General features: G+C 72.9%; 49 protein-coding genes (1 of these 49 running past the window's edge). 16 read left to right on the top strand and 33 right to left on the bottom strand.

Features of this window, described 5'->3' with window-relative positions; genetic code table 11:
- The 5 genes from kdpA to crcB (MRBLMG1_RS33800) all read right to left on the bottom strand — a co-directional run.
- Positions 1–899, bottom strand: partial view of a potassium-transporting ATPase subunit KdpA gene (gene kdpA, locus MRBLMG1_RS33820; RefSeq protein ID WP_367827966.1) — the 5' portion only. The gene continues 766 nt to the left of window position 1, outside the view; 899 of the gene's 1,665 nt are visible here — the first part of the coding sequence; its start codon is at positions 897–899; the stop codon falls past the left edge of the window.
- Positions 900–906: 7 nt separating this feature from the next.
- On the bottom strand, positions 907–996 hold the full coding sequence (gene kdpF, locus MRBLMG1_RS33815; RefSeq protein ID WP_033204243.1) for a K(+)-transporting ATPase subunit F: 90 nt from the start codon (positions 994–996) through the stop codon (positions 907–909).
- 266 nt (positions 997–1,262) lie between these two features.
- Complete coding sequence (crcB, locus tag MRBLMG1_RS33810) at positions 1,263–1,616, bottom strand: fluoride efflux transporter CrcB (protein ID WP_367827965.1); 354 nt, start codon at positions 1,614–1,616, stop codon at positions 1,263–1,265.
- The gene (locus MRBLMG1_RS33805; RefSeq protein WP_367827964.1) at positions 1,613–1,960 is read right to left on the bottom strand and encodes a DUF190 domain-containing protein; all 348 of its coding nucleotides are present in this window, start codon (positions 1,958–1,960) and stop codon (positions 1,613–1,615) included. Before MRBLMG1_RS33805 ends, crcB (MRBLMG1_RS33810) begins: the two co-directional genes overlap by 4 nt.
- Before the next feature lie 5 nt (positions 1,961–1,965).
- Complete coding sequence (gene crcB / locus MRBLMG1_RS33800; RefSeq protein ID WP_367827963.1) at positions 1,966–2,388, bottom strand: fluoride efflux transporter CrcB; 423 nt, start codon at positions 2,386–2,388, stop codon at positions 1,966–1,968.
- A 387-nt stretch (positions 2,389–2,775) separates the two neighbouring features.
- Between crcB (MRBLMG1_RS33800) and MRBLMG1_RS33795 the strand changes: the two genes are divergently transcribed.
- Positions 2,776–4,035 (top strand): IS701 family transposase, encoded by a 1,260-nt coding sequence (locus MRBLMG1_RS33795; RefSeq protein WP_367827962.1) that lies wholly within the window; start codon positions 2,776–2,778, stop codon positions 4,033–4,035.
- An 81-nt stretch (positions 4,036–4,116) separates the two neighbouring features.
- Here MRBLMG1_RS33795 and MRBLMG1_RS33790 read toward each other — a convergent pair whose 3' ends face one another.
- From MRBLMG1_RS33790 to MRBLMG1_RS33775, 4 genes are all read right to left on the bottom strand, one after another.
- Positions 4,117–6,150 (bottom strand): helix-turn-helix domain-containing protein, encoded by a 2,034-nt coding sequence (locus MRBLMG1_RS33790; protein WP_367827961.1) that lies wholly within the window; start codon positions 6,148–6,150, stop codon positions 4,117–4,119.
- A 182-nt stretch (positions 6,151–6,332) separates the two neighbouring features.
- Positions 6,333–7,214, bottom strand: a complete 882-nt coding sequence (locus MRBLMG1_RS33785) for an AfsR/SARP family transcriptional regulator (protein WP_367827960.1) — start codon at positions 7,212–7,214, stop codon at positions 6,333–6,335.
- 330 nt (positions 7,215–7,544) lie between these two features.
- Positions 7,545–8,015 carry a DUF1772 domain-containing protein gene (locus tag MRBLMG1_RS33780; RefSeq protein ID WP_367827959.1) on the bottom strand — a complete coding sequence of 157 codons (471 nt, stop codon included), beginning with the start codon at positions 8,013–8,015 and terminating at the stop codon, positions 7,545–7,547.
- A gap of 76 nt (positions 8,016–8,091) precedes the next feature.
- Positions 8,092–9,699 carry a vWA domain-containing protein gene (locus tag MRBLMG1_RS33775; protein ID WP_367827958.1) on the bottom strand — a complete coding sequence of 536 codons (1,608 nt, stop codon included), beginning with the start codon at positions 9,697–9,699 and terminating at the stop codon, positions 8,092–8,094.
- Positions 9,700–9,915: 216 nt separating this feature from the next.
- Here MRBLMG1_RS33775 and MRBLMG1_RS33770 point away from each other — a divergent pair, with 216 nt between their 5' ends.
- Positions 9,916–10,635, top strand: coding sequence for a DNA-binding response regulator (locus MRBLMG1_RS33770; RefSeq protein ID WP_367827957.1), 720 nt, complete (start codon positions 9,916–9,918; stop codon positions 10,633–10,635).
- A gap of 66 nt (positions 10,636–10,701) precedes the next feature.
- On the opposite strand, the gene MRBLMG1_RS33765 is transcribed toward MRBLMG1_RS33770, so the two are convergent.
- Together MRBLMG1_RS33765 and MRBLMG1_RS33760 are read right to left on the bottom strand one after the other, a co-directional pair.
- Positions 10,702–11,577: an ABC transporter permease gene (locus MRBLMG1_RS33765; RefSeq protein WP_367827956.1), complete on the bottom strand. Its 876-nt coding sequence runs from the start codon at positions 11,575–11,577 to the stop codon at positions 10,702–10,704.
- Positions 11,574–14,213, bottom strand: coding sequence for an alpha/beta fold hydrolase (locus MRBLMG1_RS33760; RefSeq protein WP_367827955.1), 2,640 nt, complete (start codon positions 14,211–14,213; stop codon positions 11,574–11,576). Before MRBLMG1_RS33760 ends, MRBLMG1_RS33765 begins: the two co-directional genes overlap by 4 nt.
- Positions 14,214–14,352: 139 nt before the next feature.
- On the opposite strand from MRBLMG1_RS33760, the gene MRBLMG1_RS33755 reads away from it, so the two are divergent.
- Positions 14,353–14,772: a GNAT family N-acetyltransferase gene (locus tag MRBLMG1_RS33755; RefSeq protein ID WP_367827954.1), complete on the top strand. Its 420-nt coding sequence runs from the start codon at positions 14,353–14,355 to the stop codon at positions 14,770–14,772.
- A gap of 79 nt (positions 14,773–14,851) precedes the next feature.
- Here the strand turns inward: MRBLMG1_RS33755 and mmsA are convergent, their stop codons facing one another.
- Genes mmsA through iolC form a run of 4 tightly spaced genes read right to left on the bottom strand, consistent with a single transcriptional unit; the run spans position 14,852 to position 20,022 of the window.
- Positions 14,852–16,354, bottom strand: a complete 1,503-nt coding sequence (mmsA, locus tag MRBLMG1_RS33750) for a CoA-acylating methylmalonate-semialdehyde dehydrogenase (RefSeq protein ID WP_367827953.1) — start codon at positions 16,352–16,354, stop codon at positions 14,852–14,854.
- Positions 16,355–16,368: 14 nt separating this feature from the next.
- Positions 16,369–18,240 carry a 3D-(3,5/4)-trihydroxycyclohexane-1,2-dione acylhydrolase (decyclizing) gene (gene iolD / locus MRBLMG1_RS33745; protein ID WP_367827952.1) on the bottom strand — a complete coding sequence of 624 codons (1,872 nt, stop codon included), beginning with the start codon at positions 18,238–18,240 and terminating at the stop codon, positions 16,369–16,371.
- Positions 18,237–19,061 carry a 5-deoxy-glucuronate isomerase gene (gene iolB, locus MRBLMG1_RS33740; protein WP_367827951.1) on the bottom strand — a complete coding sequence of 275 codons (825 nt, stop codon included), beginning with the start codon at positions 19,059–19,061 and terminating at the stop codon, positions 18,237–18,239. Before iolB ends, iolD begins: the two co-directional genes overlap by 4 nt.
- 10 nt (positions 19,062–19,071) lie before the next feature.
- Positions 19,072–20,022, bottom strand: a complete 951-nt coding sequence (iolC, locus tag MRBLMG1_RS33735; protein WP_367828125.1) for a 5-dehydro-2-deoxygluconokinase — start codon at positions 20,020–20,022, stop codon at positions 19,072–19,074.
- A 156-nt stretch (positions 20,023–20,178) separates the two neighbouring features.
- Here iolC and MRBLMG1_RS33730 point away from each other — a divergent pair, with 156 nt between their 5' ends.
- Together MRBLMG1_RS33730 and MRBLMG1_RS33725 are read left to right on the top strand one after the other, a co-directional pair.
- Positions 20,179–21,087, top strand: a complete 909-nt coding sequence (locus MRBLMG1_RS33730; RefSeq protein ID WP_367827950.1) for a sugar phosphate isomerase/epimerase family protein — start codon at positions 20,179–20,181, stop codon at positions 21,085–21,087.
- Positions 21,088–21,315: 228 nt separating this feature from the next.
- Complete coding sequence (locus MRBLMG1_RS33725; protein ID WP_367827949.1) at positions 21,316–21,513, top strand: helix-turn-helix transcriptional regulator; 198 nt, start codon at positions 21,316–21,318, stop codon at positions 21,511–21,513.
- A gap of 62 nt (positions 21,514–21,575) precedes the next feature.
- Here MRBLMG1_RS33725 and MRBLMG1_RS33720 read toward each other — a convergent pair whose 3' ends face one another.
- Entirely contained in the window at positions 21,576–23,879 is a 2,304-nt protein-coding gene (locus tag MRBLMG1_RS33720) for an MMPL family transporter (RefSeq protein ID WP_367827948.1), read from the bottom strand.
- A 163-nt stretch (positions 23,880–24,042) separates the two neighbouring features.
- Here MRBLMG1_RS33720 and MRBLMG1_RS33715 point away from each other — a divergent pair, with 163 nt between their 5' ends.
- Complete coding sequence (locus MRBLMG1_RS33715; RefSeq protein WP_367827947.1) at positions 24,043–24,708, top strand: TetR/AcrR family transcriptional regulator; 666 nt, start codon at positions 24,043–24,045, stop codon at positions 24,706–24,708.
- Here MRBLMG1_RS33715 and MRBLMG1_RS33710 read toward each other — a convergent pair.
- Complete coding sequence (locus MRBLMG1_RS33710; protein WP_367827946.1) at positions 24,686–25,900, bottom strand: cation:proton antiporter; 1,215 nt, start codon at positions 25,898–25,900, stop codon at positions 24,686–24,688. The two genes, MRBLMG1_RS33715 and MRBLMG1_RS33710, sit on opposite strands and share 23 nt — an antisense overlap.
- Before the next feature lie 273 nt (positions 25,901–26,173).
- Here MRBLMG1_RS33710 and MRBLMG1_RS33705 point away from each other — a divergent pair, with 273 nt between their 5' ends.
- Positions 26,174–26,395 carry a heavy-metal-associated domain-containing protein gene (locus MRBLMG1_RS33705; RefSeq protein ID WP_367827945.1) on the top strand — a complete coding sequence of 74 codons (222 nt, stop codon included), beginning with the start codon at positions 26,174–26,176 and terminating at the stop codon, positions 26,393–26,395.
- Between the two features lie 70 nt (positions 26,396–26,465).
- Positions 26,466–28,670, top strand: a complete 2,205-nt coding sequence (locus tag MRBLMG1_RS33700) for a heavy metal translocating P-type ATPase (RefSeq protein WP_367827944.1) — start codon at positions 26,466–26,468, stop codon at positions 28,668–28,670.
- A 406-nt stretch (positions 28,671–29,076) separates the two neighbouring features.
- On the opposite strand, the gene MRBLMG1_RS33695 is transcribed toward MRBLMG1_RS33700, so the two are convergent.
- The 3 genes from MRBLMG1_RS33695 to MRBLMG1_RS33685 form a co-directional block, all read right to left on the bottom strand.
- Positions 29,077–30,366: a citrate synthase gene (locus MRBLMG1_RS33695; protein WP_367827943.1), complete on the bottom strand. Its 1,290-nt coding sequence runs from the start codon at positions 30,364–30,366 to the stop codon at positions 29,077–29,079.
- 178 nt (positions 30,367–30,544) lie between these two features.
- Entirely contained in the window at positions 30,545–32,770 is a 2,226-nt protein-coding gene (locus tag MRBLMG1_RS33690; RefSeq protein ID WP_367827942.1) for an ATP-dependent RecD-like DNA helicase, read from the bottom strand.
- Positions 32,771–32,824: 54 nt separating this feature from the next.
- Entirely contained in the window at positions 32,825–33,028 is a 204-nt protein-coding gene (locus tag MRBLMG1_RS33685) for a hypothetical protein (RefSeq protein WP_414721700.1), read from the bottom strand.
- A gap of 497 nt (positions 33,029–33,525) precedes the next feature.
- Between MRBLMG1_RS33685 and MRBLMG1_RS33680 the strand changes: the two genes are divergently transcribed.
- Together MRBLMG1_RS33680 and MRBLMG1_RS33675 are read left to right on the top strand one after the other, a co-directional pair.
- Positions 33,526–34,350 (top strand): helix-turn-helix domain-containing protein, encoded by an 825-nt coding sequence (locus tag MRBLMG1_RS33680; protein ID WP_367827940.1) that lies wholly within the window; start codon positions 33,526–33,528, stop codon positions 34,348–34,350.
- Positions 34,337–34,561 carry a DUF397 domain-containing protein gene (locus tag MRBLMG1_RS33675; protein WP_367827938.1) on the top strand — a complete coding sequence of 75 codons (225 nt, stop codon included), beginning with the start codon at positions 34,337–34,339 and terminating at the stop codon, positions 34,559–34,561. Before MRBLMG1_RS33680 ends, MRBLMG1_RS33675 begins: the two co-directional genes overlap by 14 nt.
- A gap of 40 nt (positions 34,562–34,601) precedes the next feature.
- On the opposite strand, the gene MRBLMG1_RS33670 is transcribed toward MRBLMG1_RS33675, so the two are convergent.
- Positions 34,602–34,727, bottom strand: coding sequence for a hypothetical protein (locus MRBLMG1_RS33670; RefSeq protein WP_367827937.1), 126 nt, complete (start codon positions 34,725–34,727; stop codon positions 34,602–34,604).
- A gap of 279 nt (positions 34,728–35,006) precedes the next feature.
- Between MRBLMG1_RS33670 and MRBLMG1_RS33665 the strand changes: the two genes are divergently transcribed.
- Positions 35,007–35,264, top strand: coding sequence for a type II toxin-antitoxin system VapB family antitoxin (locus tag MRBLMG1_RS33665; protein ID WP_414721699.1), 258 nt, complete (start codon positions 35,007–35,009; stop codon positions 35,262–35,264).
- The gene (locus MRBLMG1_RS33660; RefSeq protein WP_367827936.1) at positions 35,261–35,677 is read left to right on the top strand and encodes a PIN domain nuclease; all 417 of its coding nucleotides are present in this window, start codon (positions 35,261–35,263) and stop codon (positions 35,675–35,677) included. The genes MRBLMG1_RS33665 and MRBLMG1_RS33660 overlap by 4 nt, the downstream gene beginning before the upstream one ends.
- An 83-nt stretch (positions 35,678–35,760) precedes the next feature.
- Here the strand turns inward: MRBLMG1_RS33660 and MRBLMG1_RS33655 are convergent, their stop codons facing one another.
- The 3 genes from MRBLMG1_RS33655 to MRBLMG1_RS33645 are packed head-to-tail and all read right to left on the bottom strand — an operon-like array spanning position 35,761 to position 38,863.
- Positions 35,761–36,534, bottom strand: coding sequence for a sugar phosphate isomerase/epimerase family protein (locus MRBLMG1_RS33655; RefSeq protein WP_414721705.1), 774 nt, complete (start codon positions 36,532–36,534; stop codon positions 35,761–35,763).
- 26 nt (positions 36,535–36,560) lie between these two features.
- Positions 36,561–37,715, bottom strand: coding sequence for a dihydrodipicolinate synthase family protein (locus MRBLMG1_RS33650; protein WP_367827934.1), 1,155 nt, complete (start codon positions 37,713–37,715; stop codon positions 36,561–36,563).
- Positions 37,712–38,863, bottom strand: a complete 1,152-nt coding sequence (locus tag MRBLMG1_RS33645) for a Gfo/Idh/MocA family protein (RefSeq protein WP_367827933.1) — start codon at positions 38,861–38,863, stop codon at positions 37,712–37,714. Before MRBLMG1_RS33645 ends, MRBLMG1_RS33650 begins: the two co-directional genes overlap by 4 nt.
- A gap of 111 nt (positions 38,864–38,974) precedes the next feature.
- On the opposite strand from MRBLMG1_RS33645, the gene MRBLMG1_RS33640 reads away from it, so the two are divergent.
- Positions 38,975–40,024 (top strand): LacI family DNA-binding transcriptional regulator, encoded by a 1,050-nt coding sequence (locus MRBLMG1_RS33640; RefSeq protein WP_367827932.1) that lies wholly within the window; start codon positions 38,975–38,977, stop codon positions 40,022–40,024.
- A 278-nt stretch (positions 40,025–40,302) separates the two neighbouring features.
- Here the strand turns inward: MRBLMG1_RS33640 and MRBLMG1_RS33635 are convergent, their stop codons facing one another.
- From MRBLMG1_RS33635 to MRBLMG1_RS33625, 3 genes are read right to left on the bottom strand one after another with little or no spacing between them, the layout of a single operon-like run.
- Entirely contained in the window at positions 40,303–40,878 is a 576-nt protein-coding gene (locus MRBLMG1_RS33635; protein ID WP_367827931.1) for an AAA family ATPase, read from the bottom strand.
- Positions 40,879–40,907: 29 nt separating this feature from the next.
- A complete protein-coding gene (locus tag MRBLMG1_RS33630) occupies positions 40,908–41,732 on the bottom strand; it encodes an LppU/SCO3897 family protein (protein WP_367827930.1) in 825 nt (274 codons plus the stop codon).
- Entirely contained in the window at positions 41,729–42,658 is a 930-nt protein-coding gene (locus tag MRBLMG1_RS33625) for an EamA family transporter (protein ID WP_367827929.1), read from the bottom strand. Before MRBLMG1_RS33625 ends, MRBLMG1_RS33630 begins: the two co-directional genes overlap by 4 nt.
- 101 nt (positions 42,659–42,759) lie before the next feature.
- Here MRBLMG1_RS33625 and MRBLMG1_RS33620 point away from each other — a divergent pair, with 101 nt between their 5' ends.
- Both MRBLMG1_RS33620 and MRBLMG1_RS33615 read left to right on the top strand, forming a co-directional pair.
- Positions 42,760–43,671 carry a LysR family transcriptional regulator gene (locus MRBLMG1_RS33620; protein ID WP_367827928.1) on the top strand — a complete coding sequence of 304 codons (912 nt, stop codon included), beginning with the start codon at positions 42,760–42,762 and terminating at the stop codon, positions 43,669–43,671.
- A 109-nt stretch (positions 43,672–43,780) separates the two neighbouring features.
- Complete coding sequence (locus tag MRBLMG1_RS33615; RefSeq protein WP_367827927.1) at positions 43,781–45,604, top strand: glycoside hydrolase family 3 protein; 1,824 nt, start codon at positions 43,781–43,783, stop codon at positions 45,602–45,604.
- Positions 45,605–45,660: 56 nt separating this feature from the next.
- Here the strand turns inward: MRBLMG1_RS33615 and MRBLMG1_RS33610 are convergent, their stop codons facing one another.
- From MRBLMG1_RS33610 to speB, 6 genes are all read right to left on the bottom strand, one after another.
- The gene (locus tag MRBLMG1_RS33610) at positions 45,661–47,112 is read right to left on the bottom strand and encodes an aminopeptidase (protein WP_367827926.1); all 1,452 of its coding nucleotides are present in this window, start codon (positions 47,110–47,112) and stop codon (positions 45,661–45,663) included.
- Between the two features lie 99 nt (positions 47,113–47,211).
- Complete coding sequence (locus MRBLMG1_RS33605) at positions 47,212–47,670, bottom strand: hypothetical protein (protein WP_367827925.1); 459 nt, start codon at positions 47,668–47,670, stop codon at positions 47,212–47,214.
- Positions 47,671–47,903: 233 nt separating this feature from the next.
- Positions 47,904–51,629, bottom strand: coding sequence for an ABC transporter ATP-binding protein (locus tag MRBLMG1_RS33600; protein WP_367827924.1), 3,726 nt, complete (start codon positions 51,627–51,629; stop codon positions 47,904–47,906).
- Between the two features lie 146 nt (positions 51,630–51,775).
- Complete coding sequence (locus MRBLMG1_RS33595; RefSeq protein ID WP_367827922.1) at positions 51,776–52,201, bottom strand: hypothetical protein; 426 nt, start codon at positions 52,199–52,201, stop codon at positions 51,776–51,778.
- A gap of 100 nt (positions 52,202–52,301) precedes the next feature.
- Positions 52,302–53,984 carry a thiamine pyrophosphate-binding protein gene (locus MRBLMG1_RS33590; protein ID WP_367827921.1) on the bottom strand — a complete coding sequence of 561 codons (1,683 nt, stop codon included), beginning with the start codon at positions 53,982–53,984 and terminating at the stop codon, positions 52,302–52,304.
- A 103-nt stretch (positions 53,985–54,087) separates the two neighbouring features.
- The gene (gene speB, locus MRBLMG1_RS33585) at positions 54,088–55,065 is read right to left on the bottom strand and encodes an agmatinase (RefSeq protein WP_367827920.1); all 978 of its coding nucleotides are present in this window, start codon (positions 55,063–55,065) and stop codon (positions 54,088–54,090) included.
- 118 nt (positions 55,066–55,183) lie between these two features.
- Here speB and MRBLMG1_RS33580 point away from each other — a divergent pair.
- Positions 55,184–55,748: PucR family transcriptional regulator ligand-binding domain-containing protein (locus MRBLMG1_RS33580; protein WP_367827919.1), on the top strand; the 565-nt coding region annotated here is incomplete at its 3' end.

Genomic DNA, 55,748 nt, shown 5'->3' with positions numbered 1-55,748 from the left:
GTCCACATCATCAGCGCGGTGAAACCGAGCCAGATCACGGCCATCGTGCCGAGGATCGCGTACCCCTGCCTGAGGGATCCGACCATCCGGCCGAAGGTCCGCGTCAGCGCGAACGGGATGACGAGGATCAGGTAGATCTCGAAGAGGTTGGAGAGCCCGTCGGGGTTCTCGAAGGGGTGGGCCGCGTTGGCGTTGAAGTAGCCGCCGCCGTTCGTACCCAGCTCCTTGATGACCTCCTGCGAGGCCACCGCGCCGCCGTTCCACTGCTGCGGGCCGCCGGTCAACTGCCCGACCTCGTGGATGCCGGAGAAGTTCTGGATCGCGCCGCACGCCACCAGGACGAGCGCGCCGATCACCGAGATCGGCAGCAGGATCCGCACGACGCCCCGGACGAGGTCGGCCCAGAAGTTGCCCAGCTCCCCCGTGCGCGACCGGGCGAAGCCGCGGACCAGCGCGACCGCGACGGCCATGCCCACGGCCGCCGACACGAAGTTCTGCACCGCGAGGCCGCCGGTCTGCACGACGTGGCCCATGGCCTGCTCGCCGTAGTACGACTGCCAGTTGGTGTTGGCGACGAAGGACGCGGCGGTGTTGAACGCCTGGTCCGGGTCGATCGACACGAAGCCCAGGGAACCGGGCAGCGACCCCTGGACCCGCTGGAGCAGGTAGAGGAAGAGGACGCTCACGGCGGAGAAGGCGAGGACGCCGCGCAGGTAGGCGGGCCAGCGCATCTCCACCGACGGGTGCGCGCCGATCGCCTTGTAGAGCCATCGCTCGACCCTCAGGTGGCGGTCGGAGGAGTAGACGCGCGCCATGTGGTCGCCCAGCGGCCGGTAGGAGAGGCCGAGGGCGACGATCAGCGCCAGGAGCTGGAGCACTCCGGCGAGGACAGGACTCATCTCGGGCTCAGAACCTCTCGGGCTTGACGAGGGCGAGGACGAGATAGCCGAGGAGGGCGGCCGCGACCAGCAGGCCGACGATGTTCTCGGCGCTCACAGCTTGGCCACCCCCTTGGCGATGAAGGCCACCAGCGCGAAGACCGCGATCGTGGTGACGACGAAGGCCACGTCGGCCATCGTGAGCTCCCGGGTGCAGGAAGAAGGAAGAACGGATTCTCGGACAAGATGAGGAAACCTCTCCCCGAGCCGTTCGCCGCCGCCGTTGACGTGCCCCTAACGCCGCGAATGCCCGTCTTGACGCTTCTCGTACGAGCGGTCGACGCTTCCCGTGCGAGAACCGGACCGGCGCTCGTCAGGCCCGGCTCAGAGCAGCCCGGCCGTCCGGACTCCCAGCCAGACGGCTCCGAGTCCGGCGGCCAGGCTGCCGGCCGCGTTCAGGAGCGCGTACCCCTTCGCCCCGTCCTCGTGCAGCTTCAGCGTCTCGTACGAGAAGGTCGAGTACGTGGTCAGCGCCCCGCAGAACCCCGTGCCGAGCAGCAGGGACACGTGGGCCGACGAGACGCCGGTGAGCAGCCCGAGGACGAACGAGCCGACGACGTTCACGACGAAGGTGCCCCAGGGGAACACCGGGTCGTGCCGGGCCCTGAGGGCCCGGTCCGTCAGATACCGCAGGGGCGCGCCGACGGCGGCGCCGACCACGACGAGCAGCCAGTTCACCCCCGCGGCTCCCGGCCCTCGTACCGGACGACCTCGCAGTCGTCGAGGAGCACCAGACCCTCCGTCACCAGCTCGTCGAGCTGCGGCAGGAAGTCCCGGATCCGCTGCTCCGTGTCCACGATCAGGATCGCGACCGGCAGGTCCTCGCCGAGCGACAGGAGGCGGGTCGTGTGGATGCGGGACGAGGCGCCGAACCCCTCGACGCCCCGGAAGACGGAGGCGCCGGCGAGGCCGGCGACGTGCGCCCGGTGCACGATCTCGGTGAAGAGCGGCCGGTGGTGCCAGGTGTCGTTCTCGCCGACGAGGATCGTCAGCCGCAGGGCCCGGCCGGTGAGTCGTGTCATCGTGGTCATCCCCTCGCCCTCGCCCGGGCCCTCGCCTGCGCGGTCCGGGTCGCGGTGACTCCGGCCCAGACGGCGGCGAGCGCGGTGACCGCGGTCCCGCCCAGGTAGAGCAGTCCGCGGCCCGGGTCGCCGGCGGCGAGCAGCCGCTCGGTGTCGAGGGTGTACGTCGAGAAGGTGGTGAACCCGCCGCAGAAGCCGGTGCCGAGGAGCGGGCGCAGCAGGGGGTGCGGGGCGGTGGTGGCCTCGGTGGCGAGGACCATGAGGACGCCGAGCGCGGCGCAGCCCGCCATGTTGACGGTGAACGTGGTCCAGGGGAAGGCGTGGGCCGGGGTGGGCCAGAGCAGAGCCGCTCCGTAGCGGGCGGAGGCGCCGAGCGCACCGCCGACGGCGACCGCTCCGACGACGGGCAGCTGACCGCGCGGTTCCATACCCACAGGTTACGGGGGCGCCGAGGCGAGGCGCACAGGCGGATCCCGGCCTGGGGCATTAACCGGGGTACGCCCGTGCGGCCTCGCTCTGCGATGGTCCGGCCACTCCCTGCTACGGGTCAAAGCGGGGCCGGTGAGTCTGTCAGATCCCCCGAGGGGTGCCCGCGCCACACCCGAGGGGCCCAGGGAATCCCTGAGGAGCACCGTGTCGGGCCCTCCGGAGGGCTCACGGGGACGGCTTCGACCTGCGGAAACGCCGGGGTAGGTGGTCCGGCCACCATCCGGCGGCCGATTCGGGTGCCGGGTACACCTCGTGCCCGGGGTGCGTGACGGGCGACGGTGGTGGGGCAGCGGGAGGGAGCTGCGCAACCTTCGGGCAGGAGTGTCGTGAGTACATCCGTCGCAATCAAGCGCAGGGCCACCACCGGGGCCGCTCTTCCGGCAGCGTCCCTCGGCGTCGTCCGGTCCACAGCGGCCGCCGGCGCGAACGGGGACGTCCACGCCGAGCTGTGCAGCGCGCTCTTCGCCGGCTTCCCGCGCCGCGACCAGCGCCTGAAGGCCGAGCAGTACCTGCACGGCCTGCTCACCGCGCAGGGCCGCAAGTCGATCCGCAACATCGCGGCCCAGATAGGCGGGCCCGCGGCCGAGCAGAGCCTGCACCACTTCGTCTCCAGCTCCACCTGGGACTGGCAGCCCATGCGGGCCGCGCTCGCCCGGTACCTGGAGCGGAACGGCTGCCCGCAGGCGTGGGTGGTGCGGCCGATGCCGATCCCGAAGGCCGGGGAGCACTCGGTGGGCGTGGACCGGCGCTTCGACCCGGAGCGCGGGCAGGTCTTCCACGGCCAGCAGGCGTTCGGGGTGTGGTTCGCCAGCGACGAGCTGAGCGTCCCGGTCAACTGGCGGCTGTTCCTGCCGGACCCCTGGGTGAACGACCGCACGCGGCGCGACCGCGCGGAGGTCCCCCAGGAGGCCGGCGAGGAGACGCTGGAGGAGTGCGCGGTCGCCGTGGCCCTCGACACGGCCCGCTGGGCCGACGTCACCCGCAAGCCGGTGCTCCTCGACATCCGCGGCGGCGCCGGGCGGGCGGCCCTCACCCGGCTCGCGGCGGCCGGGGTGCCGGTCGTCGCCCGCATCGGCCCGGGGGCGAGGCTCGCCATCGCCGACCGGTCGCTGCCGGGCTTCGGGGCGGGTCCGCTCTCCGCCCATCAGATCCTGGAGTCCCTCAAGGGCCTGCGCAGGCCGGTGAGCTGGGTCGACACCGTGGCCGGCGCGCGGACCTCGCGCACCTCGCTCGCCACGGCGGTGCGGGTGGCGCTGCCCTCGCCGGGCGGCGAGCGGATGCGTCCGCTGGTGCTGCTCGGCGAGTGGGACGACCCGCGGCGGCCGGTGAGCCGGGTGTGGATCAGCGATCTGACCAACTCGCCGGTGGGCTCGCTGCTGCGGCTGACGAAACTGGAGCGCCGGGTCGAGCGGGACTTCGCGGAGGTCGGCGAAGGGGCGGGGCTGCGGGACTTCGTGGGCCGTTCGTTCCGCGGCTGGCACCGGCACATCACGCTGGCCTCGGCGGCCCACGCGGCGACGGTCCTGTCCACCGGCTGGGAGGCGGCCTACGACGCCGGCTACGCGTCGGGGCGCACGGCCAGCTGACGACCCGCGCCCGGCGCCCTCCCCGGCCGCGCGCCCGCCGGCACCGACCGCCCCGGCCCGCCCCAACGGGCCGGGCGGCGGTCAGGTCGCGCGGTCCTGCGGGGCCGGCGGGCGGGTCGGGTCGGCGGCGGCTCGGCCCTGGGCGAGGACCTCGCGGGTGCGCTGGAGGCGCAGCGCCAGCTGGACTTCGAGGACCTGGCCGGGCTTCTGCCACTCGGGGCCGAGGAGTTCGCCGATCCGCTCCAGGCGGCGCGAGACCGTGTTCGGGTGGACGTGGAGCGCCTCGGCCGCGTTCGTGGGGCTGCCGCCCGAAGCGAAGTACGCCTCCAGGGTGCGGGTGAGGTCGGTGAACCGCTCGGCGTCGTAGTCGAGCACGGGGCCGATCGCCGACTCGACGAACCCCTCGACGTCGTGGTCGTCGGAGAGCAGCAGCCCCAGGAAGCCCAGGTCCTGCACGGAGGCCGCCGAGCCGGTGCCGCCGAGGGCGCTCATGGCGTCGAGGCAGCGTCCGGCCTCCTGGTGCATGCGCCCCACGCCGTCCGGGCTCCAGCCGGGTCCTGCGGCGGCCACCGAGACGGGGTGGCCGAGCAGCGGGGACAGTTCGGCGGCGACGGCCTTGGCCGCGGCGGAGGCGTCGATGCCGGGGAGGAGCAGCACGATGCAGCCGCCCTGCACGGTCTTCAGGCCGGAGAGGCGGTACGCGTACGAGGACGCCCACACCACCGCGCGGCCCTGCTCGCCGCCCTCCGGCCTGGCCACCACGAGGACGTGCGGTTTGCGCAGGTCGACGCCGAGGCGGCGGGCCCGCTGGGCGATCTGCTGCGGCGCGTGCGGCGGGTCGGCGATGAGGTCGTCGAGGAGTTCGTCGCGGACCGGGCCTTCGGCGACGGCCGTGGAGCGGCGCATGAGGAGGAGGAAGGCGACGGCCTGGGCGGCGAGTTCGAGGAGCCGCTCGTCCTCGCCGGTGAGTCCGCTGGCGGCGCGGACGACGAGGCCGCCGAGGTCCTCGGAGCCGGCGATGACGGGGGCGACCCAGGTGTCGTCGGCGGCGAGGACGGGGCGGCGGCGGGCGTGCGCGTCGAGGGACGCCTTGGCGACGGCCTCCTCGTCGAGGGCGGGGACGTCGCCGGCGGTGGCGAGGCAGCGGCCGCCCTGGTCGCGGATCGTCACGGTCGCGTCGAGCGCGTCGGCGGCCGCCTTGGCCACGTTGCACAGGTCGCCGCCGGACAGGACGAGGTTCATGATGCGGCCGTGGGTCTCGCTGACGTGCCGCATGCGGGTCAGGCTGGTGCGCACCCGGGAGCTGTCGCGTTCGAGTTCGGAGACCTCGGCCCGGGTCCGGTCGAGGAGTCCGGCCTTGTCGACGGCGAGGGCGGCGAGGTCGGCGAGCGCGGCGAGCAGTCCGACCTCCTCCGGGGTGTGGTCGCGGACCCGCCGGTCCGCGCCGTGCAGGGCGCCGATCACGGTGTCGCCGCTGCGCAGCGGCGCGGCCATCATCGCGTGCACGCCCTCGGCCCGCAGGGCCGCTTCGGCGGCCTCGTCGAAGGCGGGGGCGTGGACGCCGGCGTCGAGGGAGCCGGAGGGTGCGAAGCGTTCGTCGGCGAGGTAGTCGGCGGTCCAGACGGGCTCGCCGTGGAGCTGGACGGCGCCGCCGAGCCCGTACCCCTCGACGATCTTGAGTCCGGGGGCGAGGCGCGGTCCGCCGGTGCGGTCGGCGCCGGCGCGGGAGCCCTCGGTGGTGTGGACGTAGCAGGCGCCGTGCGGGGCGCGCAGGGTCACGTACACGAGGTCGAGGCCGAGGAGCCGCCGGGCGCGGCGGGTGATGACGCGCAGCAGGCTGTCGAGGTCGTACGAGAAGGTCAGGTCGCGGGTGGTGTCGGTGAGGATGGCGAGGGCGGACTCGCGGCGGGCGTCCTGCTCGCGTCCGGCGTGGATGCGGTCGGCGAGCTCGACGGCCCGCTCCAGGCGGACCAGTCCTTCGCCGTCGAGACCGGCCAGGCGGGCGTCGTCGAGGAGGGCTTCGACCTGGGCGGGCGGCGCCTGTCGGGCGACCAGTTCGAGGACCGTGAGCAGCGCGTCGGCACCACCGGCTCCGTCCGCGCCGTGCAAGGTCATGGCCCCTACCCCCGTAGTCGAGCGAAATCGGGCACCTCGGAGGAAACCCGTACTGCTCGCCGAAAACTAATTCCGCTTCGGGAGTCGGTCAACGGTGACCTGCCGCACTTCATTCCCCGGTGCGTCTCCCGGCGCCCGATCGGCCGGGACGCGCCCGGCCGGCCGGCGGTTCCGGCGGGCCGTCAGCCGACGGATCCGGCCGGGACGAGCCGGGCGCGCACCGGGGTGTACTGGGCGGGGACGCGGGGCCCGAAGGCGGGGCGGCCGGTGGTGTGCCGGACGGCGAGGGCCGAGCGGTGGAGGCGGCGCAGCCGCGCCGAGGGTTCCATGCCGCTCTCGCCCTTGAGGGCCCCCCGCAGCCGTTCGTAGGTGGCGAGGGCCTCGTCGTGGTGGCCGCAGCGCAGCAGGGCGACCATGAGGTGGGCGTGCAGCGGTTCGTTGGTGCGGTAGCGGGCGACGAGTCCGGAGAGCTCGGAGAGGAGTTCGGCGTGCCGGCCGAGGCCGAGCTGGGCTTCGATCCACTGGTCGAGGACGCTCAGCCGGGAGGTTTCGAGGCGCTCGATCTCCCGGCGGATGCGGGGTCCCGCGGCCACGCCCGCGTAGGGGTCGCCGCGCCAGAGGGCGAGTGCCTCGCCGAGGCGGAGCGCGGCGCGCGGGAGGTCGCCGGCCTCCATGGCGCGGTAGCCGGCGCCCGCGGCCCGCTCGAACTGCCAGACGTCGTGGGCGCCGCCGCCGGTGTCGAGGCGGTAGCCGCCGGGCTGGGCGACGAGGACGGCGTCGGCGGTGCGCCGCTCCGACCAGCCGGGGCGCGGCTCGGCCGGTTCGGCGCCGCGCAGGGCGCTCGCTATGAGTCCGCGCAACTCCGCTATGTGTCCTTGGAGTTCGGCGCGGGCCGCGCGCGGCGCGCCGGACGGCCACAGCTCCTCGGTGAGGACCGTGACGGGTACGACCTGGTCGGCGCTGGCCGTGAGCAGGGCGAGCAGCTGCCGGGGTGCGGCCGCCGTCGGGGTGATCGACACCCCGTTCTCGCGTACCGACAGTCCCCCCAGAATCCGGACGTCCACCTTGCCCCCTCAGTGCCTGTGCGGTGTCTGCGCGCGGGATGACCTCTCGATGATTAGAAAAGACCCCCGTAGGCATGTCAATAAGAAACCGGGTGGTACGGAATACCGAACTCGGATATCGGGGTGATTCACACCTTTTGCACGGTTTTTGAAGGGTCAAGTTTTCGTCATTGGCGCAGACCTGTACCCGCTGGACGACTGTTTCCGGACTCAGGGGTACGCTTTCCAGGGGTCACCGCAGGGGGCGGGGACCCCTCGATGCGCGAGTTCCGGCCAGAAACCGACACGGGGGTTCGGTTTCTGGGCGGACTCGCGCGCCGAAGGCCCGTCCTAGAGCACGGCGGCGGCGGTGAGCAGGCCGAACGACACGGCGATCAGCGCCGTGCGGACGCGGTGGAACCCGTTCCACCGCTTCTCGAAGGCGGCCCGCACCCGCGCCGGGTCGTCGTCCGCGGTCCCCTCCGACGCGGCCAGCGCCACGTTGAGCGGGACGTTGCCGGCGACGGTGACCAGGTGGTTGAGGACCGCGCACACCAGCCCCGCGAGGACCAGCCACTTCTGGGTGTCGGTGCGCCCTTCGACGGGCACGAGGAACGCGGCGAGCGGGAAGGCGACCACGCCGAGGAAGACCGCGAGGAACACGGGCTTCGGCACCCACTCGTTGATCCGGCGCATGGCCGGGACGAACTCGGCGTCCGCCAGGCGGGCGAGCGCGGGCATGATCCCGGTCAGGAAGATCAGCAGGAAACCCGCGTAGAGTCCGGTGCATCCGACGGCGAGAGCGAGCAGCAGGGTGGCCATGCGGCCATTCTGACCCGCCGCCCGCCCTCCGCGCCGGTGGTACGGGGCAGTTGCTCGGACGTGCGTACGAACCGAGTCAGCTGTACGGGTCCCCCGACCTCAACTCACCCTCCTTCGACGGCCCTTCCCGCGGGCCCTCGTCCGGTCCGCGCAGACCGTGGGCCTGCCGGACCGCGTCGGCCAGCTCCCGGACCACCGCCGAACCCGACCGGTCGGCGATCGCCCCGGCCCGGTCCGCGAGCGCCGCGAGCCCCGGGTCGCCCGGCAGGTCGCCGCCGCGCAGGGCGTCCGCGAAGTAGGCGGTGATCGCGGTCAGTTGCAGGCTGTCGTGACCCGCCCCCCAGACGTCGCCGGTCAGCGCGCCCGTGGCGACCGCGCCGGACCGCTCGTGCGGCGCCCGGGTCGCCGGGTCGAGCCAGCGGACGGTGGCCGTGGCCACCGGGCCCGTCGCCCCGGGGCGGGTCTTGACCGCATACAGGGCGGTGACGGTGTGCCCGGCCCCGACCTCGCCGCCGTCCACCCGGTCGTCGCGGAAGTCCTCGTCGGCGACCTCGCGGTTCTCGTACCCGACGAGCCGGAACTTCTCGACCGTCCTGCGGTCGAAGGCCACCTGCGCCTTGGCGTCCCGGGCCCGCAGCTCGACGTGGGCGGGCAGCTGGTCCATGAAGACCTTGCGGGCCTGCGCCGAGTTGCCGACGTATGTCGTCTGGCCGTCGCCCTTGTCGGCGAGCTGCTCCATGAACGCGTCGCCGTACTCGCTGCCGACCCCCACGCCGAAGAGGGTGATCCCGTACGCCCTGCGCTCCTCCTCGATCCGGGTGAGGATCGTCCGCGCCTCGGTGGCGCCGGTGTTGGCGAGCGCGTCGGAGAGCAGCACGACCCGGTTGGTGGCGCCCTTCCGGTGACCCTCGACGGCCACGTCGTATCCGGTGCGGACGCCCGCCTCCACATTGGTGGACGAGCTCGTCCCCAGCGCGTCCACCACCTCGCGGATCCGGCCCCGGGCCGCCCCGACCCGGGTCATCGGCAGCCGGGTCTCGGCCTCGGCGCTGAAGGTGACGAGCGCGATCGAGTCGTCGTCGCGGAGCTGGTCGGCGAGCAGCACGAGCGACTCCTTGACCAGGTCGAGGCGCCCCGGCTCGCCCATCGAGCCGGAGACGTCGACGACGAACGTGAGGGCGGCCGGGGGGCGTTCGGCAGCCCGGTCGGCCCCCCGGGTGGCCAGCCCGACCCGCACCAGGGACCAGCCGTCCCGCCCGGTGCGCGCCCCGTCGACGGTCACGCTGAAGCCGTTGTCCGCCGGGCGCGGGTAGTCGGGCCGGAAGCTGTTGACGAACTCCTCGGGGCGCACGGTCGACGGGTCGGGCAGCCGCCCCTCGGCCAGCGTCCGGCGGGCGTAGCCGTACGAGGCGGTGTCGACGTCCAGGGCGAAGGTGGACAGGTAGTCGGGGGCGGGCACCGGGGAGCGCTGCTCGCCCTCCCGGGGCCGCTCGGTCCCGGTGCGCCCGCCGTCGGGGACCGCCGGGGCCGTCCGGCCCCCCTCCCGCACCCCCCGGTCGGCGTTGCTCCCGTCGCCGCTCGCGGCACAGCCGGTGACGGCGAGTCCGGCCGCGAGCAGCGCCGCGACCGCGGCCGGGAACCGGGCCCCCGTCCGCCGGGCCGCCCGCGCGTTCCGTCGTTCCATGACATCTCCCCCTCTTCGTACGGCACTTGTGAATGTGACGAACGAGAGGGCCGGATGGAGCAGTCGAAGGAGTTGCGGATGGATCTCGATGCGGCAACGGCGACGGGCCGCGCACGCGGGTGGCATGGATTCGCCATCCTCTTCAACAGGGGTTGTCACCGTGTGCAGTCACGTGCGTACATGGAGTGGACATCGATCGGGCGGGGGTGGTCAGCGGTGGCAGAGAGCGCGGGCTCCGTGATGCTCGCCCGTTCGGCGATGAACCGGGCCGCGACCGAGGGACAGCGGCCCGCGGGGCGCCCGGTCCGGGGTGCGCGGAGCATCAGCGCCGCGCTCGCCGGGCTGGCCGCTTCCACCCGGTACGAACTGCTGACCTTCGACGACCCCGTCGCCTCCGCCGGCTGCGCCATCCCCGGCCCGTTCCTGGAACTCGCGGGAGCGTGCATGCGGGCCGCGGCGGAGCGGGCCGACGAGGTCAGACGGATCGTCCCGAAGCACGCCCTGCCCCGCCTCGAAGGGGGGCTCCGGATCCCCGGCCGGGCCCGCCTGGCGGACGCCATCCCGTTCAAGATGATCGTCGTCGACCGTACGGTGGCCGCCGTGCCGCTCGATCTGGAGCTGCTCTACAACGGGCTGCTGCTGATCCGCGACCCGGTCGTGGTGCAGGCCCTCGTCCGCGCCCATCACGCCTGCTGGGCGGCGGCCGAGGAGCTGACGTACAGACCCCCGCCCCCTCCCCCGCCGTGCGATCTGCCGCCCCAGCTGCGGCCGGTCCTCGACGCCCTCCTGTCGGGGCTCACCGACGAGGCGGCCGCGGCCCGGCTCGGCATGTCGGCGCGGACCTACAGCCGCCGCGTCGGCGAGCTGATGGCGGCCCTCGGCACGACGAGCCGCTTCCGCGCGGGCGCGGAAGCGGCTCGAAGGGGGTGGGTCTGAACCGACCTCGGGGCTCCGGGAGCTTGAGACCTCTGGGCTCCCATGGACCTCCCGGCTCCGGGGGTCCTAGGACACGATGTCCTTGCGGGCGAAGCCCCGGAAGGCGAGCGCGAAGAGGACGACGGCGTACGTCACCGAGATCGCCGTGCCCTTCACCATGCCGCCCCATTCCAGCTGCGGCTGGAGCGCGTCGATCCAGGCGAACTGCCAGTGCGCCGGCAGGAAGTCGCGCCAGTCGCCGAGCGCCGTGACGGCGTCCAGGACGTTGCCGACGATCGTCAGGCCGACGGCGCCGCCCACCGCGCCGAGCGGGGCGTCGGTGCGGGTGGAGAGCCAGAAGGCGAGCCCCGCCGTGACCAGTTGGGAGGCGAACACGAACGCGACGGCGATACCGAGCCGCAGCAGCGATTCCCCGGCCGGCACCGCCCCGCCGGTCGGCAGGCTCAGCGGCCCCCAGCCGTAGGCGACCGTGCCGACGGCCAGGGCCACCAGCGGCAGGAGGACCATCGCGGCCGCGCTGTACCCGAGCGCGACCGCCAGCTTCGAGGCGAGGAGCCGCGAGCGCGGGACGGGCGCGGCGAGCAGGTACCGCAGCGAGGACCAACTCGCCTCCGAGGCGACCGTGTCCCCGCAGAACAGCGCCACCGGGACGACCAGGAGGAAACCGGCCGAGACGAAGAGGCAGGTCGCGGCGAAGTTGGCGCCGGACGTCGTCGCCGTGTCCATCAGGGTGATCCGGCCGCTGCGGTCCCCGTCCGCCGGGCCGCCGATCGCGAAGGCGGCGACCAGGATGAACGGCAGCGCGACGAGGATGCCGCCCATCACCAGGGTGCGCCGCCGCTTCCACTGGCGCAGCGCCTCGACGCGCAGGGGCAGGGTGCGACCCGCCCGGTAGCCGGGGGCGGACTCCGCCGCGCCCGGGAGGGTGCCGGTGGTGCTCATGCGGGTCCTCCTCCGATCAGGGTCAGGAACGCGTCCTCCAGGCGCCGGTGCGGGCCGACCCCGGTCAGCGGCACGTCCAGGCGGACGAGTTCGCCGATGAGGGCGGTCGCGTCGGCGCCGTCGAGGCGGACGAGGAGTCCGCCGTCGACGCGGGCGGCCGAGCCGACGCCGGGCAGGGCGGCGGTCTTCTCGACGAGCGCGTCGTCGATCTCCCCGGCCAGGGTCACGAGCAGGGTGTCGCCGGACCCGGTGATCTCGGCGACCGGTCCGGCCTGGACCAGCTGCCCCCGGTCCATGACGACGAGATGGGTGCAGGACTGCTCGACCTCGGCGAGGAGGTGGCTGGAGACGATGACGGTGCGGCCGCCGGCCGCGTACCGGATCATCACCTCGCGCATCTCGCGGATCTGCGGCGGGTCGAGTCCGTTGGTGGGCTCGTCGAGGATCAGCAGGTCCGGCAGGCCGAGCATGGCCTGGGCGAGGGCGAGGCGCTGCCGCATGCCCTGCGAGTAGGTCCGGACGGCGCGTTCGAGTGCGCCGCCCAGGTTGGCGATCCGCAGGGCCTCGTCGACGTGGGCGTCCTCGGCGGGGCGGCCGGTGGCCTTCCAGTACAGGTCCAGGTTCTCGCGGCCCGACAGGTGGGGCAGGAAGCCGGCGCCCTCGACGAACGCGCCGACCCGGGAGAGGACCGGGGCGCCGGGCCTGATCGCCTGGCCGAAGACCCTGATCTCGCCCTCGTCGGGGGTGATCAGGCCCATCAGCATGCGCAGGGTGGTGGTCTTGCCCGCGCCGTTCGGCCCGAGCAGGCCGAGGACCTGGCCCTGCTCGACGCGGAACGACAGGTCCCGGACGCTGTACCGGTCGCCGCCCTTGTACTTCTTCGACAGGCCGCTGATCTGGAGCGGTACGGCGACGAGTGCCGGGTCGGGCGCCGGGGCCGCGATCCTGCGGCGGGCGGTCAGGAGCAGCACGGCCGCGGCGGCCAGGCCGAGGAGCGGCAGGCCCCACACCCACCAGGGCAGGCCGGCGGCCTGGGTGGCGAGCCCGGGCGCGGTGGGCACGGTGAGCGGGCCTTCGACGGCGACCGTGTACCCGGCGGGGACCGTCGGGGACGCGTAACCGAGGTCGGTGGCGGCGACGACGAGCCGCAGCCGGTGCCCGGCCTCCACCTCGTGGTCGATCGCGGGCAGGGTCAGCGTGAGGTCGCGGCCGGCCCGGGCGTCGTCGACGCGGAAGGGGGCGACGAGCTGGGCGGGCAGCACCTGCTGCCGCCCGTCGGGCCCGACGTCGTACACCTTGGCGAAGAGGACGGCCGAGCCGTCGCCGGCGGTGGAGGTGACCTTGACGCGGACGGTCGGCGTCCCGGTGATCCGGACGGCCGTGGTCTGCGGCTTCGCGTCGAACCGGGCGTACTGGCCGGGGAAGTCGAGGGAGAGCCCGACACCGAGCGAGGACAGGCCCGAGAGTCCGCCGCCGAGGCCGGGGACCGCCGAGACGGCGGGCGGTGCCGCGCCGGCCGGGTTGGCGAAGGTCTGCGGCGGCCCCGCCAAGGGGACGGTCGTGGGGCCGTCGGCGAGCCCCGGGTAGCGGTCGGCGGTCGCGGCGCGCAGGGTGGCCCGCCCGTCGGTGGAGTCGACGCCGCCGGTACGGCTGACCCGGAAGGCGGGGCCGGTGTCGACGGAGGTGTCGCGCTTCAGCCAGCGGTCGAACCAGTCCCCGATCCGCCGCTCGACGCGCTCGGTCTCCCGGTCGCCGCCGTCGTGTCCGCCGGCGATCCAGTCGACGGCGACGGGGGCGCCGTTGGCGGTGAGGGTGCGGGCCATGGCGTCGGACTGCGCCAGGGTGAAGAGGGAGTCCGACTGGCCCTGGACGAGGAGCGCGGGCACCTTGATCCGGGAGCCGACGGCGGACGGGCTGCGGGCTTCGAGGAGCGCGCGGGCGGCGGCGTCGGGCTTCCCCGAGACGGCGACGCGCTGGTAGAGGGCGCAGACCTCGGGGGTGAACCGGCCGCAGCCGTCGGCGTTCCCGGCCCCCGGACGCTCGCCGGCAGAGAAGAAGATCCCGGCCCAGAGCTTCTTGAAGACGCCTTCGGGGAAGAGGGCGTCGGCCAGGTTCCAGTAGGTGATCTGCGGGGCGATCGCGTCGACGCGGGTGTCGTGTCCGGCGGCGAGCAGCGAGATCGCGCCGCCGTAGGAGGCGCCGGTGACACCGACGCGCGGGTCGCCGGGCGCGTCGAGGAGGACCTCGGGGCGGGCCGCGAGCCAGTCGATCAGCTTCCGGACGTCCCGGACCTCGCGGTCGGGGTCGTTGAGGCCGATCTCGCCGGTGGAGGCGCCGAAGCCGCGTGCCGACCAGGTGAGGACGGCGTAGCCGTCGCGGGCGAGCTGTTCGGCCTGGGCCCGGACGTCGTCCTTGGACCCGCCGAAGCCGTGGCCGAGGAGGACCGCGGGCCGCCGGCCCTCCCCGTCGCCGGTGAAGTACGAGGTGTCGAGCCGTACGCCGTCGACGGAGAGCGCCCGGTCCGCGCGGTGCACGGGCGGTGGATCGTCCGAGGCGACGGCGGTCCAGCTGCCGGCGCCCGCGAGGACGGCGAGCGCGGCGGTGACCGCGGCCCACCGGGGAAGTCGGAGTCGCATGGGGTCGAGCCTAGGCGGGTCGCCTGTGCGGCCGCGGCGCTCCCGAGGTGGATTCGGCGGCCTCCTGGAGTCGTACGCGCTACGGTCCGCGTACAGCAGGCGCGGTATGCGCACGGGGGTGCGCGTCAGGAGGTGCGGGATGGACATCCGGCGGGCGACGACGGTGGCCGAACTGGTCGCCGCGGAGCATCTGTACGACGGACCGGCGCGGCAGGCGTGGGCCGAGCGGTTCCTCGCGGCTCCGGGCCATCTGATGCTGATCGCGTACGCGGACGACGGCTTCCCGGCGGGGTTCGTGTCCGGGATCGAGATGATCCACCCGGACAAGGGCGTGGAGATGTGCCTGTACGAGCTGGCGGTGGACACGGGGCACCGGCGGCGCGGCCTGGGCCGGGCCCTCACGGAGGCCCTGGTGGCGGAGGCGCGGGAGCGCGGCTGCGCGGGCGCCTGGGTGCCGGTGGACACGGACAACGAGCCCGCGCTCGCCACGTACCGGGCGGCGGGCGCGGCGGACGAGGGCGTGTTCGCGATGCTCGGCTGGACCTTCGACGCGGGCTGACGCCGGGGTGTGCCGGGCACGGGGACGGCCCCCGGGGTGTGCTGTCAGCACCCCGGGGGCCGTTCTCGGGACCTGCCCGTCAGTGGTTGCGCGGGAAGCCCAGGTCGACGCCGGTCGGGCCGTCGGCCGGGTCGGGCCAGCGGGTGGTGACGACCTTGCCGCGGGTGTAGAAGTGCACGCCGTCGTTGCCGTAGATGTGGTGGTCGCCGAAGAGGGAGTCCTTCCAGCCACCGAAGGAGTGGTAGCCCACCGGCACCGGGATCGGCACGTTGACGCCGACCATGCCGGCCTCGACCTCCATCTGGAAGCGGCGGGCGGCGCCGCCGTCGCGGGTGAAGATCGCGGTGCCGTTGCCGAACGGCGAGGCGTTGATGAGGGCGAGGCCCTCCTCGTAGGTGTCGGCGCGCAGCACGCAGAGGACCGGGCCGAAGATCTCGTCCTGGTAGGCCTTGGCCGTGGTGGGCACGCGGTCGAGCAGGGAGAGGCCGATCCAGTGGCCGTTCTCGTGGCCGTCTACGGTGTAGCCGGTGCCGTCGAGGACGACCTCGCAGCCCTCGGCGGCGGCGCCGTGGACGTAGGAGGCGACCTTGTCGCGGTGGACGGCCGTGATGAGCGGGCCCATCTCGGAGGTGGGGTCGGTGCCGGGACCGATCTTGATCTTCTCGGCGCGCTCGCGGATCTTCTGGACGAGCTCGTCGCCGATGGCGCCGACGGCCACGACCGCGGAGATCGCCATGCAGCGCTCGCCGGCGGAGCCGTAGGCCGCGGAGACGGCCGCGTCGGCCGCCGCGTCGAGGTCGGCGTCCGGGAGGACCAGCATGTGGTTCTTCGCGCCGCCGAGCGCCTGGACGCGCTTGCCGTTGGCGGAGGCGGTGGTGTGGATGTGGCGGGCGATCGGGGTCGAGCCCACGAAGGAGATCGCGGAGACGTCCGGGTGCTCCAGGAGGCGGTCGACGGAGACCTTGTCGCCGTTCAGGACGTTGAAGACGCCGTCCGGGAGGCCCGCCTCGGCGAGCAGTTCGGCGATCTTCAGGGCCGGCGACGGGTCCTTCTCGCTCGGCTTGAGGATGAAGGTGTTGCCGGTCGCGATGGCGATCGGGAACATCCACATCGGCACCATGGCCGGGAAGTTGAAGGGCGTGATGCCCGCGACGACGCCGACCGGCTGGCGGATCGAGGCCACGTCCACGCGGTTCGAGACCTGGGTGGAGAGCTCGCCCTTGAGCTGGACGGTGATGCCGCAGGCCAGGTCGACGATCTCCAGGCCGCGGGCGACCTCGCCGAGCGCGTCCGAGTGGACCTTGCCGTGCTCGGCGACGATCAGCTCGGCGATCGCGTCGCGGTTGGCGTCGAGGAGCGCGCGGAACGTGAAGAGGATGGTGGTGCGCTGGGCGAGCGAGGAGGTGCCCCAGGTCGCGAAGGCGTCCTTCGCGGCGGCGACGGCGGCGTCGACCTCCTCGACGGAGGCGAGCGCGACGCGCGTGGTGACGGCACCGGTGGCCGGGTCCGTGACCGGGCCCCAGTTGCCCGACGTGCCCTCGACGGTCTTGCCACCGATCCAGTGGTGGACGGTCTTCGTCATGACGAGTTACTCCTTCAGAGATGGCGGCGTCGGGCGGTGACGTGCCGGTCGTACTCCTCGCGGGCCTTGACCGCCGACGGGCGGGTCGACGTCTCGGCCACGGGCACATCCCACCACGCCTGGGCCGGGGGCGGGCCCGACACTGTGTCGGGCGTTTCGGTCTCGACGTAGACACATGTGGGAACCGTCGCGTGCCGTGCGTCCGCGAGGGCTTCTCGCAGGTCACGGACGGTGCGGGGGCGGAGCACCCGCATACCGAGGGAGGCGGCGTTGGCGCCGAGGTCGATGGGGAGCGGGGCTCCGGTGTAGCCGCCGTCCGGGTCGCGGTGGCGGTAGTCGGTGCCGTAGCGCTCGGCGCCGACGGCCTCGGAGAGGCCGCCGATGGAGGCGTAGCCGTGGTTCTGCAGGACGATCAGCCGCAGGGGCAGCCGTTCCTGGACGGCGGTGACGATTTCGGTGGGGTTCATCAGGTACGTACCGTCGCCGACGAGGGCCCAGACGGGTCTGCCGGGCGCGGCGAGCAGCACGCCGAGGGCGGCGGGGATCTCGTAGCCCATGCAGGAGTATCCGTACTCGACGTGGTACTGGTCGGGTGAGCGGGGCCGCCACAGCTTGTGGAGGTCGCCGGGGAGCGATCCGGCGGCGTTGATCAGGATGTCGCTGGCGTCGACCAGAGTGTCGAGTACGCCGAGGACCTGGGCCTGGGTGGGGCGGGCGTCCTCGTCGGCGACGGCGTAGGCGCTGTCGACGCGGGTCCGCCAGCGGAGCCTCTCCTCGGCGTACTCGTGCGCGTAGTGCGCGGAGACGTGGTGCGGTTCCAGGAGCGTGTGGAGCTGTTCGAGGCCCTCGCGGGCGTCCGCCACGAGCGGGAGCGCGGCCAGCTTGTGGGAGTCGAAGGCGGCGATGTTGAGGTTGACGAACCGTACGTCGGGGTGGCCGAAGAGGGTGCCGGAGGCGGTGGTGAAGTCGGTCCAGCGGGTGCCGACGCCGATCACCACGTCGGCGGTGCGGGCCAGGTGGTCGGCGACGGCGGTGCCGGTGTGGCCGATGCCGCCGACGTCCTGGGGGTGGTCGTGCGGCAGCGCCCCCTTGCCGGCCTGGGTGGAGGCGACCGGGATGCCGCTCAGCGCGGCGAAGTCGTGGAGGGCCTCCTCGGCCCCGCTGTACCGGACGCCGCCGCCGGCGACGATCAGCGGGCGGGTGGCCCGGCCGATCGCCGCGACCGCCGCGTCCAGTTCGCCCTCGTCGGGGGAGGGTCGGCGGACCCGCCAGACCCGCTCGGCGAAGAAGTCCTCCGGCCAGTCGTACGCCTCCGCCTGGACGTCCTGGGGCAGGGCGAGGGTCACCGCGCCGGTCTCCACGGGGTCGGTGAGGACCCGCGCGGCGGCGAGGGCGGCGGGGATGAGGGCCTCGGGCCGACCGATCCGGTCGAAGTAGCGGGAGACGGGCCGCAGGCAGTCGTTGACCGACACGTCGCCGGCGTGGGGGAGCTGGAGCTGCTGGAGGACGGGATCGGCGGGGCGGGTGGCGAAGGTGTCGCCGGGCAGCAGCAGGACCGGCAGGTGGTTGACGGTGGCGAGGGCGGCGCCGGTGACGAGGTTGGTGGCGCCGGGGCCGATGGAGGTGGTGACGGCGTGCGCGGAGAGCCGGTTCGACTGGCGGGCGTAGCCGACGGCGGCGTGCACCATGGCCTGTTCGCTGCGGCCCTGGTGGAAGGGCATGAGCTCCGCGTCCTCGACGAGCGCCTGGCCGATCCCGGCGACGTTGCCGTGTCCGAAGATGCCCCAGGTGGCGGCGATCAGCCGTCGCCGTTCGCCGTCGCGTTCGGTGTGCTGGGCGGCGAGGAAGCGGACCAGCGCCTGGGCGACGGTCAGCCGGATGCTCATGCGTATCCCTCCGTGTGGTCCGGGTGGAAGCAGATCTTCCATGCCCGCTCGGGCCCGGGGCCCGCCATGACGTTGAGGTAGTAGAGAGCGTGACCCGGCTGGGCGATCGAGGGGCCGTGCCAGCCGTCGGGGACGAGGACGGCGTCGCCGTCCCGCACCTCGGCGAGGAGGTCGGCGCCGCCGGGCCTGGAGGGCGAGATCCGCTGGTAGGCGAGGCCGCCCGGGCCGTCGATCTCGTAGTAGTAGATCTCCTCGAGGACGGACTCGGCGCCGGGCCGGTGCTCGTCGTGCTTGTGCGGCGGGTAGGAGGACCAGTTGCCGCCGGGCGTGACGACCTCGACGGCGATGAGCCGGTCGCAGGCGAAGGCGTCGGCCGAGGCGAAGTTCCGCACCCGGCGGGCGCGGTTGCCGCTGCCCCGGGTCTCGACGGGAACCTCCGGCGCGGGGCCGTAGCGGGCGGGGAGTCGTCGCTCGCACTTCGCTCCTGCCAAAGCGAAGCGGCCTCCCGCGCCGGAGGCGATCTGGGCGTGGGCGTCGCGCGGTACGTAGGCGAAATCGGTCACTCCGTCGAACACGCCCGCGCGGCCCTGGAGTTCGAGGATCTCGCCGTCGACGCGCACGCTACAGGCACCGGCGAGGGGAAGCACGACCCATTCGCGATCTCCGCTGTCGAACGCGTGCGCCTCCCCGGGCCCGAGGGTGAGCACCCGGAGGGCGGAGTACGTCCATCCGGCCCGGTCGGGGTCGATGTCGACGGCGTACGGGCCTCGGGCGGCGGTCCCCGCGGGCAGGTGGAGGGAGGGGGGTCGGTCGGGGTTCATGCGCGGATCCCTACCCGTTGTTCGCCGGAATCGTTCCCGTGCCGGTGGCGAGTGCCGCGTCGATCTCGGAGGCGTATGGCATGGCGGAGGAGCAGGGGAGGCGGCCGGCGACGATCGCGCCGGCGGCGTTGGCGTGGCACAGGGTCCGTTCGAGGTCCCAGTCGGCGAGGAGGCCGTGGACGAGCGCCCCGCCGAACGCGTCGCCCGCGCCGAGGCCGTTGACGACCTCCACCGGCAGGGGCGGCACCTCGGCGCGGGTGCCGTCGGCGGAGACCGCGAGGACGCCCTTGGGGCCCTGCTTGACGACGGCGAGGCGGACCGTGCCGGTCGCGAGGAGCGCGCGGGCGGCGGCGTCGGGGTCGCGTTCCCCGGTGGCCACCTCGCACTCGTCGAGGTTGCCGACGGCGACGGTCGCGTGGCGGAGCGCCTCGGCGTAGTACGGGCGGGCCGCCGCCGGGTCCGCCCAGAACATCGGCCGCCAGTCCAGGTCGAACACCGTCGTCCCGCCGCCGGTGCGGGCCCGCAGTGCCGCCAGGGTCGCGGTGCGGCTGGGCTCGGCGCACAGGCCGGTGCCGGTCGCCCAGAAGACCCGGGCGGCGCGGATCGCGTCGAGGTCCAGTTCGTGCGGGTGGATCTCCAGGTCGGGGGCCTGGGGCCGCCGGTAGAAGTACAGCGGGAAGTCGTCGGGCGGGAAGAGCGCGCAGAAGGTGACGGGGGTGGGGTGGGCGTCGACCTCGGTGACCCAGCGCGCGTCCACGCCGAAGTCCGCCAGCTGCCTGCGCAGGAAGGTCCCGAAGGGGTCGGCCCCGGTGCGGGAGACCAGGGCGGTGCGCCGGCCGAGCCGGGCGGCGGCGACGGCCACGTTGGCCGCGGAGCCGCCGAGGAAGCGGCCGAAGGTGTCGACCAGGTCGAGCCCGACCCCGCTGGTCAGCGGGTACAGGTCCACGCCGAGGCGCCCCATGGTGATCAGCTCGTACGGCTCCGTCTCCACGCGCCACCTCTCGGCTCCGGCCCCGCCCTCAGGTCTAGTCGTCCGTCCGGAGGGCTGTCAACGATATGTCCGGACATCCGGACGACCGTCTTGACGCTCTCCCCCGCCCCGGTCAGGGTGGCAATCATGACGAAACCGGCGTCACCGTCCCGTATCCGTGTCGGCTCCGCACCGGACTCGTGGGGGGTGTGGTTCTCCGACGATCCCCGGCAGGTGCCCTGGCAGCGCTTCCTCGACGAGGTGTCGGGCGCCGGCTACGGCTGGATCGAGCTCGGCCCGTACGGCTATCTGCCCACCGATCCCGCCGTCCTCGCGGAGGAGACCTCCCGGCGCGGCCTGCGGGTGTCGGCTGCGACGGTCTTCACCGGGCTGCACCACGGCCCGGACGTCTGGGACCGCACCTGGGCGCACGTCGCCGAGAACGCGGCCCTCGCCCAGGCGATGGGCGCCGCCCATCTGGTCGTCATCCCGTCCTTCTGGCGGGACGACCGGACGGGCGAGGTCCTGGAGGACCCGGTGCTCAGCGCCGGGCAGTGGCGGGACCTGACACGGCTGACGGAGCGTCTGGGCCGTGAGGTGCGCGAGCGGTACGGGCTGCGGATCGTGGTCCATCCGCACGCCGACACCCATCTGGACGGCGAGGAGAGCGTGACGCGCTTCCTCGACGCGACCGATCCGGAGGCCGTCGCGCTCTGCCTGGACACCGGGCACTACGCGTACGCCGGCGGGGACAGCGTCAAGCTCATCGAGACCTACGGCGAGCGGATCGGCTATCTGCACCTCAAGCAGGTCGATCCGGAGGTGCTCGCCGGGGTGGTGGCCGAGGGGGTGCCGTTCGGGCCGGCGGTGGCGCGGGGCGTGATGTGCGAGCCGCCGTCCGGGGTGCCCGCCCTCGAACCGGTGCTGGCCGCCGCGCGCGCCCTGGACGTGGACCTCTTCGCCATCGTCGAGCAGGACATGTACCCGTGCGAGCCGGACGCCCCGTACCCGATCGCCCTGCGCACCCGGCGCTTCCTCCGCTCCTGCGGCGTGTGACCGGTGGGCGCGTGTGCCGCTTCCGTCACGCAGGTCCCTTTGTCGTCACGTATATCTCCGTTACGCGGGTTTTGCGTCACAGGCGGTCGACAGCCCCTCTCCTCCTGTCGGCAAGGCCGTTGCAACGGGCAACAGGCTGATTGATCGCTTGATCGCCAACGCCCGCCCGCAGCGCCCCCGAACGGCACCCCCTGCCACCGCTGCGCGGCGCGCAGGGAGGTACCGGGCATGACGGACAGAAGGCTCTGGTCGTACAAGGACATCGCCGCACACATCCGGGTGCAGCCCGACACGGTCCGCTCCTACCGGAAGCACGGGCTGCTGCCGCCGCCCGACCGGGTGGAGTCGGGCAAGCCCTACTGGTACGTGGACACGATCCGCACCTGGGTCGCCGGCCGCCCCGGCAACCGGGCCCGCCGCGACTGACGGCCGTCCCCCGCGGGGCGCGGCGCCGGTTCCGGGGACCCCGGCCCGGCGCCGCGCCCGTGTCACGCCCGTGCGGTCGCGGTCTCCCGCCGCTCCCCGGCCGTCCCGGGGTCCTCCGGCGCCGGGGCGGCGGACGCGTCCGACTCGCTGATGCCGAAGCGGTCGTGGAAGCGGCGCAGCGGTGCCGGGGCCCACCAGGTGAGGCGGCCGGTCAGCTTCATGACGGAGGGGACGAGGAGGCTGCGGACGACCATGGCGTCCATGAGGACGGCGAGGGCGACGCCGAGGCCGAGCATCTTGGTGTTGGTGACCCGGGAGGTGCCGATGGCGACCATGACGACGGCGAGGATCACGGCGGCGGCGGTGATCAGGCCGCCGGTGTGGCGCAGGCCGAAGCGGACGGAGTGCTCGTGGTCGCCGGTGGCGTCGTACTCCTCCTTGATGCGCGAGAGCAGGAAGACGCCGTAGTCCATGGAGAGCCCGAAGGCCACGCAGAACATGAGGACGGGCAGGGTCGTCTCGATGTCGCCGGTGGAGGTGAAGCCGAGGAGTCCGGCGAGGTGGCCCTCCTGGAAGACCCAGACGACCGCGCCGAACATCGCGGTGAGGCTGAGGGCGTTGAGGACGACGGCCTGGAGGGGTATGACGACGCTGCCGGTGAGCAGGAACACGAGCAGCAGGGTGACGAGGACGACGATCGCCGCGGCCCAGGGCAGCCGCTCGGCGAGGGCGTCCTTGGAGTCGACGAGGACGGCGGACTGGCCGGTGACGGAGGTGTCGAAGGGGGCGGGGGCGGCGCGGAGTTCGCCGACGACCCGCTGGGCCGCGGCGCCGACGGTCTCGCCCTCGGGCACGACGGTGAAGTAGGCGTGTCCGGGGCCGCCGCTGCCGGCGGTCACGGGGCCGTCGGCCCGGGCGACGCCGTCGAGGGCGGCGATCCGCTCGCGGTAGGCCGCGTACTGCGCGGGGGTGGCGGAGCCCTCGGCGAGGACGGTGATCCCGCCGCCGGGGTTGCCGGGGAAGCCGTCCCGCAGCTGGTCCTGGACGACCCGGGAGGAGGCGGTGACGGGGAGCTGGCGGTCGTCGGCGGTGCCGAACTTCACGCCGAGGAAGGGCAGTCCGAGGAGGACGAGCCCGGCGGTGGTGAGGACGGCGAAGACCGGCGCCCGGCGCATGACGAGGGCGGCGGCCTTCGCCCAGGCCGCCCCGGCTTCGGATCCGGCGCCGTCCGCCCGGCCGCGGCGGCGGAGCAGGCGCCGCAGGTCGAGCGCGTTGACCCGGTCGCCGAGCAGCACGAGGGCCGCCGGGAGCAGGGTGAGCGCGGCGGTCGCGGCGAGGAGGACGACCGCGATGCCGGCGTACGCGAAGGAGCGCAGGAAGTACTGCGGGAAGACCAGCATCGCGGAGAGCGAGACGGCGACGGTGAGGGCGGAGAAGAGCACGGTCCGGCCCGCGGTGCGCAGGGTGGTGCGGACGGCTGTGTGCGTGTCGGCGCCGGCGGCGAGCTCCTCGCGGTAGCGGCGGACGACGAACAGCGCGTAGTCGATGGCGAGTCCGAGGCCGAGCGCGGTCGTCAGGTTCTGCGCGAAGACGGAGACGTCGGTGAACTCGGTGATGCCGCGCAGGACGGCGTTGGTGCCGAGGATGGCGACGATGCCGACGCCGAGCGGCAGCAGGGCGGCGACCGCGCTGCCGAAGACCATGACGAGCAGGACGAGGGTGAGGGGCAGGGCGATGAGCTCGGCCCGGAGCAGGTCCTCCTGGATGACGGTCTGCATCTCGTGGCGGACGGCGAGGCCGCCGCCGAGGGAGACCTCGACGGGACCGTGGGCGCCGCGGTACTCGGGGGCGATGCGGTCGAGTACGGCTGCGGCGTCCTTCTCCTCGCCGGCTATGCGGGCGGCGATGACCGCCTGGCGGCCGTCCTCGGAGCGGAGGGCGGGCGAGCCGGTGGACCAGTAGGAGCCGACGCCGTCGACGCCGGGCTCGGCGGCGAGCCGCTCGGCGAGCTTCCGTGCCTCGGCGGCGACGGCGGGGGCGTCCACGGCGGCGGTGCCGCCGGCGCCCGCCGCTCCCTCGGCTCCCGTGTCGACCAGGAGGAGCAGGTTCGGCTGGGAGCCGGGGAACTCCCGCTCCAGCGCCTTCGTCGCGTACGTGGACTCGGCCGTCGGGTCCTCCCAGCCGCCGCTGCCCATGCGGTCGGCGACCCCGCCGCCCGCCAGGACGGCGAGGGCGGTGAGGACGAGCGCCACGAGGAGGGTGAGGCGTGGCCGCGCGGTCGCGAACCGCGTCCATCCCCCGCCCGGAGACCCCGCTTGAGCTGGTGTTCCGGCCCCGCCGGGCGCTGTTTTCTTGACTTCGGCCATGACGCGGTGTCCCCTTCACCTGACCCCTGCGCTCGCTTCCCGGCAGGTCGCATGGGTCGCCCATTGCCATAGACTGGCAAACACGAGTGATCACTCGCATTTTCCAAGAATGCGAGCGACCTCTCGTGTTTGTCAAACGTGTCGAGGAGAGCTGGGGACAGTCATGTCCGAAGACATGCCCGAGGAACCGAAGCCGCGCCGCCGCCAGGCGCGCGGCGAGCGCCGCATCGCGCAGCTGCTCTCCGCCGCCGCGAGCGTGTTCTGCACGAACGGGTACACGGCGACCAGCACCAACGCCATCGCCCGCGAGGCACACGTCTCGCCCGGCACGCTGTACCAGTACTTCCCGAACAAGGAGGCCATCGCGGTCGAGCTCGGCGGGCGCCTCCTGCACGAGATGCGGGCGGCCCACGGCCAGGCGTTCACCCCGGAGAACCTCGCCCTGCCGCTGCCCGAGCTGCTCGACGTGGTGGTCGACCCGATGATCGCGTTCAACTGCGAGAACCCGGTCTTCCTCGCCCTGATGCACGGCTCCGAGGTGCCCGGCCGGATCGCCGAGGAGCACGACGAGCTGCACGCGTCGCTGCTCACCAGCGTCCAGGACGTGATCGCCCACTACGCCCCCGGGCTGTCCGCGGGCGAGCGCGCCCGCGTCGCCGGCATGACGTTCGCGATCTTCAAGGGCGGCCTGGGGCTCGTACTCGCCGCACCCGAGGGGGCCGAGCGGGAGGCGACGATCGCCGAGCTGAAGACGGTCCTGCTGCGCTACCTGACCCCGCTGACCGACGGCACGGCGCCCGCCGCCGTCACCACGACTCCGACCCGCTGATCGACTCGGCGGGCGGCGTCCTCTCCCCCGCCCGTGCCCGCAGCCTCAGGGCGATCAGCGGGAAGACGAGGACGGAGAGCATGGAGGCGCCGACGAGCGCGGCCGCCTCGCCCGCCGCCATCGCCTTGTCGTCCACGCCGATCGTGGTGATGGCGACGACGAGCGGCAGCGCGGTGGAGCCGTAGAGCACGAGCCCGCGCCGGTCCTCGCGGTCGAGGTCGCGCGGCGCGAGGAACCAGATCGGCCCGCCGCGCACGGCGAGGAAGAGCAGCAGGAAGACCGGCAGCAGGAGCAGGCTCCTGCCCCCGTCGAGGAGCGACGCGAGGTCGAACTCGATCCCGGTGACGACGAAGAACACCGGGACGAGGAAGCCGAAGCCGACGCCCTCGATCTTCTCCAGGATCTCCGGACCCGACTCCGGCGCGGCCCCGGTCAGCACGAGCCGGGTGATGAGCCCGGCGGCGAAGGCGCCGAGGAGCACGTCGAGCCCGAGCGCCGTCGACGCCCCGAGCATCAGGGCGATCAGCAGGAAGACGAACCGGACCGCGAACTGGCCGCTGCTGTGCAGGGTCTTGGCGATGACCTTCGAGAACCACGGCGGGCGGGGCCGCAGCGCCCAGAGGACGGCGCCGGCGGTGAGCGCGGCGAAGACGGCGAGGAGCACGGTCGACTCGGCCGCGCCCCGCCCGCTGAGCAGCAGCGCCATCGCGATGATGGGGCCGAACTCGCCGACGGCCCCGAAGGCCATGACGACCGAGCCGAACCGCCCGCGGAGTTCGCCGGAGTCCCGCAGCACGGGCAGGACGGTGCCGAGCGCGGTGCTGGTGAGGGCGACCCCGATGAAGACGCCCTTGGTGTAGCCGCCGCCGAGCAGGACGCCGACGGTGAGCCCGAGCACGAGGGCGGCGACCCAGGCCCACACGGAGCGCCTGAGGGTGTCGCCGCGGACCTTGCCGAACTCGATCTCGTACCCCGCGAGGAAGATCAGCATGGTGAGGCCGAGCTGCGAGAGCCCGTCGATCAGCGCGTCGGGCCGGGCCCAGTCCAGGACGTCGGGGCCGATCACGATGCCGAGCAGGATCTCGAAGATGACGAGGGGTACGGGGAGCCGCCGCCCCACCGCGTAGGCGAGCAGCGGCGCCAGGACGGCGATCGCCATGATCAGGATGAGCGTGGTCCCCGAATGCGACATATCGGGTGTTTACCATAAGCTCCGGCCGGACACCCGGCCGACGGAGGGACGTGGAGGTCCAGCCGTGCACGAGTAGCCACCTCCCGGCAGGAGCACCTGTTCACCCTGTTCTCGGTGGGGTTCTCGGTGGGCGGGCTCGCCCTCGTGACACTGGTGGGGCCGGCGTGGCTGAGATCGCTCGCACGCCGCGAACCGGAGCCGAGTGGAATTCATACCCCCTAGGGGTATACTCTCCCTATCGTAAGAGCCTGAATCCCCCAGGAGGAGAGCGCCATGGCAGAGACGAAGACCGAACTCACCACCGTCTACCAGGTCAAGGGCATGACCTGCGGCCACTGCGAGGGCGCGGTCGCCGGCGAGATCTCCGAGATCCCCGGCGTCTCCTCCGTCACCGCCGTCGCCAAGACCGGCGAGGTCACCGTCGTCTCCGACACGACCCTCGACCGCGAGGCCGTGGCCGCCGCCGTGGACGAGGCCGGCTACGAGCTGGTCTGACCGCCGCCGGACAGCGCCGCGCAGGGTCGTACCGTTGCCTGGTACGGCCCTGCTCCCGTTTGGAACCGCCATGCCAACCACCACCGTCACCGAGCTGACGATCGGCGGGATGACCTGCGCCTCCTGCGCCGCCCGCATCGAGAAGAAGCTCAACCGGATGGACGGCGTCACCGCCACCGTCAACTACGCCACCGAGAAGGCACACGTCGAGCACGCGCCGGACGTCGGCGTCGACGAGCTGATCTCGACCGTCGTGAAGACCGGCTACACCGCCGAGGAGCCCCTCCCACCGGTGGAGGAGCAGGACGAGCCGCAGGACCCCGAGCTCGCCGCCCTCCGGCAGCGGCTCACGGTCTCGGCGCTCCTCTCCGCTCCCGTGGTCCTGCTCGCCATGGTCCCCTCGCTCCAGTTCGACGACTGGCAGTGGCTGTCGCTCACCCTCGCCTCCCCCGTCGTCGTCTGGGGCGGGCTGCCCTTCCACCGGGCCGCCTGGACCAACCTGCGGCACGGCGCCGCCACCATGGACACCCTCGTCTCGGTCGGCACCCTCGCCGCCTACGGCTGGTCGCTCTGGGCGCTGTTCCTCGGCGACGCCGGCATGCCCGGCATGCGGCACGGCTTCGACCTCACCGCCGACCGCGCCCAGGCGTCCTCCGCGATCTACCTGGAGGTCGCCGCCGGCGTCGTCACCTTCATCCTGCTCGGCCGGTACCTGGAGGCCCGCGCCAAGCGGAAGGCCGGCGCGGCGCTGCGGGCCCTCATGGACCTCGGCGCCAAGGACGTGGCCGTGCTGCGCGCCGGAGCCGAGGCGCGGATCCCGGTCGCGGAGCTGCGGGCCGGCGACCTCTTCGTCGTACGCCCCGGGGAGAAGATCGCCACCGACGGCACCGTCACCGAGGGCGCGTCCGCCGTCGACGCCTCCCTGCTCACCGGCGAGTCGCTGCCGCTCGACGTCACCGAGGGCTCCGCGGTGACCGGCGGCTGCGTCAACGTCTCGGGCCGGCTCGTCGTCCGGGCCACCGAGGTCGGCGCCGACACCCGGCTCGCCCGGATGGCGAAGCTCGTCGAGGACGCCCAGAACGGCAAGGCCGAGGTGCAGCGGCTCGCCGACCGGATCTCCGCCGTCTTCGTCCCCGCGGTCATCGCGCTCGCGCTCGCCACCCTCGTCACCTGGCTGCTGCTCACGGACGACCCCACCGCCTCGTTCACCGCGGCCGTCGCCGTCCTGATCATCGCCTGCCCCTGCGCCCTCGGCCTCGCCACCCCGACCGCCCTCATGGTCGGCACCGGCCGCGGCGCCCAGCTCGGCATCCTGATCAAGGGCCCCGAGGTCCTGGAGTCCACGCGCAAGGTCGACACCGTCGTCCTCGACAAGACCGGCACCGTCACCACCGGCCGCATGCGGCTGACCGGCGTCCACGTGCACGGCGGGCGGTACGGCACCGACTCCGCCGACGAGACGGAGCTGCTGCGGCTCGCGGGCGCCCTGGAGCACTCCTCCGAGCACCCGGTCGCCCGCGCCGTCGCGGCCGGCGCCGCCGAGCGCTGCGGAGAACTCCCCACGCCGAAGACCTTCGAGAACGTGCCCGGCCTCGGCGTCCGCGGCTCCGTCGACGGCCGGCTCGTCCTCGTCGGGCGCGCGGCCCTGCTCGCGGCCGAGGGCGTCGAGGCACCCGCGGCGACGGAACCGGGCGCCGTCCACGTCGCCTGGGACGGGGTCGCCCGGGGCACCCTGACCGTCGCCGACACCGTCAAGGACACCAGCGCCGAGGCGGTCGCCCGACTGCGCGGCCTCGGCCTGCGCCCGGTGCTGCTCACCGGGGACCACCGGGCGGTCGCGGAGGCCGTGGCGGCCGAGGTGGGCATCGACGAGGTGATCGCCGAGGTGCTGCCCGAGGAGAAGGCCGAGGTCGTCCGGCGGCTCCAGGCGGAGGGCCGGACCGTCGCGATGGTCGGCGACGGGGTCAACGACGCCGTCGCCCTCGCCACCGCCGACCTCGGCCTGGCGATGGGGACGGGCACGGACGCGGCCATCGAGGCGAGCGACCTGACGCTGGTCCGGGGCGACCTGCGGGTCGCGGCGGACGCCATCCGGCTCTCCCGGCGGACCCTCGCGACGATCAAGGGAAACCTCGGCTGGGCCTTCGGCTACAACCTCGCCGCGCTCCCCCTCGCGGCCGCCGGACTCCTCAATCCCATGATCGCCGGGCTCGCCATGGCCTTTTCGTCCGTGTTCGTCGTATCCAACAGCCTGCGACTCCGTCGCTTCACGTGATTTCACCTACACGTGACGCACAGGACCTTCACAAAGAGATCTAGATCACAGATATTGGGGGGTAACCATCTGGGCTGTTCGCGAGTCTAAGTGGGCGATGCCGAGAACGTCTTGGGGGACGTTCATGGAATGTCTTGGGGGACGTTCCAGGCAAGCGTTGGCCGGGGCACGTGCACCGGGGAGCTTTGAGCGGCCCTCCCGTACGTACCCCGGCAGACCGCATCGCGCCCGACCCGCCTAGCTTCTGCTGACACCCGCAGACGCCCGGCCCGGATCCCGTGGGGGGAATCCGCACCGGGAAAAGGGAAGCGCCCCGCCCGTCGACCCGTGGGGGGATCGACGGCGGGGCGCCTCTCGTTACTTTCGAGGCTCGGCTCACTCGCCGGGCGCATCGGTCCAGGTCGCGTCAGCGGGCCTCGACCGGGACGAAGTCGCGGAGGACCTCGCCGGTGTAGATCTGGCGCGGACGGCCGATGCGGGAGCCGGGCTCCTTGATCATCTCGTGCCACTGGGCGATCCAGCCCGGGAGGCGGCCGAGGGCGAAGAGGACCGTGAACATCTCGGTCGGGAAGCCCATGGCGCGGTAGATCAGGCCCGTGTAGAAGTCCACGTTCGGGTAGAGGTTGCGCGAGACGAAGTACTCGTCGGAGAGCGCGTGCTCCTCCAGCTTGAGCGCGATGTCGAGCAGCTCGTCGGACTTGCCGAGGGCCGAGAGGACATCGTGCGCCGCCGCCTTGATGATCTTGGCGCGCGGGTCGAAGGACTTGTACACCCGGTGGCCGAAGCCCATCAGGCGGACGCCGTCCTCCTTGTTCTTCACCTTGCGGATGAAGGAGTCGACGTCGCCGCCGTTGGCCTTGATGCCCTCGAGCATCTCCAGGACCGACTGGTTGGCGCCGCCGTGCAGCGGGCCCCACAGGGCCGAGATGCCGGCGGAGATCGAGGCGAACATGTTCGCCTGCGAGGAGCCGACCAGACGCACGGTGGAGGTCGAGCAGTTCTGCTCGTGGTCCGCGTGCAGGATCAGCAGCTTGTCGAGCGCGTTGACGACGACCGGGTCGAGGTCGTACTCCTGCGCCGGGACCGAGAAGGTCATGCGCAGGAAGTTCTCGACGTAGCCGAGGTCGTTGCGCGGGTAGACGAACGGGTGACCGATCGACTTCTTGTACGCGTACGCCGCGATCGTCGGCAGCTTGGCGAGCAGCCGGATCGTCGAGAGGTGGCGCTGCTCCTCGTCGAACGGGTTGTGGCTGTCCTGGTAGAACGTCGACAGCGCGGAGACCACCGAGGACAGCATCGCCATCGGGTGGGCGTCCCGCGGGAAACCGCGGAAGAAGTTCTTGACGTCCTCGTGGACCAGCGTGTGCTGCGTGATCTCGTTCTTGAAGGTCGACAGCTCGTCGACCTTGGGCAGCTCGCCGTTGATCAGCAGGTACGCCACCTCAAGGAAGGTGGAGCGCTCCGCCAGCTGCTCGATGGGGTAGCCGCGGTACCGGAGGATCCCCTGCTCGCCGTCGAGGTAGGTGATCGCGGATTTATAGGCGGCGGTGTTGCCGTATCCGCTGTCCAGGGTGACAAGCCCGGTCTGGGCTCGGAGTTTCCCGATGTCGAAGCCCTTGTCGCCGACGGTGCTCTCGACCACCGGGTAGGTGTATTCACCGTCCGCGTACCGCAGTACTACAGAGTTGTCGCTCACGTCATCCCTCACCGACGTAGTGCCTCTTCTTCGAGGTGCCCTGACTGTCTCTACCATCCCCCATTTGGCTCAGGAGAGTGCACTCGGGGTCGCTCATTGGGCCATTCGGCGGCACTCAGTGCCGCCAACCTTCATATCCTGCCCCCTTCGCCCCGGTTCCGGTAGCCCCCGTGATCTTTCACACGAGGGGGTCCCCTGTGAGCCGGTGGGCGAGTGCGGTAAAGCGCCTGCCCGCCGAGACCGTCCGGACCGCCTGGGCGATGGCCCGCCGGGACCCGACCAGGACGACCAGCTTCCGGGCCCGGGTCACGGCCGTGTAGAGCAGGTTCCGCTGGAGCATCATCCACGCGCTCATGGTGACCGGAATCACCACGGCCGGATACTCGCTGCCCTGCGAACGGTGGATGGTGACCGCGTACGCGTGGGCGAGTTCGTCCAACTCGTCGAAGTCGTAGGGCACCTCCTCGTCCTCGTCCGTCCGCACGGTCAGCCGCTGTTCGACGGTGTCCAGCTCCGTGACGACGCCGACCGTGCCGTTGAAGACGCCGTTGGCCCCCTTCTCGTAGTTGTTCCGAATCTGGGTCACCTTGTCGCCCACCCGGAAGACCCGGCCGCCGAACCGCTTCTCCGGCAGGTCGGGGCGGGCCGGGGTGATCGCCTGCTGGAGCAGCCCGTTGAGCGAGCCCGCGCCGGCCGGACCCCGGTGCATGGGGGCGAGGACCTGGACGTCCCGGCGCGGGTCGAGGCCGAACTTCGCCGGGATCCGGCGGGCGGCGACGTCCACGGCGACCCGGGCGGCGTCCTCGGTCTCCTCCTCGACGAAGAGGAAGAAGTCCGCCAGGCCCTGGGTGAGCGGCGGGGTCCCGGAGTTGATCCGGTGCGCGTTGGTGACCACCCCGGACTGCTGAGCCTGCCGGAAGATCCGGGTCAGCCGGACCGCCGGTACGGGGCTGCCGGAGGCGAGCAGGTCGCCGAGGACCTCACCCGCGCCGACCGAGGGGAGCTGGTCGACGTCCCCCACGAGCAGCAGATGGGCGCCCGGCGCCACCGCCTTGACCAGCTTGTTCGCCAGCAGCAGGTCGAGCATCGAGGCCTCGTCGACGACGACCAGGTCCGCGTCGAGCGGCCGGTCCCGGTCGTAGGCCGCGTCCCCGCCCGGCTTCAGCTCCAGGAGCCGGTGGACGGTCGAGGCCTCGGCGCCGGTCAGCTCGGCGAGCCGCTTGGCGGCGCGGCCGGTGGGCGCGGCGAGCACCACCTTGGCCTTCTTGGCCCGGGCCAGCTCCACGATCGAGCGGACCGTGAAGGACTTGCCGCAGCCGGGGCCGCCCGTCAGGACCGCGACCTTCCGGGTCAGCGCGAGCCGCACCGCCTCCTCCTGCTCGGGCGCGAGCGAGGCCCCCGTCCGGTCGGCGAGCCAGGCCAGCGCCTTGTCCCAGGCGACGTCCCGGAAAGCCGGCATCCGGTCCTCCTCCGTCCGCAGGAGCCGCCGCAGCTGCCCCGCGAGCGACAGCTCGGCCCGGTGGAACGGCACCAGGAACACGGCGGTGACCGGCGTCCCCTCGGGGCCGGGCACCACCTCCCGCACGACCCCCTCGGGGTCCTCCGCGAGCTCGGCCAGGCACTCGATGACGAGACCCGTGTCGACCTGGAGGAGCTTCACCGCGTCGGCGATCAGCCGCTCCTCGGGCAGGAAGCAGTGCCCCTGGTCGGTCGACTGCGACAGGGCGTACTGCAGGCCGGCCTTCACCCGGTCCGGGCTGTCGTGCGGGATGCCGACGGACTGGGCGATCTTGTCGGCGGTGAGGAAGCCGATGCCCCAGACGTCGGCGGCGAGCCGGTACGGCTGGTTGCGCACGACGGAGATCGAGGCGTCCCCGTACTTCTTGTAGATGCGCACCGCGATGGAGGTGGAGACGCCGACCCCCTGGAGGAAGACCATCACCTCCTTGATCGCCTTCTGCTCCTCCCAGGCGGCCATGATCTTCTTGGTCCTCTTGGGGCCGAGCCCCGGGACCTCGATCAGGCGCGCGGGGGCCTCTTCGAGGACGTCGAGGGTGTCGAGACCGAAGTGCTGCGTGATGCGGTCGGCGAAGACCGGGCCGATGCCCTTGACGAGCCCCGACCCCAGGTACCGGCGGATGCCCTGGATCGTGGCGGGAAGCAGCGTCGTGTAGTTGTCGACGGTGAACTGCTTCCCGTACTGCGGATGGGAGCCCCAACGCCCCTCCATCCGCAGCGACTCCCCCGGCTGGGCACCGAGCAGCGCCCCGACGACCGTCAGCAGGTCCCCCGCCCCGCGGCCGGTGTCGACGCGGGCGACCGTGTACCCGCTCTCCTCGTTGGCGTAGGTGATCCGCTCCAGGACCCCTTCGACCACGGCCGGGCCCCGACCCTCGTTCGACATGCACCGACCGTAGCGAAGGCCTCGGACAGTACGGATACCACCCGTGGAAAACCGTCAGGCTTCCCGCTGCTCCAGCCGTGCCCCACGGCTGTCCGCGACCCGCTTCACGTCCCGCAGGGACTCACTGAGCCGACTGGCGAGGTAATGCAGCTCGCTCCCGGTCACCCGCCGGTCCGCGAGGAGCTCGGCGGCATGGCCGAGGAGTCCGCCGGCCATCCCGAGCTGGACGCTCTCGATGTCGTCGGCAAGCCGTGACACACGGCCCGACCCGTCGCCCAGCAGGTAACACGGGCGACCTCCCTCCCCGGTCCAGGGCAGCAGCCGTCCCACGGTCACGACACCGCCCCGACGGACAGCGCGGGCAACGTACGGACGTCCCCGCCCGGTCCCAAGATCCTTAGGGAAGGCCGGGCGGCCGTACGCCGCTCTTCGGCGAGGAGGTACGGACGTACCAGCGGGCTGTCCTCGCCACGCGGCGGACGGCTTCCGATGTGGTGTGTGGTCGGTCCCCCGACGTAGGCGCAGGAGTACGGGTACGTAGAGCGGTACGCGGCCTGCCCCGAGCTCGGGTTCCGCCGCCACCTGGAGGGCAGGAACTGCGCGAGCGCCCGCAGCAGTCGGGCGAGATGGGATGTCATGACGACCTACTTTCGTCGCGTTGTGTGGCGATCTCCTCACAGAGTGGGGTCGGGACTGGCTACGCTTCCAGTACCAAGGGCTTGACAGGACACTCGTCAGGTTGGGGAGTTGGACGCATGGAGCAGCGCCGAAAGCCGCGCACGCCACGCCAGAAGTACGGAGAGGAGTTGAGGCTGCGGCGGATCGCAGCCGGTCTCACCCAGGAGGAGCTGGGCGACCAAGTCGTGTGCTCGCCCACGCTGATCAGCCACTTCGAGGCCGGGAGACGGCTTCCGAAACCCGATGACGCACGGCGGATCGACCGGGCGCTGGGGGCGGACGGCTTCTTCGAGCGCTGGCTGGAGGACCTGGAGTCCAAGTACGCCGACCACTTCGCGGCGGCCGCCGAACTGGAACTACAAGCCACGACGATCGAGCAGTTCGCCCTGTCTCTGGTTCCCGGCGTGCTCCAGACCCCTGAGTACGCACGGGCCCTGTTCCGGGCGTACCGGCCCAACCACACGGCGGAGGAACTTGACGAGGCCGTTGTCATCCGAACAAAGCGTGCCCGACTTCTCGATGGGCCGACTCATCCCGTCATCTGGACGCTGCTCGACGAGGCCGTACTTCGGCGCGAGGTCGGGGGTCGACAGGTGATGGCTGAACAGCTGCGCAGGATCACGGACTTGGCCGAGACAGGACGGATCCGGCTGCACGTGCTGCCGAACAGCGCCGGTGCGCACGCGCTCCAGCAAAGTCTGCTCACCCTCATGAGCTTCGAGGACTCCGCCCCGGTCGCCTACGCGGAAGCGTTCCTCACGGGCAATCTGATGGATGATCCCTCCCTGGTGAACGCCAGTCGCACGGCTTACGCTCTGGCTCTGAGCGACGCGCTGTCGCGACAGGAGTCACTGGCCCTCGCGAGGGCGGCAGCAGAGGAATACGCACATGGTTCACAGTGAGCACACCGTCTCCGACGCGTCCTCCCTCACCGGATGGTTCAAGTCGAGCTACAGCGGCGGCGATCAGGGCGAATGCCTTGAGCTTGCTCGTGGCCACGTCGGCGTGCCCGTCCGTGACAGCAAGGCCGGGACCGGCCCCGCCGTCGTCTTCTCGGCCGACGGCTGGGCCGTATTCGTCACCGCAGTCAAGGACGGCAGCTTCTCCGCCTGACCTTCCGGGCCCTGCGACCCGGAGGGCGGCGGCGAGAGGGTCACGCCCGATGCAGGAAACCCTCCCGAAGCTCCGGATCGCGCAGGAGTGCCAGTACGTCGTCCTCGCCCGCGAAGAGCGCCTCGGCCGCGGCGTGCTCCGACTGGTGGAGCATCGTGACGAGCACGGCAGGGCAAGCGCCAGCGCACGCAGCAGCGTCGTCTTACCCGACCCGTTACGGCCCGCGCGCACCGTCCAGCCGGCATGACCGCCGCCGGGCCGGGTCAGCGTCAGATCGACCGAGGGCAGGAGGCGACCTGCCGACCCGGATGGGCGATTCCGCGGAAGACGGTACGGACCACCCGTTCCCGCGCGTCCGCGCCGGGAATCCGGGTCTCGTCCCGCCCCAAGCCGCTCACATTGGCCTCCATGGCTACCATGTATAAGACGTGGGCACTATTCCCACATGGCACACTGGAGGGCGATCATGGGTGTGACGAACGTGGACGTGGACGACGGCGCACTCGCCGAGGCCGCGAAACTGCTCGGTACGACCACGAAGAAGGACACCATCAACACGGCGCTGGAAGAGGTCATACGGCGTCACCGCCGCCGTGCCGCCTATCAGCGGCTCGCGGAGCGGGGCGCTGAGGGTGAACTGGAGCCCCTGCGCCGAGCATGGGAAGCGCGCAAGGCCGCCCAGCACGGCGTGGACGCCGAGTGATCACGTACCTCATCGACACCAGCGCGTACGTTCACCTCAGTATCGATCCCGTCGCACACCGGCGCTGGGACGCCGAGATCGAAACGGGTGCCATCGGTATGTGCGAGGCCACCCGAGCGGAGGTCCTTTTCAGTGCCACCAGCCCGGACGACCGCGACGAGATCGATGAGGGCCTCTCCGCCATGTTCGCCGTCGTCCGCGTTCCGAAGGACGCGTGGCGATGGGTGGAGGCCGCCCAGTACAAGCTGACGCAGAAGGGGCAGCACCGTGCGGCGGGCGTCGTCGATCTGCTGATCTGCGCCACGGCGGTCCATCACGGGCTGACCATCCTGCACAGGGACAACGACTTCGCCGCGGTCTCCCGCGTCCTCAAGGAGGTCGAGCAGCAGGACGTACGGCACGTGGCCGGGTGACCGCCGCTTGCCCTCGCCGCCCGGCCCCGAACGGCCGGGCGACCTCCCGGGCGGACGCCTCGGCCGCTGTGCCGAGGCGTCTGTCAGACCGCGAGGAAGCGGTCCAGCGTCTCCTCCAGGACCTCCACGCCGTCCCGTGCCCAGAGGGCGTCGTTGAAGAGCTCGACCTCGACCGGGCCCGTGTAGCCGGCCTTGTCGACGAGGTCGGCCCAGGCGCGGAGGTCGATGGCGCCGGTGCCGAGCTGGCCGCGGCCGTTGAGGACGCCGGCGGGGAGGGGGGTGGTCCAGTCGGCGAGTTGGAAGGAGTGGATGCGGCCGGCGGCGCCGGCGCGTTCCACGGCGGCCGGGGCGCGGTCGTCCCACCAGAGGTGGTAGGTGTCGACGGTGACGCCGACCTGGGAGGCCGGGAAGTGCTCCGCGATCTCCAGGGCCTGGTCGAGGGTGGAGACGGCGCAGCGGTCGGAGGCGTACATCGGGTGGAGGGGCTCGATGGCGAGGCGGACGCCGCGCTCCCCCGCGTAGGGGGCAAGAGCGCCGATGGCCTCGGTGATGCGGGCCCGGGCGGAGGGCAGGTCGGGGAAGGCGGGGGTGAGGCCGCCGGAGACCAGGACGAGGGTGTCGGTGCCGAGGGTCACGGCCTCGTCGACGGCGGCGCGGTTCTCCGCCTCCCAGCCGTCCGCCGTGAAGAAGCCGCCCCGGCAGAGGGTGGTGACGGTGAGGCCCGCGTCCCGGACGAGGTCGGCGGCGGCCTCCAGCCCGTACTCCCGGACGGGTTCGCGCCACAGGCCCACGCCCGGGACGCCGAGCCGGACGCATTCCCGCACGAGGTCGGGGAGGGCCAGCTGCTTCACGGTCATCTGGTTGATGCCGAAGCGGTCGAGGTTCACTGGGGTACTCCGTGCACGGTGAGCAGGGACCGCATCCGGGACTCCGCGCGCGCCGGGTCGGGGAACAGGCCGAGGCCGTCGGCGAGTTCGTAGGCGCGGGCGAGGTGCGGGAGGGAGCGGGCGGACTGGAGGCCGCCGACCATCGTGAAGTGGTCCTGGTGGCCGGCCAGCCAGGCGAGGAGGACCACGCCCGTCTTGTAGAAGCGGGTGGGGGCCTGGAAGAGGTGCCGGGAGAGCGCGACCGTGGGGTCGAGGACCTTGCGGAAGCCGTCGGCGTCGCCGGTGTCGAGGATCCGGACCGCCTCGGCCGCGAGCGGCGCGAGGGGGTCGAAGATGCCCAGCAGCGCGTGGCTGAAGCCCTGTGCGTCCCCGGCGATCAGCTCCGGGTAGTGGAAGTCGTCGCCCGTGTAGCAGCGGACGCCCTCGGGGAGGCGGCGGCGCAGTGCGACCTCGCGCCCGGCGTCGAGGAGGGAGACCTTGATGCCGTCGACCTTGTCGGGGTGGGCGGCGATCACGTCGAGGAAGGTCTCGGTGGCGGCGTCGAGGTCCGCCGAGCCCCAGTAGCCCTCCAGGGCCGGGTCGAACATCGGGCCCAGCCAGTGCAGCACCACCGGCTCGCTCGCCTGGCGGAGGAGATGGCCGTAGAGGTCGAGGTAGTCGTCCCGGTCCTCGGCGGCCGCGGCGAGCGCGCGGGAGGCCATGAGGATGGCCTGGGAGCCGGTCTCCTCGACGAGCGCGAGCTGTTCCTCGTACGCCTCGCGGACGTCCACCAGGTCGGCGGGGCCGGTGAGCTGGTCGGTGCCGACACCGCAGGCGATCCGGCCGCCGACGGCCTTCGCCTCGGCCGCCGAGCGGCGGATCAGCTCGGCCGCCCCGGCCCAGTCGAGGCCCATGCCGCGCTGGGCGGTGTCCATGGCCTCGGCGACCCCGAGGCCGTGGGACCAGAGGTGGCGGCGGAAGGCGAGGGTGGCGTCCCAGTCGACGGCCGCGGGCGAGTCGGGGGTGGTGTCGGCGTACGGGTCGGCGACGACGTGCGCGGCGGAGAAGACCGTACGGGAGGCCAGGGCGCCGCCCGGGGCGAGCGCGAGCGGCTCGGCGCGGGGCGCGTACTCCCTGGTCGACCCGCCGGGTGCGGGCAGGCGGATCGTCACAGCGATACCTCCGGGACCTCCAGGCGGCGGCCCTCGGCGGCGGACCTCAGGCCCAGCTCGGCGAGCTGGACGCCGCGGGCGCCGGCGAGCAGGTCCCAGTGGTACGGCTCGTCGAGCGCGATGTGCCGCAGGAACAGCTCCCACTGGGCCTTGAAGCCGTTGTCGAACTCGGCGTTGTCGGGGACCTCCTGCCACTGGTCGCGGAAGGACTCGGTGACGGGGATGTCGGGGTTCCAGACCGGCTTGGGGGTGGCCGAGCGGTGCTGGACGCGGCAGCCGCGCAGGCCGGCGACGGCGGAGCCGTGGGTGCCGTCGACCTGGAACTCGACGAGTTCGTCGCGGTTGACGCGGACCGTCCAGGAGGAGTTGATCTGGGCGATGACGCCGCCCTCCAGCCCGAAGATGCCGTAGGCGGCGTCGTCGGCGGTGGCCTCGTAGGGCTTGCCGTGCTCGTCCCAGCGGCGCGGGACGTGGGTGGCGACCTGGGCGGTGACGGAGGTGACGCGGCCGAAGAGCTCGTGGAGCACGTACTCCCAGTGCGGGAACATGTCGACGACGATGCCGCCGCCGTCCTCGGCGCGGTAGTTCCAGCTGGGGCGCTGGGCGTCCTGCCAGTCGCCCTCGAAGACCCAGTAGCCGAACTCGCCGCGCACGGACAGGATCTCGCCGAAGAAGCCGCCGTCGATGAGCCGCTTGAGCTTGAGCAGGCCGGGGAGGAAGAGCTTGTCCTGGACGACGCCGTGCTTGACGCCCTTCTCCTCGGCGAGCCGGGCGAGTTCGAGGGCGCCTGCGAGGTCGGCGGCGGTGGGCTTCTCGGTGTAGACGTGCTTGCCGGCCGCGATGGCCTTGGTGATCGCCTCGACGCGGGCGGAGGTGACCTGGGCGTCGAAGTAGACGTCGACGGTGTCGTCGGCGAGGACGGCGTCGAGGTCGGTCGACCACTCGGTCAGGCCGTGGCGCTCGGCGAGGGCGCGCAGGGCGGGCTCGCGGCGGCCGACGAGGACGGGTTCGGGCCAGAGGGTCTCGCCGTTGCCGAGGTCGAGGCCGCCCTGTTCGCGCAGGGCGAGGATCGAGCGGACGAGGTGCTGGCGGTAACCCATGCGTCCGGTGACGCCGTTCATGGCGATGCGGACTGTCCTGCGTGTCACGAAAGATTCCTCTCCCCGGTGCTCCGCGCCTCGATAGAAAGCGCTTTCCATCGACGATGACGCTAGCCTGCCGACATCACCGTCGACAAGGGCCCCGGAGGTACGCACACGATGACCGTCACCCTGGCGGACGTGGCCGCCCGCGCCCGGGTCTCCCCCGCGACCGTCTCCCGCGTCCTCAACGGCAACTACCCGGTCGCCGCCTCCACCCGCGAACGGGTCCTGCGCGCGGTCGACGAGCTGGACTACGTCCTCAACGGCCCCGCGAGCTCCCTCGCCGCCGCCACGTCCGACCTGGTCGGAGTGCTGGTCAACGACATCGCCGACCCCTTCTTCGGGATCATGGCGAGCGCGGCGCAGAGCGCCATCGGGGAGAGCGCGACGGGCCGGGCCGGGGGGCAGAAGCTCGCCGTCGTCTGCAACACCGGCGGCTCCCCCGCACGCGAACTCACCTACCTCACCCTGCTCCAGCGGCAGCGGGCCGCCGCCGTGATCCTCATGGGCGGCTCCCTGGAGGACCCCGAGCACCTCGCGGCGACGGCGGGAAAACTGGCCAAACTCGCCGAGGCCGGCACCCGGGTCGTGCTCTGCGGCCGCCCGCCGGTGCCCGGCGACGCCCACACCGCGGCCCTCGTCTTCGACAACCGCGCCGGCGCGCGGCGCCTCACCGAGCACCTGCTCGCCCTCGGCCACCGGCGCATCGGCTACGTGGCCGGGCCCGCCGACCGCACCACCACCCGGCACCGCCTCGAAGGCCACCGCGACGCACTCGCCGCGGCGGGCGTCCCCGAGGGGCCGACCGTCCACGGCCCCTACGACCGCCGCTCCGGGCACGACGCGACCGCCGAACTCCTCGCCCTCGACCCGTCCCTCACCGCCGTCGTCGCCGCCAACGACACCGTCGCCCTCGGCGTCTGCGCGGCCCTCCGCGAGCGCGGCCTCTCCATCCCCGGCGACGTCTCCGTCGCCGGCTTCGACGACCTCCCGTTCTCCATCGACGTCGTCCCCGCCCTCACCACCGTCCGCCTCCCCCTCCACGACGCCGGCGTCCGCGCCGGCCGCCTCGCCATGGCCGCCGAGGAACCCCCGCCCTCCGGCCGCCCCGAACCGGTCCCCGCCGAGCTGCTCGTACGGGGATCGACGGCACCGCCCCGGGGATAGCGGACGGCACTCGGCCGGCGGGCGGGGCGGGCCGGGGCAGGGGGCGTGAGGCAGGACGGGCCGGCCGGACGCGCGTCTCCCGCGATCCCGGGGCGCGGGGGTAGCGGGCGAAACCCCGCCGACCGGCGGGGCACGACGGGCCGCCGCGCGCCGGGGCGCACTGCCGGCCGTGGGTCTATCGCGGTCCCGGGGCGGAACGCGCCGGGCCGCGCGCGCTGCCCCTTCGTGGGGCTACGAGGCCGCCGAGCCGTTCGCGTCCGCGTCCGCGTCCGCCCGCGTCAGCGGGTGTCGGCGGCGTGCGGGGTCAGGCCCGTCGCCGCGAGGACCGCTTCGACGGTCTCGTCGACGGTCTGGTCCGCGTTGTCGATCCAGACACCTTCGCCGGACAGTTCGGCGCGCATGGCCTCGTCCAGGAAGGCCCAGTTGGTGGTGAGCTTCTTGTGGCGGGCGTTGTTGCGCTCCCAGGCCTTGTCGGGGCCGGGGGCGAGGACCACCACGTGGAGCGGCACGGCCTTGACGTGGGAGCGGTAGAAGTCCAGGTGGGAGCGGCGTACGACCACGTCGTCGAGGACCGGGAGGAAGCCCGCGGAGGCGAGGCTGTCCGCGAGGAGGGAGCCGTTGCGGGCCCGCAGCAGGATCTGGCGGTCCGCCTCGGGGTCGCCGTCGGGGCTCGGCCAGTGGCAGCCCTGGACGATCAGTTCCTGGAGGTGGTCGACCTCGATGTGCGCGGAGCGGGCGAAGCGGGCCGCGAGGGCCGCGGCGACGGTGCTCTTACCGCTCCCCGGGATGCCGACGAGCAGGACGGCGCCGGGTGCGGGTTCGGAGCTGTCGACGGTGACGTTCTCGAAGGTCATGCGGGGCGGGGCCTCTCAGCGGCGTACGGTCACAGGGGCCTGACACAGTAGCCCGGCGTCCCGGGGCTGTCGATCAAGTATTCGGCGCGCAGGAGGTAGTCAGCCGGCCCGCAGGAAGGCTCGTCCGCGACGCGGTACCGGGCGAGCGGCGAGCCGCAGTCCACCTTCAGGAGCGCCTGGTCGGGCCAGTCGACGGTGTTCCTGACGCAGTCGCCGACGGAGAGCCCGGCCGACCGGCCGTCGCCGTCGGGGCCCGCGATCAGCCCGATGAGGAGGAGCGCGGGGACGGCGGCCGCGACGAGGGCGATCGGCGTGAGCACCAGCATCGCGGGCGCGCGCCGCAGCACCCGTCGACCCGGGTCGAGCGGCGGCCGCCGGGCACCGTACGGCTCGGGCAGCCGGCGGAATTCGGCGCGGGCGCCGAAGAAGTTGACCAGCACGAGGATCGGCGTGACGACCAGCGAGAACAGGCCCCACCAGCCGGTCACGAGGGTGTCGGAGGTCATGTCCCGGTAGACGGCGAGGCCGCAGGTGCGGCAGAAGACGCCGCGCCGGGTGACCGTGCGCATGACGACGACCATGCCCTGGTGCGCGCGGACGGTCGCCGCGACGGCGGGTCGGGCACCGCACACCTCGCACCCCTCCGGGGCGGCGGCACCGTGGGGCGGCGGATGCGGCTGCCCGTACGGCTGGGGCGGCGAGCCCGGCTGCCCGTACGACTGGGGCGGCTGCCCGTACCCCTGCGGCGGCTGCTGCCCGTACGACTGGGGCGCCTGCCCGTACCCCTGCGGCGGCCGCTGTCCGTACGGCTGGGGCTGCTGCTCGTACCCCCGCGGCGGCTGCGGATGGCTCATGGTGTGACTCCCCCGTTCGGCGTCGGCACCAGCACCCTAGCCTCCGGCTCACCGGCGTCCGGCCGCCCGGCCGCCTTGCGCTGAAACGACGTCAGCGCGACTCCGCCCACCAGCAGTACGGCCGCGCACCAGCGGAGCGGGCTCACGCCCTCACCGAGGAACAGTGCGGCCGAGGACATGCCAAAGACGGGGACGAGGAGGGAGAAGGGGGCGACGGAGGAGGCCGGGTAGCGGCGGAGGAGGAAGCCCCAGGCGCCGAAGCCGAAGACGGTCGTGATCCAGGCGACGTAGACGATGACGCCGGCGCCCGTCCGGTCCAGTGCGCGCAGGGCGGCGAGATCCCGTTCGGGGCCCTCCAGGAGGAGGGAGAGGGCGAGCAGCGGCAGGACGGGCACGGTGCTGACCCACACCATGAAGTTGAGCGCGTCGGGCGGGGCGGCCTTGCGGGTCAGGACGTTGGAGACGCCCCAGCAGGCCGCCGCCGCGATCACCAGGGCGAAGCCGGTCGCGGATCCCGCCGCGCCCTCGTCCACGGCGGCGACGCCGATCCCGGCGAGGGCGACGGCCATCCCGGCGAGCTGGCGGCGGCCCGGGCGTTCCCCGAGGGCGGCGAAGGCGAAGAGGGCGGTGAAGACGGCCTGGACCTGGAGGACGAGGGACGAGAGTCCGGCCGGGGCGCCGAGGTCCATGCCGGTGAAGAGGAGGCCGAACTTGGCCACGCCGAGGACGAGTCCGACGCCCGCGATCCATCTCCAGGCGACCTTCGGGCGGCCGACGAGGAACACGGCGGGCAGGGCGGCGACGAGGAAGCGGAGTGCGGAGAAGAGCAGCGGCGGGAAGTGGTCGAGGCCGATCTCGATGACGACGAAGTTGACGCCCCAGACGGCGGCGACCAGGGCGGCGAGGGCGAGGTGTGCGGGGCGCATGCGGTCGAGCATCGCCGCTCCGACCGTGTAGCACCAGCACGGGTTCCTTCATGGTGGGATGAAGCGTTCCTTCATCGACCGGCACCGCCAGGAGAAGCCCCATGCTGGATCTCGGCCGCCTTCGCGCCCTGCACGCCGTCGCCGTCCACGGCAGTGTCGGCGCCGCCGCCACCGCCCTCGGCTACACCCCGTCCGCCGTCTCGCAGCAGATCGCCAAGCTGGAGCGGGAGACCCGCACGACGCTGCTCGAACGCAGCGGGCGCGGTGTCCGCCTCACCGACGACGCCCACCATCTGGCCACCACCGCACAGCAGTTGCTGGCCCTCGTCGAGCAGGCGGAGGTGCGCATCGAGGAGCGGCGGGGGCTGCCGTCCGGGCGGCTCGCGATCGGCTGCTTCGCCAGCGCGGCGCGCGGACTGATGCCCCTGGCCCTCGCGGAGCTCGGCCGCCTCCACCCCGAGCTCGACGCCCGCCTCTCGGAGGTGGACCCGCACCTGTCGATCGACCTGGTGGCGCGCGGCGTGATCGACCTGGCCGTGGCGCACGACTGGGACATCGCGCCGCTGCCGACGCCGCCGGGGGTCGAGCAGGCGGTCATCGGCGACGACCTGTGCGACCTCCTCGTCCACCGGGACCACCCGCTGGCGGCGCGGAAGCGGGTGCGGCGGGAGGAGCTGGCGGCGGAGCGGTGGATCTCGCAGCCGCCGGGGACGGTCTGCCACGACTGGCTGACGCGGACGCTGCGGGCGACGGGGTACGAGCCGCTGATCGTCCATCAGGCGGAGGAGAACCACACGCAGGTCGCGCTGGTGGCGGCCGGTCTCGGGATCGCGCTGGTCCCGAGGCTCGGGCGGGGCTGGCTGCCGCCGGAGGTGGTGCCGGTGCGGCTCGACCCGATGCCGACGCGGCGGCTGCACGCCATGTGGCGGACCGGTGCGGCGCGGCGCCCGGCGATCCGGGAGACGGTCCGTACGCTCCAGGAGCTCTGGCCTTCGATCGCCTCCGCCCGGTGAGGAGCACGCGGACGATTCCTGCGCGGATCCTTGACCTGGCAGTTACTTTCGGGCTATCCGTGTCACCTTGCAAGTTTCCTTCATCCCCGCACGGCCGGAAGGAGCAGCAGTGCACCACCGCGCCCCCGCCCCCTCCCGACGCACCCTTCTCACGGTGACCGCCGCAGCCGCGGCGGCAGCCGTCACCGGGGTCACCGCACCGGTGGCCCAGGCCGAGACCGACGACCGGAGGCTCCGGCGGATCATCGACCGGATGTCGCTGGAGGAGAAGGTCGGCCAGCTGTTCGTGATGCGGGTGTACGGCCACTCCGCGACCGCGCCGGACCAGGCCGACATCGACGCCAACCTGACCGAGATCGGCGTCCGTACGGCCGCCGAGCTCGTCGAGCGCTACCACGTGGGCGGCGTCATCTACTTCGCCTGGGCCCACAACACCCGTGACCCGCAGCAGATCGCCGCGCTCTCCAACGGCATCCAGCAGGCCGCGCTCGCCCAGCCGACGCCGGTCCCGGTGCTGATCTCCACCGACCAGGAGCACGGCATCGTCTGCCGGGTCGGGAAGCCCGCCACCCTGCTGCCCGGGGCGATGGCCCTCGGCGCCGGCGGTTCGCACGCCGACGCCCGCAAGGCCGCGCAGATCGCGGGCGAGGAACTCGCGGCCGTCGGCATCCGGCAGAACTACGCCCCGGTCGCCGACGTGAACGTCAACCCCGCCAACCCGGTCATCGGCGTCCGCTCGTTCGGCTCCGACCCGCAGGCGGTCGCCGGACTCGTCGCCGCGCAGGTGAAGGGGTACCAGCGGGCCGGGATCGCGGCCACCTCCAAGCACTTCCCCGGCCACGGCGACACCGCCGTCGACAGCCACTACGGCCTGCCGACCATCACCCACACCCGGGAGCAGTGGGCCGAGCTCGACGCACCGCCCTTCCGGTCCGCCATCGCCGCCGGGATCGACTCGATCATGACCGCGCACATCGTCGTCCCCGCGCTCGACCCCAGCGAGGACCCCGCGACGCTCTCCCGGCCCATCCTCACCGGCATCCTGCGCGAACAGCTCGGCTACGACGGCGTGGTGGTCACGGACGCGCTCGGCATGGAGGGCGTCCGCACCAAGTACGGGGACGCGCGCGTCCCGGTCCTCGCCCTCAAGGCCGGTGTCGACCAGCTGCTCAACCCGCCCAAGCTGGCCGTCGCCTGGAACGCCGTCCTGAAGGCGGTCCAGGAGGGCGAGCTGACGGAGGCCCGGCTCGACGAATCGATCCTGCGCATCCTGCGGCTCAAGGCGAAGCTCGGCCTGTTCCGGAGGGCGTACGTGACCCGGGCCGGCGTCGAGCGCGTCGTCGGCACCGACGCCCACCGCGCCGGAGCCGACCGGATCGCCGAGGCCACGACGACCCTCCTCCTCAACGAGGACGACTTCCTGCCCCTGAGCCCCGCCACCCACGGCTCCGTCCTCGTCGTCGGCGCCGACCCCGCCTCACCGTCGGGCACCACCGGCCCGCCGACCACGACCCTCGCCACCGCCCTGACCGAACTGGGCTTCACCACGACCGCGCTCTCCACCGGGATCACCCCCACGGCCGCGAGGATCGACGAAGCGGTCGCCGCCGCCGCCGGCAAGTCCGCGATCCTCGTCGGCACGTACAACGTCTCCGCGACGAGTCCCCAACGCACCCTGGTCGACCGGCTCGTCGCCACCGGGATCCCCGTCGTCACGGTCGCCATCCGCAACCCCTACGACGTCGCCCGGATCTCCGGGCAGCGGGCCACCCTCGCCACCTACTCATGGACCGACGTGGAACTCCGCGCCGCGGTCCGCGTCCTCGCGGGCCGCGCCCGCCCCCTCGGCCGCCTCCCCGTCCCCGTCCAGGACGCCGCCGACCCCTCCCGGGTCCTCTACCCGGTGGGCCACGGCCTGTCGTACCGGCGGTAGACACGAAAGGGCGGGGTGCGTCCGGTGGACGCACCCCGCCCTTTCGTGCTCAGGCGTTACGGGCGCAGGCCGTGCTCGCGGGTGGTGTCCTCGTCGACGGCCGCGTCGAGGCGGGCGTCGAAGCGGGCGAGCGGCTGGGCGGCCTGGACGGCGGGTGCGGGGACCCCGGCCCAGGCGAGGATGCGGGCCGTGGCGTTCTCGCGCTCGGCGTCGACGAGCCCGGCGACGTTGGCGCCGTGGTTGGCGCCCGGGGCCACGTAGACGTAGCTGTCGCGCGCGCCCTTGCCGAGGCGGAACTTCTCGGAGCCCCACGGGTCGTTGCCGCCGTAGACGAAGAGCATGTGGTTCGCGTTCTTGCGGACCCAGTCGTCGACGTCGCGCATGACCTGCGGCTTGAACTTCATGGGGATGTCGCGCGGCACGAAGCTGCCCGCCGACTGGTAGCCGTAGCGGCTCAGGCCGTCGAGGTGCGGCTGCTTGATGGTCGGCGAGCCGAGCTCGGTCGCCGCCTGGTAGTAGTACGGCGTGTAGTAGTCGAGGCCCTGGTCGGCGTACGCGGACCAGCCGGAGTAGGCGTCGATCGTCTCGTAGACGGTGTCGTCGCTCGCGGTCGCCGCGTCCGGTATCTGGTCGCAGACGTCCTGGCCGTAGTACTGCCAGAAGCCCCAGACGAAGTCGAGGACGACGGCCTCGTAGGCCTTGTCGAGCGAGCCGAGGGTGTTGAAGGTGGCGCCTTCGGACTCGGCCCAGGCCTGGTACTTCTTCTCCAGCGGCTCGCGGCGGACGAGGGCCTCGCGCTGCATGGCGTTCAGGCGGTCGCGGCAGTCCTTCGTACCGACGTTCTCGAAGAACCGGTCGTACGCCGAGTCCTCCTTCTCCACCACGTCGTTCGGGGCGACGTACGCGACGACGCCGTCCATGTCGCGCGGGAAGAAGCGCTCGTAGTACGTGGCGGTCATGCCGCCCTTGGAGCCGCCGGTGGACAGCCAGTTCTGGCCGTAGATCTTCTTCAGCGCCGTGTAGATCCGGTGCTGGTCGCTGGCCGCCTGCCAGATGTCGAGCTTGGACCAGTCGGCGGGCTGCGGACGGGACGGCGTGAAGAAGCGGTACTCCATGGAGACCTGGTTGCCGTCGATGATCCGGGTCGGCTCGGTCCTGCTCGGCGTGGTGCTCAGGCCGTATCCGCTGGTGCGGAAGACGGTGGGGCGGCTCGTGTCCTTGTGCAGGAGCGAGAGGCGCTGCTTGAACGTGCCCGCCCACGGGCGGTGGTGGTCGATCGGCTGGACGTACTCCAGGACGAAGTAGCGGTAGCCGGCGTACGGCTTCTCTTCGATCAGGCTCATCCCGGGGATCGCCAGGATGCGGTCCTTGATGTCGGTGCTCGTGCTCTGCGAGTCGACGACGGTCGCGCTGCCGGTCTCCGTGTCCACGGCGGTGGCCGTTCCGGTCGACCCGACGGTGCCTATGAGCACCGAAAGCGACAGCGCCCATCTCAGCGACTTGCGCATTCACCCTCCCCTTGGTTCACAACGGTGTCGCGAACCTAGCGGGGGCAACGTGTGGACCGCCAGACCCAGTTGGTCCTTACTCTGGGACATTCCTGCGCATCAGCACAGGATCCAACCCGTGGCCGTGCCCTTCCCGGCGACCGAACCGTTCACCCGCACACAGCGGTTGAGGGCGTGCACGGTGACGGGTCCGGCCTGCCGGTCGAACCGTCCGGCCTTGACGGCGGGCCGCCCGCCGCGCGGCTGGAGGGAGACGGCCATCGGGCGGCGCGGTCCCGGCCGCTTGGCCACGGTGACGGCGCAGACGTAGTTCCGGGTCCTGTACACCCGCACCTCGCCCGTGGAGAAGGCGTACGTCCTGGTCGGCCGGCCGTGGCAGACGGAGGCGGCGTCGGCGGTCCCGGCACCGGGCCCCGGGCCGGGCAGCACGAGCAGCGCGAGGGCGGCGAGGAGCGGGCCGAGCACGCGGGCGAGCGCCCGGGCGGGCCCACCCGCAGGTCGCCGCCCGCCGCCTCGCCGGCCGTCGCGGTGGTCCGTGGCCGTCGGGTCCGAGGTCATGCGCTCCCCTCCCGGGTGAATCGCCGTACGGGCATACGGCCGTACGACGCACCCCACACCGGAATGGTTGCCTCCGGCTATCCAGGGCGACGACCGAAGGCCGGAAAGAGCACACGGCCGACGGGCGCCCGGGAGACGGCCCGGCGGGCCCCGGAAGCCGTCGGGCGGGCCCCCGGAGACGGCCGCGGCCGGCCGGGGGAAGGCCGGCCGGCCGCGTTCGCCCGTCGCGGGGGTCAGACCCGCTCGGGTTCGGCCTCCCCGATGAAGGTGCTCCAGAGGGAGGCGTACCGGCCGCCGAGGGCGAGGAGTTCGTCGTGGGTGCCGTCCTCGGCCACGCGGCCGTGGTCCATGACGATCACGCGGTCGGCGCGGGCGGCCGTGGTGAGGCGATGGGCGACGACGAGCGTGGTGCGGCGGCCGGCGAGGCGGTCAGTGGCCTGGTTGACCTGCGCCTCGGTGGCGAGGTCGAGGGCGGCGGTGGCCTCGTCGAGGAGCAGGATGTCCGGGTCGACGAGCTCGGCGCGGGCGAGCGCGATGAGCTGGCGCTGACCGGCCGACAGGTTCCGTCCCCGCTCGGCGACCTCGTGGAGGTAGCCGCCGTCGAGCGTGGCGATCATGCCGTGGGCGCCGACCGCGCGGGCCGCCGCCTCGACCTCGGCGTCGGTGGCCTCGGGACGGCCGTACGCGACGGCGTCCCGGATCGTCCCGGCGAAGAGGTACGACTCCTGCGGGACGACGCCGAGCCGGTGGCGGTACGCGGCGAGGTCGAGGTCCCGCAGGTCGGTGCCGTCGGCCGTGACCCGGCCGCCCGTCGGGTCGTAGAACCGCGCGACCAGCTTGACGAGCGTGGACTTGCCGGCGCCGGTCTCGCCGACGAAGGCGACGGTCTGCCCGGCGGGGATGCGCAGGTCGATGCCGGTGAGCGCCTCCTCGCCCGCGTCGGCGGAGCCGTATCCGAAGGACACGTCCTCGAAGGCGATCTCGCCGCGCAGCGACCGCACGCCGAGGGGCGCGGCGGCGGGGGCCGTGGACGTCGGCTCCCGGAGCAGTTCCTGCATCCGCTTCAGCGAGACGGAGGCCTGCTGGTAGCCGTCGAAGACCTGCGAGAGCTGCTGTACGGGGGCGAAGAAGAGGTCGATGTAGAGGAGGTAGGCGACGAGGGCGCCGGTGGTGAGCGTGCCCGCCTCGATGCGGTTCGCGCCGACGATCATGACGGCGGCGGCCGCGGCGGAGGACAGCAGCGTGACGAACGGGAAGTACACCGAGATCAGCCACTGGCCCCGGACGCGCGCCGCGCGGTACTCCTCGCTGCGGGCGCCGAACCGGTCCGCGACGGCCTGCTCGCGGCGGAAGGCCTGCACGATCCGCAGGCCGGTGACGGTCTCCTGGAGGTCGGCGTTGACGACGCTGATCCGGTCGCGCGCCAGCTCGTACGCCCGCACGCTCGACCGGCGGAAGAAGTACGTGGCGACGGCGAGGACCGGCAGGGTCGCGAAGACGACCAGGGCGAGCTGGAGGTCGAGCACGAGCAGCGCGACCATGATCCCGAAGAAGGTCACGACCGAGACGAAGGCGGTGACCAGGCCCGTCTGCAGGAAGGTGGACAGGGCGTCCACGTCCGTGGTCATCCGGGTCATGATCCGGCCGGTGAGCTCGCGCTCGTAGTAGTCGAGGCCGAGCCGCTGGAGCTGGGCGAAGATCTTGAGGCGCAGCGCGTAGAGGACCCGCTCGCCGGTACGGCCGGTCATGCGGGTCTCGGCGGTCTGCGCGACCCACTGCACGAGCACGGTGACCAGGGCGAGCGCGGAGGCCGCCCAGACGGCGCCGATCGCGAGCCGGTTCACGCCCTCGTCGATGCCGTGCCGGATCAGGACCGGCAGCAGGAGGCCCGCGCCGGCGTCGAGGGCGACGAGCCCGAGGCTGATGAGCAGCGGGGCGCCGAAGCCGCGGAGCAGCCTGCGCAGGCCGTACGCGTCCTCCGCGGAGACGGCCCGGGTCTCGTCGACGGCGGGGGTGTCCGCGGCGGGCGGCAGGGCGGCGACGGCGGCGAGCAGTTCGGGGGTGGCCCCGGCCGCGGCGCGCTCCCGGTCGGCGGCGCCGTCCCTGACCCACAGGGTGGGGGTGATGCCCCGCTCGGCGTCGAACTCGGCGTCCAGCTCGGCCCGCAGCGTGCGGTCCTCGGGAAGCTCGGCGGGCGCGGCCGTGTGGCCGGGGGAGACGGCGCCCAGCTCGTCGGGATCGGTGAGGAGCCGCCGGTAGAGCTCCGAGCGCGCCTCCAGTTCCTCGTGGGTGCCGATGTCGGAGAGTCGGCCGCCGTCCAGGACGGCGATCCGGTCGGCGAGGCCGAGGGTGGAGCGGCGGTGGGCGATGAGCAGGGTCGTGCGGCCCGCCATCACCGACTTCAGCGCCTCGTGGATCTCGTGCTCGACCTTGGCGTCGACGGCGGAGGTGGCGTCGTCGAGGAGCAGCAGCCGGGGGTCGGTGAGGATCGCGCGCGCGAGCGCGATGCGCTGGCGCTGGCCGCCGGAGAGGGTGAGGCCGTGCTCGCCGACCTTGGTGTCGTACCCCTCCGGCAGCTCGGCGATGAACCGGTCGGCCTGGGCGGCGCGGGCGGCGGTCTCGATCTGTTCCGGGGTGGCGTCCGGGGCGCCGTACGCGATGTTGGCGCGGACGGTGTCGGAGAAGAGGAACGAGTCCTCGGGCACGAGCCCGATCGCGGCGCGCAGGGAGTCGAGGGTGAGCTCGCGGACGTCGTGGCCGCCGACGAGGACGGCGCCGTGGGTCACGTCGTAGAAGCGGGGCAGGAGCAGGGACACGGTCGACTTGCCGGAGCCGGAGGCGCCGACGACGGCGACGGTCTCGCCGGGCCGGATCTCCAGGGAGAAGCCGTCGAGCACGGGGGTGCCGTCCTGGTAGGCGAACGACACGTCGTCGAACTCGACGGTCGCGGGCACGTCGGCCGGCAGTTCCCCGGTGCCGTCCTCGATGGCGGGCTCGGTGTCGATGAGTTCGACGACCCGCTCGACGCCGGCCCGGGCCTGCTGGCCGATGGTGAGGACCACGGCGAGCATGCGGACCGGGCCGACGAGCGAGGCCAGGTAGGAGGAGAAGGCGACGAAGGTGCCGAGGGTGATCTGCCCGCGGTAGGCGAGCCAGCCGCCGAGGGCGAGCACGGCGACCTGGCCGAGGGCGGGGACGGCCTGGAGCGCGGGGGTGTACTTCGCGTTCAGCCGGATCGTGCGGAGCCGGCCGGCGAACAGCTTCCGTCCGGCCTCCCTGATCTTCCCGGTCTCCTGGTCCTCCTGCCCGAAGCCCTTCACGACCCGGACGCCGGTCACGGCCCCGTCGACGACTCCGGCGACGGCCGCGGCCTGCTGCTGGGCGTACCAGGTGGCCGGGTGGAGGCGGGTGCGGCTGCGCTTGGCGATGAACCACAGGGCGGGGGCGACGGCGAGCGCGACCAGGGTGAGCGGGAGCGACAGCCAGGCCATGACGGCCAGCGAGATGAAGAACAGCAGGAAGTTCCCGATGGTCATCGGGAGCATGAACAGCAGGCCCTGGATCAGCTGGAGGTCGCTGGTCGCCCGCCCCACCACCTGCCCGGTCGACAGCTCGTCCTGGCGCCGCCCGTCGAGCCGGGTGATCGTCCGGTACATGTCCGTGCGCAGGTCGTGCTGGATGTCGAGGGCGAGACGGCCGCCGTAGTACCGGCGGACGTACGTCAGGACGTAGACGACGACCGCGGCGCCTATCAGGAGTCCGGTCCACACCGCCAGGTCGCGGGTCTTCGTCCCGATCACGTCGTCGATGATCACCTTGGTGACCAGTGGCACCAGTGCCAGCACGGCCATCCCCGCCAGCGACGACCCGAGTGCCAGCAGCGTGTTCGTCTTGTACCGCCACGCGTACCCGGCCAGCCTCCGAGCCCACCCCTGCTGTTTCCGCCCGACCTCCGCCACCAGTGGCCTCCCGCTCGTCCTGCTCTACCGGAAGACCCAACGCGGCCGACGTGCGATTTCATCCCGCCGCAACAATCGGGCCCCGATCCGACGACCGGCTCCCGGTCGGCGGGGCCGGCCGGGAGCGGGTAGGGGTGCCGCTGGGGCTAGAAGGGACCGGAGAGGGTTACGGAGATGCCGTTGCCGGTGTCCGTGACGACCACGTTGCTCCAGACCAGGGTCATGGGTGGGCTGCACTTGGGCTGGAAGGTGGCCGTGACGGTGACGGAGAAGTTGGCCTTGCCGTTCTGGACGGGGAAGGTGCCGCCGCCGCCGGTGGACTGCTTGTTGCCGGCACTGGGGTCGTTGCCGCCGCGGTTGACGCACTGGGCGTCGGCGGTGACGGAGATGTTGACGGACTGCTGGTTGCCCAGTCCGGCTTCCTTGCCCTTGACGGTGAGGCTGCTGCCGGAGGTCGTCGCGGTCGGGGTGCCGACGAAGTGCGCGCTGACCGCGCCGGCGGTCGGGGCGAGGAAGCCGACGAGGCCGAGGGCCACGGAAGCGGGTACGAGCAGGGCGGAATGGCGTCGCATGACGGGTCACCTCTCATGGGAACGAACGCCGTCATCGCGCGGAGTGCGCCGCTGTCCGCAGGATGTCCCCAGGATATGCCCGGGGGCGCCGCGGCGCGGCTCAGAGGTGGGTCGGTTCGAACATGCGCAGGAGGGCCGGGAGGACGACGACGGAGGGGCCGGGGGTCGCGAGGGCCTCGGCGAGGTGGGTCGCCAGGGTGTCGGGGTCGGTGAGGGTGGCGGGGACGCCGAAGGACTCGGCGAGGGCGACGAAGTCGGGGCGGGTGAGTTCGGTGCCCGTGGTCTCGCCGAAGGCGTCCGTCATGTACTCGCGCAGGATGCCGTAGCCGCCGTCGTCGACGATCAGCCAGGTCACGTCGAGCCCGTACTGCTTCGCCGTGGCCAGCTCGGCGATCGAGTACATCGCGCCGCCGTCGCCGGAGACCGCGAGGACCGGCGTGGAAGGGTCGGCGACGGCCGCGCCGAGGGCGGCGGGGAAGGCGTAGCCGAGGCCGCCGGCGCCCTGGGCGGAGTGCATGGTGTTGGGGTGCCGGGCGTCGAACGCCGACCAGGCCCAGTAGGCCAGGATCGTCATGTCCCAGAAGCTCGGCGCCCGCGCCGGCAGCGCCTTCCGCACCGCCGCGACGACCCGCTGCTCCAGGTCGAGGTCCTGTGCGGCGATCCGCTCCCTGACCTTGGTCAGGACGGCCGAGACCCGTTCGGCCGCGGTCGGGTCGGTGCGCTTCCCGGCCGTCTCCAGGAGGGCCTGGAGGGCGAGCCTGGCGTCCGCGTGGATGCCGAGCGCCGGGTGGTTGGACTCCAGCTTCCCGGCGTCGGCCTCGATCTGGATGACCCGGCCGCGCGGCGCGAACGTGTGGTAGTTCGAGGACAGTTCGCCGAGCCCGGAGCCCACGACGAGGAGGACGTCGGCGTCCTCCAGGAAGTCGGTGGTGTGCCGGTCCTCCAGCCAGGACTGGAGCGACAGCGGGTGTTCCCACGGGAACGCGCCCTTGCCGCCGAAGGTCGTGACGACGGGCGCGTCGATCAGCTCCGCCAGGGCCCGCAGCTTGCCGGACGCGTCGGAGCGCACGACACCGCCGCCCGCGATGATCGCCGGGCGCTGCGCCCTCGTCAGCAGGTCCGCCGCGACCGCGGTGAGCTCCGGGCGCGGTGCGATGTCCTCGGGCGTCGCGTCCATCGCCGTGACCACGGGCAGGAGGGTCTCGGCGACGAGCACGTCCTGCGGGATCTCCACCCACACCGGCCCGTGCGGGGCCGTCAGCGCCGATTCCCAGGCCGCCGCGACGGCGGACGGGATCTGGGACTGGGTACGGGCGGTGTGGACGGACTTCACGACGTCCCTGAACGAGGCCTGCTGGTCGCGCAGCTCGTGCAGATAGCCGTGCCGTCCGCCGCCGAGCCCGGCGACCGGGATCTGGCTGCCGATCGCGAGGACCGGGGCCGACGCGGCCGCCGCCTCCTGGAGCGCGGCGAGCGACATCAGCGCGCCGGGTCCGGTGGACAGCAGCAGCGGGGCCGCCTCGCCCGTGACGCGGCCGTACGCGTCGGCGGCGAAGCCCGCGTTGTTCTCCACCCGGAGGCCCACGTACCGCAGCGACGACCGGCGCAGCGCGTCGAACATGCCGAGCGCGTGCTGGCCGGGGAGGCCGAAGACGGTCGTGGCGCCCAGACCCGACAGCGTCTCGATGACGAGGTCGCCGCCGGTGCGGCCCTTGGGAGGGGCGAGGGCGGCGGCCGTCTGCGCGGGGGTGGGGCGCAGTACCAGGTCGTGGTCGTGGGTCATCGGGTCCCTCGGGGCGTGGCTCGGTGGTCGGGTGCGGCCCGGTCGGTCGGGTCGTGCCCGTCCGTTCCGCCCTGCGGAACGTATGCCCACGACCCGACCGGCGTCACTTCGCGGCGCGGCCCGCGGCGATCTGGCGGGACATGATCGTGGTGAGTTCGTACGCGGTGTGGGAGGCGGCGACCGCGGTGATCTCGGCGTGGTCGTAGGCGGGGGCCACCTCGACGACGTCGGCGGAGACCAGGTTGCAGGAGGAGAGGCCGCGGAGGATCTCCAGGAGCTCGCGGGAGGTCATGCCGCCGGCCTCGGGGGTCCCGGTGCCGGGGGCGTGGGCCGGGTCGAGGCAGTCGATGTCGATGGAGATGTACAGCGGGCGGTCGCCGATGCGCTGGCGCAGCTGGTCGGCGACCTCGTCGGCGCCCCGGCGGTAGATGTCCGCGGAGGTGACGATGCCGAAGCCCATCTTCTCGTCGTCGGTGAGGTCCTGCTTGCCGTAGAGCGGGCCGCGGGTGCCGACGTGGGAGAGCGCGGAGGTGTCGAGGATGCCTTCCTCCACGGCGCGGCGGAACGGGGTGCCGTGGGTGTACTCGGCGCCGAAGTAGGTGTCCCAGGTGTCGAGGTGCGCGTCGAAGTGGAGCAGGGCGACCGGGCCGTGCTTCTTGGCGACGGAGCGCAGCAGCGGCAGGGCGACGGTGTGGTCGCCGCCGAGGGTCATCATGCGGGCGCCGGTGGCGAGCAGGTCGTCGGCGGCGGCCTCGATGGTCTCGACGGCCTCGTTGATGTTGAACGGGTTGGCGGCGATGTCGCCGGCGTCCGCGACCTGGGCGAGGGCGAACGGGGAGGCGTCCTGCGCCGGGTTGTACGGGCGGAGCAGGCGGGAGGCCTCGCGGATGGCGTTGCCGCCGAAGCGGGCGCCGGGGCGGTAGGAGACGCCGCTGTCGAAGGGGATGCCGACCACGGCGACGTCGGCGGTGCCGACCTCGTCGAGCCGCGGCAGCCGGGCGAACGTCGCGGGACCGGCGTACCGCGGGATGCGGGACGAGTCGATCGGGCCGCGCGGGGTGTTCTGGTCGCTGCTGCTCATGGTCGGGGTCCTCCTGAGGGTGTCGGTGTCCGGCTCGACCGTAAGTGGCCCGAAAGCGACAGAGAAGTGTACGTTCCCTCCACTGTACGGACCGTGGATGTACGAAGGGGCCACTCCGATGACCGCACCGAACGCCCAGGAGTCCGGGCCCGACTCCACTCCCCCGGCGCCGCCGGTGCCGCTCGCCGCGCTGCTCGCACACCCGGACCTCGGCCTCCGCCTGCTCGCCGGGCCCGGCGACGTACCCCTGCACTGGGTGCACACCTCGGAGATGGCCGACCCCTATCCGTACCTGCTGGGCGGCGAGCTGCTGATGACGGCGGGCGTGCAGCTCACCGACCCGGCGCACTACGTCGCGCGGGTGGTGGAGGCGGGCGCCGCGGCGCTCGCCTTCGGAGTGACGCCGGTGTACGACACGGTGCCGCCGGAGCTCGTGGAGGCGTGCGCGGTCCGGGGGCTGCCGCTGGTCGAAGTGCCGCCGAGGACGCCGTTCACGGCGGTGGCGCGGGCGCTGTGGCGGCTGATGGCCGAGGCCCGGCTGCGCGAGCTGCGCCGGGTGACCGAGGCCCAGCAGTCCCTCGCGGCGGCCGCGGCGCGGCCGGCGCCGGTCCCGGCGGTCCTCGGCGCCCTCGCCTCCCGCCTCGGGGGGCGCGCGGCGCTCTTCGGCGCGGACGGCGCGGAGT

Source organism: Streptomyces sp. LMG1-1-1.1, assembly GCF_040815545.1.
GTDB lineage: Bacteria > Actinomycetota > Actinomycetes > Streptomycetales > Streptomycetaceae > Streptomyces.
This window is presented reverse-complemented; position numbering and strand designations above follow the sequence as displayed.

Excerpts from the sequence above, each read along its gene's own strand:
- MRBLMG1_RS33805 (WP_367827964.1), bottom strand. The coding sequence starts at position 1,960 with ATGACACGACTCACCGGCCGGGCCCTGCGGCTGACGATCCTCGTCGGC.
- crcB (WP_367827963.1), bottom strand. The coding sequence starts at position 2,388 with ATGGAACCGCGCGGTCAGCTGCCCGTCGTCGGAGCGGTCGCCGTCGGC.
- MRBLMG1_RS33790 (WP_367827961.1), bottom strand. The coding sequence starts at position 6,150 with ATGACCTTGCACGGCGCGGACGGAGCCGGTGGTGCCGACGCGCTGCTC.
- MRBLMG1_RS33780 (WP_367827959.1), bottom strand. The coding sequence starts at position 8,015 with ATGGCCACCCTGCTGCTCGCTCTCGCCGTCGGATGCACCGGACTCTAC.
- MRBLMG1_RS33775 (WP_367827958.1), bottom strand. The coding sequence starts at position 9,699 with ATGGAACGACGGAACGCGCGGGCGGCCCGGCGGACGGGGGCCCGGTTC.
- MRBLMG1_RS33765 (WP_367827956.1), bottom strand. The coding sequence starts at position 11,577 with ATGAGCACCACCGGCACCCTCCCGGGCGCGGCGGAGTCCGCCCCCGGC.
- MRBLMG1_RS33760 (WP_367827955.1), bottom strand. The coding sequence starts at position 14,213 with ATGCGACTCCGACTTCCCCGGTGGGCCGCGGTCACCGCCGCGCTCGCC.
- MRBLMG1_RS33755 (WP_367827954.1), top strand. The coding sequence starts at position 14,353 with ATGGACATCCGGCGGGCGACGACGGTGGCCGAACTGGTCGCCGCGGAG.
- mmsA (WP_367827953.1), bottom strand. The coding sequence starts at position 16,354 with ATGACGAAGACCGTCCACCACTGGATCGGTGGCAAGACCGTCGAGGGC.
- iolD (WP_367827952.1), bottom strand. The coding sequence starts at position 18,240 with ATGAGCATCCGGCTGACCGTCGCCCAGGCGCTGGTCCGCTTCCTCGCC.
- iolB (WP_367827951.1), bottom strand. The coding sequence starts at position 19,061 with ATGAACCCCGACCGACCCCCCTCCCTCCACCTGCCCGCGGGGACCGCC.
- iolC (WP_367828125.1), bottom strand. The coding sequence starts at position 20,022 with ATGGGGCGCCTCGGCGTGGACCTGTACCCGCTGACCAGCGGGGTCGGG.
- MRBLMG1_RS33730 (WP_367827950.1), top strand. The coding sequence starts at position 20,179 with ATGACGAAACCGGCGTCACCGTCCCGTATCCGTGTCGGCTCCGCACCG.
- MRBLMG1_RS33725 (WP_367827949.1), top strand. The coding sequence starts at position 21,316 with ATGACGGACAGAAGGCTCTGGTCGTACAAGGACATCGCCGCACACATC.
- MRBLMG1_RS33720 (WP_367827948.1), bottom strand. The coding sequence starts at position 23,879 with ATGGCCGAAGTCAAGAAAACAGCGCCCGGCGGGGCCGGAACACCAGCT.
- MRBLMG1_RS33715 (WP_367827947.1), top strand. The coding sequence starts at position 24,043 with ATGTCCGAAGACATGCCCGAGGAACCGAAGCCGCGCCGCCGCCAGGCG.
- MRBLMG1_RS33710 (WP_367827946.1), bottom strand. The coding sequence starts at position 25,900 with ATGTCGCATTCGGGGACCACGCTCATCCTGATCATGGCGATCGCCGTC.
- MRBLMG1_RS33705 (WP_367827945.1), top strand. The coding sequence starts at position 26,174 with ATGGCAGAGACGAAGACCGAACTCACCACCGTCTACCAGGTCAAGGGC.
- MRBLMG1_RS33700 (WP_367827944.1), top strand. The coding sequence starts at position 26,466 with ATGCCAACCACCACCGTCACCGAGCTGACGATCGGCGGGATGACCTGC.
- MRBLMG1_RS33690 (WP_367827942.1), bottom strand. The coding sequence starts at position 32,770 with ATGTCGAACGAGGGTCGGGGCCCGGCCGTGGTCGAAGGGGTCCTGGAG.
- MRBLMG1_RS33680 (WP_367827940.1), top strand. The coding sequence starts at position 33,526 with ATGGAGCAGCGCCGAAAGCCGCGCACGCCACGCCAGAAGTACGGAGAG.
- MRBLMG1_RS33675 (WP_367827938.1), top strand. The coding sequence starts at position 34,337 with ATGGTTCACAGTGAGCACACCGTCTCCGACGCGTCCTCCCTCACCGGA.
- MRBLMG1_RS33665 (WP_414721699.1), top strand. The coding sequence starts at position 35,007 with ATGGCACACTGGAGGGCGATCATGGGTGTGACGAACGTGGACGTGGAC.
- MRBLMG1_RS33655 (WP_414721705.1), bottom strand. The coding sequence starts at position 36,534 with ATGACCGTGAAGCAGCTGGCCCTCCCCGACCTCGTGCGGGAATGCGTC.
- MRBLMG1_RS33640 (WP_367827932.1), top strand. The coding sequence starts at position 38,975 with ATGACCGTCACCCTGGCGGACGTGGCCGCCCGCGCCCGGGTCTCCCCC.
- MRBLMG1_RS33635 (WP_367827931.1), bottom strand. The coding sequence starts at position 40,878 with ATGACCTTCGAGAACGTCACCGTCGACAGCTCCGAACCCGCACCCGGC.
- MRBLMG1_RS33630 (WP_367827930.1), bottom strand. The coding sequence starts at position 41,732 with ATGAGCCATCCGCAGCCGCCGCGGGGGTACGAGCAGCAGCCCCAGCCG.
- MRBLMG1_RS33625 (WP_367827929.1), bottom strand. The coding sequence starts at position 42,658 with ATGCGCCCCGCACACCTCGCCCTCGCCGCCCTGGTCGCCGCCGTCTGG.
- MRBLMG1_RS33620 (WP_367827928.1), top strand. The coding sequence starts at position 42,760 with ATGCTGGATCTCGGCCGCCTTCGCGCCCTGCACGCCGTCGCCGTCCAC.
- MRBLMG1_RS33610 (WP_367827926.1), bottom strand. The coding sequence starts at position 47,112 with ATGCGCAAGTCGCTGAGATGGGCGCTGTCGCTTTCGGTGCTCATAGGC.
- MRBLMG1_RS33605 (WP_367827925.1), bottom strand. The coding sequence starts at position 47,670 with ATGACCTCGGACCCGACGGCCACGGACCACCGCGACGGCCGGCGAGGC.
- MRBLMG1_RS33595 (WP_367827922.1), bottom strand. The coding sequence starts at position 52,201 with ATGCGACGCCATTCCGCCCTGCTCGTACCCGCTTCCGTGGCCCTCGGC.
- MRBLMG1_RS33590 (WP_367827921.1), bottom strand. The coding sequence starts at position 53,984 with ATGACCCACGACCACGACCTGGTACTGCGCCCCACCCCCGCGCAGACG.
- speB (WP_367827920.1), bottom strand. The coding sequence starts at position 55,065 with ATGAGCAGCAGCGACCAGAACACCCCGCGCGGCCCGATCGACTCGTCC.